The organism is Nostoc sp., from assembly GCF_036917535.1.
In the GTDB taxonomy this organism is placed as follows: domain Bacteria; phylum Cyanobacteriota; class Cyanobacteriia; order Cyanobacteriales; family Nostocaceae; genus Nostoc.
The window spans coordinates 1-57,671 of sequence record NZ_JBALDA010000048.1 but is presented as its reverse complement, the minus strand read 5'-3'; the positions used below and the strand labels follow the sequence as shown (position 1 = coordinate 57,671).

Annotated in this window: 48 protein-coding genes, 1 tRNA gene and 3 pseudogenes (1 of these 52 running past the window's edge); 33 read left to right on the top strand and 19 right to left on the bottom strand. The window is 40.3% G+C overall.

Annotated elements, in window-relative coordinates:
* From V7K56_RS15890 to V7K56_RS15870, 5 genes are all read left to right on the top strand, one after another.
* Positions 1–100 carry the final stretch of a glycoside hydrolase family 10 protein gene (locus V7K56_RS15890; protein ID WP_334911843.1) on the top strand. The gene continues 1,208 nt to the left of window position 1, outside the view, so only the last 100 of its 1,308 coding nucleotides appear in the window; its start codon lies beyond the left edge, outside the window; the stop codon is at positions 98–100.
* On the top strand, positions 100–663 hold the full coding sequence (locus V7K56_RS15885) for a hypothetical protein (RefSeq protein WP_334911842.1): 564 nt from the start codon (positions 100–102) through the stop codon (positions 661–663). The genes V7K56_RS15890 and V7K56_RS15885 overlap by 1 nt, the downstream gene beginning before the upstream one ends.
* 346 nt (positions 664–1,009) lie before the next feature.
* Positions 1,010–3,259: a sensor histidine kinase gene (locus tag V7K56_RS15880; RefSeq protein WP_334911841.1), complete on the top strand. Its 2,250-nt coding sequence runs from the start codon at positions 1,010–1,012 to the stop codon at positions 3,257–3,259.
* 63 nt (positions 3,260–3,322) lie between these two features.
* Positions 3,323–3,394 (top strand) — tRNA-Lys (locus V7K56_RS15875).
* A 386-nt stretch (positions 3,395–3,780) separates the two neighbouring features.
* Positions 3,781–5,424, top strand: coding sequence for a type I restriction-modification system subunit M (locus V7K56_RS15870; RefSeq protein ID WP_334911840.1), 1,644 nt, complete (start codon positions 3,781–3,783; stop codon positions 5,422–5,424).
* Between the two features lie 118 nt (positions 5,425–5,542).
* On the opposite strand, the gene V7K56_RS15865 is transcribed toward V7K56_RS15870, so the two are convergent.
* Positions 5,543–5,728, bottom strand: a complete 186-nt coding sequence (locus V7K56_RS15865; protein ID WP_322736366.1) for a hypothetical protein — start codon at positions 5,726–5,728, stop codon at positions 5,543–5,545.
* A 35-nt stretch (positions 5,729–5,763) separates the two neighbouring features.
* On the opposite strand from V7K56_RS15865, the gene V7K56_RS15860 reads away from it, so the two are divergent.
* Positions 5,764–6,108: a hypothetical protein gene (locus V7K56_RS15860; protein WP_334911839.1), complete on the top strand. Its 345-nt coding sequence runs from the start codon at positions 5,764–5,766 to the stop codon at positions 6,106–6,108.
* A 234-nt stretch (positions 6,109–6,342) separates the two neighbouring features.
* Here V7K56_RS15860 and V7K56_RS15855 read toward each other — a convergent pair whose 3' ends face one another.
* Positions 6,343–6,567 carry a hypothetical protein gene (locus V7K56_RS15855; RefSeq protein ID WP_334911838.1) on the bottom strand — a complete coding sequence of 75 codons (225 nt, stop codon included), beginning with the start codon at positions 6,565–6,567 and terminating at the stop codon, positions 6,343–6,345.
* A gap of 434 nt (positions 6,568–7,001) precedes the next feature.
* Between V7K56_RS15855 and V7K56_RS15850 the strand changes: the two genes are divergently transcribed.
* The 5 genes from V7K56_RS15850 to V7K56_RS15830 are packed head-to-tail and all read left to right on the top strand — an operon-like array spanning position 7,002 to position 12,394.
* Positions 7,002–7,259 (top strand): DUF2281 domain-containing protein, encoded by a 258-nt coding sequence (locus V7K56_RS15850; RefSeq protein WP_334911837.1) that lies wholly within the window; start codon positions 7,002–7,004, stop codon positions 7,257–7,259.
* On the top strand, positions 7,256–7,678 hold the full coding sequence (locus V7K56_RS15845) for a type II toxin-antitoxin system VapC family toxin (protein ID WP_334911836.1): 423 nt from the start codon (positions 7,256–7,258) through the stop codon (positions 7,676–7,678). Before V7K56_RS15850 ends, V7K56_RS15845 begins: the two co-directional genes overlap by 4 nt.
* An 11-nt stretch (positions 7,679–7,689) precedes the next feature.
* A complete protein-coding gene (locus tag V7K56_RS15840) occupies positions 7,690–8,967 on the top strand; it encodes a restriction endonuclease subunit S (RefSeq protein ID WP_334911835.1) in 1,278 nt (425 codons plus the stop codon).
* Positions 8,964–12,065, top strand: a complete 3,102-nt coding sequence (locus tag V7K56_RS15835; protein ID WP_334911834.1) for a type I restriction endonuclease subunit R — start codon at positions 8,964–8,966, stop codon at positions 12,063–12,065. The genes V7K56_RS15840 and V7K56_RS15835 overlap by 4 nt, the downstream gene beginning before the upstream one ends.
* A complete protein-coding gene (locus V7K56_RS15830; RefSeq protein ID WP_334911833.1) occupies positions 12,062–12,394 on the top strand; it encodes a M48 metallopeptidase family protein in 333 nt (110 codons plus the stop codon). Before V7K56_RS15835 ends, V7K56_RS15830 begins: the two co-directional genes overlap by 4 nt.
* 8 nt (positions 12,395–12,402) lie before the next feature.
* Here V7K56_RS15830 and V7K56_RS15825 read toward each other — a convergent pair whose 3' ends face one another.
* The 4 genes from V7K56_RS15825 to petH all read right to left on the bottom strand — a co-directional run bounded on the left by V7K56_RS15825 (position 12,403) and on the right by petH (position 16,850).
* On the bottom strand, positions 12,403–13,017 hold the full coding sequence (locus tag V7K56_RS15825; protein WP_334911832.1) for a type II toxin-antitoxin system PemK/MazF family toxin: 615 nt from the start codon (positions 13,015–13,017) through the stop codon (positions 12,403–12,405).
* Positions 13,018–13,026: 9 nt separating this feature from the next.
* Positions 13,027–13,512 (bottom strand): type II toxin-antitoxin system antitoxin SocA domain-containing protein, encoded by a 486-nt coding sequence (locus tag V7K56_RS15820; RefSeq protein WP_334911831.1) that lies wholly within the window; start codon positions 13,510–13,512, stop codon positions 13,027–13,029.
* A 524-nt stretch (positions 13,513–14,036) separates the two neighbouring features.
* Positions 14,037–15,323: a homoserine dehydrogenase gene (locus V7K56_RS15815; protein ID WP_334911830.1), complete on the bottom strand. Its 1,287-nt coding sequence runs from the start codon at positions 15,321–15,323 to the stop codon at positions 14,037–14,039.
* A 180-nt stretch (positions 15,324–15,503) separates the two neighbouring features.
* Complete coding sequence (gene petH, locus V7K56_RS15810) at positions 15,504–16,850, bottom strand: ferredoxin--NADP reductase (protein ID WP_334911889.1); 1,347 nt, start codon at positions 16,848–16,850, stop codon at positions 15,504–15,506.
* A 1,423-nt stretch (positions 16,851–18,273) separates the two neighbouring features.
* Here petH and V7K56_RS15805 point away from each other — a divergent pair.
* Together V7K56_RS15805 and metK are read left to right on the top strand one after the other, a co-directional pair.
* A complete protein-coding gene (locus tag V7K56_RS15805) occupies positions 18,274–19,278 on the top strand; it encodes a phosphoribulokinase (RefSeq protein ID WP_334911829.1) in 1,005 nt (334 codons plus the stop codon).
* 260 nt (positions 19,279–19,538) lie between these two features.
* Positions 19,539–20,813: a methionine adenosyltransferase gene (gene metK / locus V7K56_RS15800; RefSeq protein ID WP_334911828.1), complete on the top strand. Its 1,275-nt coding sequence runs from the start codon at positions 19,539–19,541 to the stop codon at positions 20,811–20,813.
* Between the two features lie 178 nt (positions 20,814–20,991).
* Here metK and V7K56_RS15795 read toward each other — a convergent pair whose 3' ends face one another.
* Complete coding sequence (locus V7K56_RS15795) at positions 20,992–21,954, bottom strand: hypothetical protein (RefSeq protein WP_334911827.1); 963 nt, start codon at positions 21,952–21,954, stop codon at positions 20,992–20,994.
* 168 nt (positions 21,955–22,122) lie between these two features.
* Between V7K56_RS15795 and V7K56_RS15790 the strand changes: the two genes are divergently transcribed.
* The 4 genes from V7K56_RS15790 to V7K56_RS15775 all read left to right on the top strand — a co-directional run bounded on the left by V7K56_RS15790 (position 22,123) and on the right by V7K56_RS15775 (position 26,754).
* Positions 22,123–23,559 (top strand): sensor histidine kinase, encoded by a 1,437-nt coding sequence (locus V7K56_RS15790; RefSeq protein WP_334911826.1) that lies wholly within the window; start codon positions 22,123–22,125, stop codon positions 23,557–23,559.
* Positions 23,552–24,877 (top strand): sigma-54-dependent transcriptional regulator, encoded by a 1,326-nt coding sequence (locus V7K56_RS15785; RefSeq protein ID WP_334911825.1) that lies wholly within the window; start codon positions 23,552–23,554, stop codon positions 24,875–24,877. The genes V7K56_RS15790 and V7K56_RS15785 overlap by 8 nt, the downstream gene beginning before the upstream one ends.
* A gap of 220 nt (positions 24,878–25,097) precedes the next feature.
* Positions 25,098–26,501: an RNA polymerase factor sigma-54 gene (locus V7K56_RS15780; RefSeq protein WP_334911824.1), complete on the top strand. Its 1,404-nt coding sequence runs from the start codon at positions 25,098–25,100 to the stop codon at positions 26,499–26,501.
* Between the two features lie 4 nt (positions 26,502–26,505).
* Positions 26,506–26,754 (top strand): hypothetical protein, encoded by a 249-nt coding sequence (locus V7K56_RS15775; RefSeq protein WP_334911823.1) that lies wholly within the window; start codon positions 26,506–26,508, stop codon positions 26,752–26,754.
* Between the two features lie 34 nt (positions 26,755–26,788).
* Here the strand turns inward: V7K56_RS15775 and V7K56_RS15770 are convergent, their stop codons facing one another.
* The 5 genes from V7K56_RS15770 to uvsE form a co-directional block, all read right to left on the bottom strand.
* Positions 26,789–27,973, bottom strand: a complete 1,185-nt coding sequence (locus V7K56_RS15770; protein ID WP_334911822.1) for an anion transporter — start codon at positions 27,971–27,973, stop codon at positions 26,789–26,791.
* A gap of 179 nt (positions 27,974–28,152) precedes the next feature.
* Positions 28,153–29,418, bottom strand: coding sequence for an MFS transporter (locus tag V7K56_RS15765; protein ID WP_334911821.1), 1,266 nt, complete (start codon positions 29,416–29,418; stop codon positions 28,153–28,155).
* A gap of 843 nt (positions 29,419–30,261) precedes the next feature.
* A complete protein-coding gene (locus V7K56_RS15760; RefSeq protein ID WP_334911820.1) occupies positions 30,262–30,717 on the bottom strand; it encodes a pentapeptide repeat-containing protein in 456 nt (151 codons plus the stop codon).
* Positions 30,718–31,018: 301 nt separating this feature from the next.
* A complete protein-coding gene (locus V7K56_RS15755; RefSeq protein ID WP_334911819.1) occupies positions 31,019–31,882 on the bottom strand; it encodes an alpha/beta fold hydrolase in 864 nt (287 codons plus the stop codon).
* A gap of 19 nt (positions 31,883–31,901) precedes the next feature.
* Positions 31,902–32,849 carry a UV DNA damage repair endonuclease UvsE gene (gene uvsE / locus V7K56_RS15750; protein WP_334911818.1) on the bottom strand — a complete coding sequence of 316 codons (948 nt, stop codon included), beginning with the start codon at positions 32,847–32,849 and terminating at the stop codon, positions 31,902–31,904.
* Positions 32,850–33,233: 384 nt separating this feature from the next.
* Between uvsE and V7K56_RS15745 the strand changes: the two genes are divergently transcribed.
* Both V7K56_RS15745 and V7K56_RS15740 read left to right on the top strand, forming a co-directional pair.
* Entirely contained in the window at positions 33,234–34,385 is a 1,152-nt protein-coding gene (locus V7K56_RS15745; protein ID WP_334911817.1) for a glycoside hydrolase family 10 protein, read from the top strand.
* A gap of 159 nt (positions 34,386–34,544) precedes the next feature.
* Positions 34,545–35,975 (top strand): serine hydrolase, encoded by a 1,431-nt coding sequence (locus tag V7K56_RS15740; protein WP_334911816.1) that lies wholly within the window; start codon positions 34,545–34,547, stop codon positions 35,973–35,975.
* 41 nt (positions 35,976–36,016) lie between these two features.
* Here V7K56_RS15740 and V7K56_RS15735 read toward each other — a convergent pair whose 3' ends face one another.
* Entirely contained in the window at positions 36,017–36,238 is a 222-nt protein-coding gene (locus V7K56_RS15735) for a helix-turn-helix domain-containing protein (RefSeq protein ID WP_334911815.1), read from the bottom strand.
* A 246-nt stretch (positions 36,239–36,484) separates the two neighbouring features.
* Between V7K56_RS15735 and V7K56_RS15730 the strand changes: the two genes are divergently transcribed.
* The 3 genes from V7K56_RS15730 (at position 36,485) to bchM (ending at position 38,735) form a co-directional block, all read left to right on the top strand.
* Complete coding sequence (locus V7K56_RS15730; protein ID WP_334911814.1) at positions 36,485–36,721, top strand: hypothetical protein; 237 nt, start codon at positions 36,485–36,487, stop codon at positions 36,719–36,721.
* A gap of 81 nt (positions 36,722–36,802) precedes the next feature.
* Positions 36,803–37,213, top strand: a complete 411-nt coding sequence (locus V7K56_RS15725; RefSeq protein ID WP_334911813.1) for a DUF2358 domain-containing protein — start codon at positions 36,803–36,805, stop codon at positions 37,211–37,213.
* A gap of 835 nt (positions 37,214–38,048) precedes the next feature.
* The gene (bchM, locus tag V7K56_RS15720; RefSeq protein ID WP_292732063.1) at positions 38,049–38,735 is read left to right on the top strand and encodes a magnesium protoporphyrin IX methyltransferase; all 687 of its coding nucleotides are present in this window, start codon (positions 38,049–38,051) and stop codon (positions 38,733–38,735) included.
* A gap of 2 nt (positions 38,736–38,737) precedes the next feature.
* Here the strand turns inward: bchM and V7K56_RS15715 are convergent, their stop codons facing one another.
* A complete protein-coding gene (locus V7K56_RS15715; RefSeq protein WP_334911812.1) occupies positions 38,738–38,944 on the bottom strand; it encodes a hypothetical protein in 207 nt (68 codons plus the stop codon).
* A gap of 399 nt (positions 38,945–39,343) precedes the next feature.
* On the opposite strand from V7K56_RS15715, the gene V7K56_RS15710 reads away from it, so the two are divergent.
* Both V7K56_RS15710 and V7K56_RS15705 read left to right on the top strand, forming a co-directional pair.
* On the top strand, positions 39,344–39,823 hold the full coding sequence (locus V7K56_RS15710; RefSeq protein WP_334911811.1) for a hypothetical protein: 480 nt from the start codon (positions 39,344–39,346) through the stop codon (positions 39,821–39,823).
* 192 nt (positions 39,824–40,015) lie between these two features.
* Positions 40,016–40,396: pseudogene (locus tag V7K56_RS15705) on the top strand (DUF423 domain-containing protein).
* A gap of 389 nt (positions 40,397–40,785) precedes the next feature.
* Here V7K56_RS15705 and V7K56_RS15700 read toward each other — a convergent pair.
* Positions 40,786–42,792, bottom strand: coding sequence for a PPC domain-containing protein (locus V7K56_RS15700; protein ID WP_334911810.1), 2,007 nt, complete (start codon positions 42,790–42,792; stop codon positions 40,786–40,788).
* A 590-nt stretch (positions 42,793–43,382) separates the two neighbouring features.
* On the opposite strand from V7K56_RS15700, the gene egtD reads away from it, so the two are divergent.
* The gene (gene egtD / locus V7K56_RS15695; RefSeq protein WP_334911809.1) at positions 43,383–44,417 is read left to right on the top strand and encodes an L-histidine N(alpha)-methyltransferase; all 1,035 of its coding nucleotides are present in this window, start codon (positions 43,383–43,385) and stop codon (positions 44,415–44,417) included.
* Positions 44,418–44,849: 432 nt separating this feature from the next.
* Here egtD and V7K56_RS15690 read toward each other — a convergent pair whose 3' ends face one another.
* The gene (locus tag V7K56_RS15690) at positions 44,850–45,164 is read right to left on the bottom strand and encodes a hypothetical protein (protein WP_334911808.1); all 315 of its coding nucleotides are present in this window, start codon (positions 45,162–45,164) and stop codon (positions 44,850–44,852) included.
* 660 nt (positions 45,165–45,824) lie between these two features.
* Here V7K56_RS15690 and V7K56_RS15685 point away from each other — a divergent pair.
* The 7 genes from V7K56_RS15685 (at position 45,825) to V7K56_RS15655 (ending at position 51,356) form a co-directional block, all read left to right on the top strand.
* On the top strand, positions 45,825–46,034 hold the full coding sequence (locus tag V7K56_RS15685) for a hypothetical protein (protein WP_334911807.1): 210 nt from the start codon (positions 45,825–45,827) through the stop codon (positions 46,032–46,034).
* Between the two features lie 286 nt (positions 46,035–46,320).
* On the top strand, positions 46,321–46,833 hold the full coding sequence (gene fldA / locus V7K56_RS15680; protein WP_334911806.1) for a flavodoxin FldA: 513 nt from the start codon (positions 46,321–46,323) through the stop codon (positions 46,831–46,833).
* Positions 46,834–47,060: 227 nt separating this feature from the next.
* Entirely contained in the window at positions 47,061–47,303 is a 243-nt protein-coding gene (locus V7K56_RS15675; protein WP_334911805.1) for a hypothetical protein, read from the top strand.
* Positions 47,304–47,420: 117 nt separating this feature from the next.
* The gene (locus tag V7K56_RS15670; protein WP_334911804.1) at positions 47,421–48,173 is read left to right on the top strand and encodes an alpha/beta fold hydrolase; all 753 of its coding nucleotides are present in this window, start codon (positions 47,421–47,423) and stop codon (positions 48,171–48,173) included.
* A 558-nt stretch (positions 48,174–48,731) separates the two neighbouring features.
* A complete protein-coding gene (locus tag V7K56_RS15665) occupies positions 48,732–49,766 on the top strand; it encodes a chlorophyll a/b binding light-harvesting protein (RefSeq protein WP_334911803.1) in 1,035 nt (344 codons plus the stop codon).
* Between the two features lie 167 nt (positions 49,767–49,933).
* Entirely contained in the window at positions 49,934–50,902 is a 969-nt protein-coding gene (locus V7K56_RS15660) for a chlorophyll a/b binding light-harvesting protein (RefSeq protein ID WP_334911802.1), read from the top strand.
* A 178-nt stretch (positions 50,903–51,080) separates the two neighbouring features.
* A complete protein-coding gene (locus tag V7K56_RS15655) occupies positions 51,081–51,356 on the top strand; it encodes a hypothetical protein (protein ID WP_334911801.1) in 276 nt (91 codons plus the stop codon).
* A 99-nt stretch (positions 51,357–51,455) separates the two neighbouring features.
* Here the strand turns inward: V7K56_RS15655 and V7K56_RS15650 are convergent.
* Positions 51,456–52,942, bottom strand: a pseudogene (locus V7K56_RS15650) (AAA-like domain-containing protein).
* A gap of 427 nt (positions 52,943–53,369) precedes the next feature.
* Between V7K56_RS15650 and V7K56_RS15645 the strand changes: the two are divergent.
* A complete protein-coding gene (locus V7K56_RS15645) occupies positions 53,370–54,188 on the top strand; it encodes a transposase (protein ID WP_334911800.1) in 819 nt (272 codons plus the stop codon).
* A 239-nt stretch (positions 54,189–54,427) separates the two neighbouring features.
* Here the strand turns inward: V7K56_RS15645 and V7K56_RS15640 are convergent.
* Both V7K56_RS15640 and V7K56_RS15635 read right to left on the bottom strand, forming a co-directional pair.
* Positions 54,428–54,928: pseudogene (locus V7K56_RS15640) on the bottom strand (GUN4 domain-containing protein); the annotation flags it as partial.
* 12 nt (positions 54,929–54,940) lie between these two features.
* A complete protein-coding gene (locus tag V7K56_RS15635; protein WP_334911799.1) occupies positions 54,941–57,439 on the bottom strand; it encodes an AAA-like domain-containing protein in 2,499 nt (832 codons plus the stop codon).
* Positions 57,440–57,671: the final 232 nt, after the last annotated feature.

Sequence of the window (57,671 nt, the reverse complement as noted above, 5' to 3'; positions counted from 1 at the left end):
GGGTTACATCGTACCAGAATCACCCCAACAGCGACGCAAAGGTTTTTTTGAAATGTTTAATGCAAAAACTGTCAGATTATTAAAAACAAAGAAACTTTGATGCCATTCGCGCCTAAAAATACTAGATTTGGCTTTACATTGCTGTGGACTTTAGCTACTTTTGGCGGATTTTTATTGAGTTTACTCTTTATTGAAGTCGGTGAAAAGCCAGATATTGGAGTAATGGAGGCGGCTATCGGCGGATTTGCGATCGCATTTCCTCAAGGTTGTCTTCTCAAAGAACCTGTATTTTGTATCAGGTGGATTTTGTCAAGTCTTTTGGGTTGGAGTATCATCACTGCGATCGGTATTGGTGCGGTGGGTTGGATTGTACCTAGCACTCAGATTCTTCCCTTAAGAATTTTATCAGGGGTAGTTTATGGTGCTCTTGGCGGCTTGGGGATTGGATTGGCACAATCGTTAGCAATTCCCCAACCTGTAGCGTGGCGATGGATATTTGTCTGTGCGGCAAGTTGGGCTGTTGCTGTCCCCGTGGGTTCGACTGTAGGGACGATCTGGCGCTACTTAACCCAGTTATTTTTAGGTGAAGTCATTGGATTAGGTATTACTTGGCTACTAGTTGGTATCCTCACAGGAATCAATGCTCACAAATTGCGATTGTAAGTTGCTACAGACGCGATTAATCGCATCTTTATTAAGAATTATAAACTTAATTAATATATATTTAGGTTTGCATTGAAAATATGCAACAATCTTAAAAAACTGTTAAAAATAAATTGCAGTAAGTTTGCCCTCACCTGCAAATGTATTTTCACCTTCAAAAAGCAGGATTTTGTTAAGCTGACTCTTATTAGCTTTCCTAGATTTCTGACAAGAAGTAGAGAAAGATCAAAATTTCGATGAGCAACAGCTGACAATACTTTGCTATAGGCGCTAAAGTGCATCTACTACAAGCTTAACGACAAGAGAGCGCCTAGAAGAGTTAGTAATACAAGAGTGGGACTCTCGCATGAATATAAATCCAGTGGAATCAACTACGGAGTTGACAAAATTATCACCACCTCAAATTCTTTTCGGCGCAGAAGTAGATGAAAAAAGTAGTAGCGAGCAGTTTCTATCAAGCATGTACGATTCTGTACAGGCGTCAATATTTGTAGTTGATGTTTTGGAGGATGGAGATTTTCGATATGTGGGCCTTAATCCCACTCATGAACGGTGGATAGGGATTCGCTCAGACGATCTCCGGGGCAAAAAACCAGAGGATATTCTCTGTGCTATTGATGCTGCAAAGGTGCGTCAACATTATGCTGACTGCGTGCGATTCGGCACAACTATTTCTTACGAACAATGTTTGCAATTCCAGGGAGTTTCCACTTGGTGGAGTACGACTCTCACCCCACTAAAGGATGCTAACTCCAGGGTTTATCGACTGATTGGTACTAGTAATAATATTACCCCTGCCAAGCAAGCAGAACAAGCAGTTGGACTCCAGGTTGAACCAGAGCAACTGCTAGAAGCGATCGCCGCACGGATTCACCAATCTGTAGAATTAGAGACAATTCTGCATCAGACTACAATTGAACTGCGGCAGTTTTTGAATTGCGATCGCGTGTTAATTTATCGTTTCGAGGCTGATGGTAGTGGAGTAATCATTGCCGAATCAACAGTAGCTGCTATCGATCCCCTATTGGGAAAAAACATCACCGATCCCTGCTTGGGTGGCAAACATCCAGATTACTACAGACGAGATTGCATTCAAGTTATCGAAGATATTTATGCAGCCGACTTGCATCCTTGCCATATAGATTTCCTGACATCTTTGCAGATAAAAGCTAATCTCGTAGTGCCGATTTTCCAAAAGCAAGATATGTGGGGGCTATTGATTGCCCAGCATTGTCATCAATCGCGTCAATGGCAGCAAACGGAAACTGACTTGCTCAAGCAGTTGGCAACTCAAATCGGCATTGCAGTCCAACAGGCAGAACTTCATCAGCAAATCGAGGATCTCAAAGCCAAGATGGAGTTACACAAGCACAAGCACATCAGTCAGTTACAGCAGGTGCGAAACTTTGAAGCCTTGGTGCGACGCACGACAGAACAAATTCGCGACAGTCTGGATCAAACTCAGGTGTTGCAGACACTTACCCAGGAATTAGCAAAGTTACTAAACCTTGAGCGTTGCCAAATTGAATTCTACAGTACCTGCCAAACTCTAGTTACGATTACTTACGAATACTGCATTAACTTACCCCAATGTCAAGGACTAACCAAACAGATTGCAGATTATCTTGAAGTTTATCAGCCGCTGTTGCAAAAACAACCATTGCAATTTTTGGAAATTGTACCAGGATGGGAACCAAAGTTGCTAGTTATGGCCCAGATGGCTTGTCCAATTTTTGATACTCAAGGGATTTTGGGGAATATTTGGCTGACAAGACCATCACAAGAGGCTTTTGACGAATTTGAAATTGAGCTAATGCAGCAGGTAGCAAATGAATGTGCGATCGCTATTCGTCAAGCCCAACTTTACAAACAAAACCAGGCACAGGTAGAAGAACTAGAAAAAAGCGATCGGCTCAAAAACCAATTTCTCAGAACTCTCTCCCAAGAACTGCGAACACCAATAACAAGCATCAGCCTTGCAGTCCAAACTCTCGAAAGTGTGCTCACACCAGCAGAAATATCAGAAATAGAAATAGTGCCGCAACTCTTGCAGATTCTGCATAACGAGTGTGGGCGAGAAAGTAAGTTAATTAACGACCTCCTCACACTCACATATCTCCAAGCCGAACCCGATCCCCCAACTTTGATTGCCATTGACTTTCAAAGCTGGCTTCACCCGATTATCGAGTCTTTTCGAGACCTCACCAACTGCCAGCGACAGCAGTTAAACCTGACTGTTGATCGGGCGCTGCCGCCTTTAGAGACAGATATTACTGATTTGGAGCGAATTGTCACCGAACTGCTCAACCATGCCTGCAAATACACCCCAGCCGGGGAATCAATCGCAGTCTCTGCTCACTTGATCGGGGATACAGTCGAGCTTAATATTACCAATTCGGGAATAGAGCTTACCAGCAATGAACTCTCACGGATTTTTGAACCTTTTTATCACATTTCCAAACACGATCCTTGGAAACATAGCGGCACAGGGCTGGAATTGGCATTAGTGCAGAAAATGGTCAGACATTTAGGCGGCTCAATTTATGTAGAGAGTGCAGCAGGTCAAACCACCTTTACCGTCAAATTTTCCTTTTAATTAGTTTTTTGGGTGCGGCACTAACTAAATTGTCAAAAGTTGTGCTATATTTGTTATTTGTGTGGGTGACTAGCTCAACGGTAGAGCAGTAGACTCTTAATCTATTGGTTGCGGGTTCAAATCCCTCGTCACCCATCCTTTCCAGCCCTCCTGGACATTAACTAATTATTTACCACTACTAACATACTCTTGTCACTTTTAACTAATTAGTGACACCATTAACCATTAATAGTTTTTCTAAAATAATAGTGTCAGTGTAGAAAACTAAAATACATTTTCTTTACCACATTATTACAGACATAACCTACTTTTTGGTGATTGCGATGCTTTGAAACAAACTGCCTAAGATAAGCGATCGCTTACTCTTGTAGCGTATGACCGAGAACAAGCGATCGCATCTCTAGAACAAGGTCAGCCTGTGATTCCTGTGTGGTTAGATATTATTTATCAACAATTAGCCGAGAAACTAGGAAAATAGGGATTTCTCGAAATAAGATAAAAGCATCGCAGGAGTAAGTATAGTGCCGCGTGGAACAAGGAAAAACAGCAAAAAGCCAGCAGAGAAAAACGGTTCTGGAGATTTACCCCTTTTACAGCTAGCCAACCAAGCTGGCGATCGCTTGGATATTCCGGCAATGGAACAATGGCTGTGGGATGCTGCTTGTAAGATACGTGGCGCGACAGATGCACCAAAATTCAAGGATTTTATTCTGCCGCTAATTTTCTACAAACGGCTGTCTGATGTGTTTGATGATGAGTATGAAAAGTGCGCCGAGAAGTTTGGGGGTGGAGACTTAGCCCGTGCTTTCATTGAAGCGGATCATCAAGATGCAATTAAAAATAATCGTCAGCCGATTGTGCGTTACTATGTCCCCCACCAATACCGTTGGGAGGCGATTCGCTTTCATCCTAAAGATGGCTTAGGAGAGTTTGTGACAACGGCGATGCGGGAGGTGGCAAAGCGCAATCCTGGGTTATCGGGAACGCTGACACTGAAAGATTATAACGAGAAGCAAAGCAATCAACGCGTTTTGGATGATGACCGTTTAAAGGACTTGATTGAAGTCATCAGTCGGCATCGGTTGGGGTTAAAGAATACCAATGCGGATGTTTTGGGGGAAGCTTATGAGTATTTGCTGCGGAAGTTTGCCGAAGGACAGGGGCAAAGTGCGGGGGAGTTTCTCACACCATCAGAGGTGGGTTGGTTAATTGCGGAAATTATTGACCCGGAACCTTACACGAAGATTTACGATCCTACTTGTGGATCGGGTAGGTTGTTGACTAAGCCGCGTTTGGTGTTCAATCGCAAACATCCAGGGGAAGAGAGTAAAGCACCTCGGTTATTTGGGCAAGAGTTGAACTGGACAACTTTTGCCATCGCTAAAATGAATATGTTTTTGCAGGATTTTACTGATACACAAATTGCGATTGGTGATACATTCAGACAACCGAAATTTACGGTTGACAAGAAGGTGATGCGCTTTGATTATGTGGTTGCTAATCCGATGTGGAATCAGGACAACTACGGCGCAGATGCCTACGAAGAAGATTCTTTTGAACGGTTTAAAGACGGAATTGCCTCAAAATCTTCAGCAGATTGGGGATGGGTGCAGCATATTTGGGCATCGCTGAAAGATAACGGACGGGCGGCGGTTGTTTTGGATACAGGTGCAGTGTCTCGCGGTTCCGGGAGTCAGAACAAAAATCAAGAAAGGGACATTCGCAAGGAATTTGTGGAAAGGGACAGAGTTGAAGGGGTGATTTTGCTACCTGAAAATTTGTTTTATAACACGACTGCGCCAGGGGTAGTAATTTTGTTAAATCGCCTGAAACCTCTGAATCGTAAAGGTGAGTTTTTGCTGATTAATGCTGCTGATTATTTTGTCAAGGGCGATCCGAAGAATATTTTGACAAAGGAAGGGATTAAGGCGGTTGGTGAGGTTTATCGCAATTGGGAAACGCGAGAGAAGCTGAGTAAAGTTATTAAGTTAGAAGAATTGAGAGAAGCGGATTATAATCTTAGTCCGTCGCAGTTTGTGGATGTTAGCGATAAAGTTGTGCATCGGGCGATCGCAGATATTTTGACAGATTTGGCGGTAGCAAGACAAGACAGGGAATGGGCGGATAAAGATTTAGCTGAGGTGTTAGCAAAGTTGAATTTATAGCGTTTTTCATTGTATATCCTTGGACTCCATAAACCTGTCAGTTCACAGATAAGGGCACTCTACTGCCGAGGCAAGGTCGGATCAAGTTATCCGGAAACTTCTCAACGTCTCCCCTCTATCAGGTTTCTGCGATGCGATCTGCTTTGCAGCAACGCTTCGTGATCGCTTTCAGCCCCGAATCATCCCTACTCAATCTTCCAATTAGGCGTATAACCAGAAGTAACTTGGCTATACATTTGCAAGACCGATGCAGAAATACGTCCTGAGAGTTTTGCGATCGCCCATAGCGCTCTTGTAAAATCATTTTCAATTGTTGAGAATTCGCCCAGGAAAAAGTTTATGGCAAATATGTCCGGTCAAGACCCCTCGGAAATCACAGTGGCAACGGTTGATGAAGAACGAAAAGGCGCAACTTTCAGCGGTACGGTCATCCTTGGTATAGATCCTGAGGGTGGGGAAGTCGTTTTCTTTAGAGACTTTTTAATTGAAGATTATAAAGGCGAACTTACCGCTTATCTGGCAACAGATGGCGATATAAGGAAAAGCATTGATTTAGGCGAACTCGATCATAAAAGCCCCAGTTTTAAGCTGCCAATTCCGCTGGGAACGGATACATTACCCTACAATACAGTCGTGTTAAGCGACAAAAAAAGCAAGAAAAAAATCCTGACGATCAATCTATAAAATTTGTAACTTAGCTCGTAGTTCAGCCAAATTCGATTGCCCTCCTGTATAGATATCAAATGGGTTCTATAAAACGATGTTTGAAAAGTCCTTTTGTTGGTAGCAAAACGTTTTAGATCCCCCTAAATCCCCCTTAAAAAGGGGGACTTTGATTCCGGTTCCCCCCTTAAAAAGGGGGGCTAGGGGGGATCAACAAGTGCCTAAAATCACAGCCAACCACTTTTCAAACAACCTCTAAGGCGATCGCATTTGTTGATTTGGCGTTCGCATTTGTTGATTTGGGGTTCGCATTTGTTGATTTAGCGAACGCATTTGTTGATTTGGGGTTCGCATTTGTTGATTTAGCGAACGCATTTGTTGATTCGGCGAACGCATTTGTTGATTTAGCGATCGCATTTGTTGATTTGGCGTTCGCATTTGTTGATTTGGCGTTCGCATTTGTTGATTCGGCGTTCGCATTTGTTATTTCGGCGTTCGCATTTGTTGATTTGGCGTGTCCATAACGCACCTTTGTATTTTAGAAGAGTTGAAACCTATACTGGTCATACTTGTGTGTACACCCTAGTCTACAAGGAGAGAGGCTTTAAGGCTTACTCCCCAACGCTAGTAAGGAAGGGGTTGGGGGTTAGAATATTCGTAGGTTGGGGAGCCAGTGCGTTGCGGGGGTTCCCCCCGTTGAAGCAACTGGCGTTTGAGGCAATGCGTTACCCAACAAACCCTGCAAAATGTTAGGTTACCCTTCGGGATCTTGCTACGTTCCTCAAACCTACCTACACATTTTACGCTAGCTGAACTTTGAGTATTTAAGTTTGTCTGCAATGAGTAGTAAAGTTTAAATTGCTAAAGTTTCAATCAGCTACAAATATCTTATTATTTTTATCCAGGATAAAGCCATGACTCAAGCAATTGATAAGCAACAAATGATAATTGATGAATTGAAAAAGCTATCTCCTGAGAAGCAACAGGAGGTATTAAATTTTATTGAGTTTTTGCAGTTTAAGGAGATGCAAAAGCAGGATGTACAGCATCAAGAAGAGAAAGAACCTATTTCTGCCTATGAAGCTGCTAAAGAGTTTGCTGGCTGCGTTGATGGAGGCCCTGGTGATTTAGCTACCAACAAGAAGTATTTAGAAGGCTACGGTTGGAAATGAGGAAAAAGGTACTTCTAGATACAGGTCCCTTAGTTTCATTTATCAATAATCGAGAAAATTCGCATGATTGGGCGGTTAATGAATGGAAAAAGATTGAACCACCCTTATTAACTTGTGAAGCAGTAATTATTGAGGCGTGTTTTATATTGCGAGATTTTTATGGTGGACAGGATGCGGTTATGTCTTTATTAGATACTGGCATAATTCAAATCTCTTTTCGTCTCAGTGATGAAATAGGAACGGTTAGAGAGTTGCTGAAGCGGTATCAGAATGTGCCAATGTCTTTAGCTGATGCGTGTTTGGTAAGAATGAGTGAGTTAATTTTAGGGAGTTGTGTGTTGGCGGTAGATAGTGATTTTCGGGTTTATCGGAAGAATAAAAATGAAATGATAGATTTGATTATTGCTAATGGAATATGAGAGGGGTAGGGATGGGTGAGATACAACTACCGCCTCATTGGAAAGTTGTAAAACTAAATGATATTTCTCAAGAAATTCAAAGCGGTGGTACACCATATAGAAAAAAACCTGAATTTTATGGTGGATCAATTAGTTGGATTAAAACGCTTGATCTGAATGAAAATATTGTTATAGATTCAGAAGAGAAGATAACTGAAGCAGGATTTAAGAGTATAAGAGGTAAAATTAGACCAATAAATACAGTAATGGTAGCCATGTATGGTGGCAAGGGAACTGTAGGAAAATCAGGAATTTTAGGGATTACCGCTACAACTAATCAAGCTGTTTGTTGTATTGAACCTAATCCTAATAATTTTGATTCTTTTTATCTTCTATATTACTTAATCTATTTCAGACCAATCTGGATGCGTTACGCCATCGGAACGCGAAAAGACCCAAATATAAGTAAAGGAATTATAGAAAAAACAGAAATTCCTTTTCCTCCCCTGCCTGAACAAAAAACGATCGCCCACACTCTGCGAACCATCCAGAAAGCCAAAGAAACCCGCCAGCGAGAGTTAGAACTGGAACGAGAACGCAAAGCAGCACTGATGCAGTATCTCTTTACTCATGGCACTCGCAACGAACCGCGTAAGCAGACGGAAATAGGCAAGATTCCTGAGAGTTGGGAAGTTGTAACGCTGGATAAAGTTTGTGAATTTCTCCAGTATGGTACATCAAAACTGTGTGATTCGGATAGCAGTGGTATTCCTGTTTTAAGAATTCCAAATGTGATTAGTGGCAAGATAAATATATTTGATTTAAAGTTTACAAAGCCAGAAAAAAAAGAATTTGAAAAGTTATCTTTAAAAACTGGTGATTTACTTTTTGTAAGAACAAATGGAAGAAAAGAATATATAGGTAGATGTGCTGTTTTTTGTGGAAAACCTCCTCACGCTATGTTTGCATCTTATCTAATACGAGTAAGACTTAAGGTAAATATTTTGTTACCTGAATTTTTCCAATTTTACACCATGACTCATAGAGGAAAGAGTTATTTAAGTGGTAGAGCATCTAACGCAGCCGACGGAAAATTTAATATCAATACGCAGATTATTAAAGCTGTCTTAGTGCCTATTCCCCCTCTTGATGAGCAACACGAAGTTATTAGAACTTTACAGGCTTGCGATCGCAAAATTCAAGCCCTAGAAAAAGAAATCGCCCTTACTGACGAACTATTCCACGCCATGCTAGAACAACTGATGACAGGTAAAATTTCTACCCAACCCTTAACCGAGACTTACGTATGAGCGAAGCTTCCGCCGTGCAAAGACCGATGCTGAAATATGCCTATGATATAGGCTGGGAATACCTAACTTCAAAAGAGGCATTACAACGGCGGGAAGGCAAGGGAGAGGAAAAGCTTAAAGAACGCTACTTTGCCGATGTTCTTCGCAGTCAACTAATTAAACTAAATCCTGGCGTTGTCACCTCTAACAATATAGATGAAATTCTTCGCCGCCTGCGAAACATTGATAATACCATCGAAGGCAACCGCGAAGCTTTAAACTGGTTGCAAGGCAAACAATCTATTTTTGTCGCCGAAGAAAACCGCGACAGAAACATTACCCTCATCGACTTTAACAACCCGGAAAATAACATCTTCCAAGTCACAGATGAATGGTCGCAAAAAGGCGTAAAATTTCCCAACCGCGCCGATATTATTTTTCTGATTAACGGTATTCCCGTTGCCATTGCAGAAACCAAAGGAGAAAAGAAAACTGATGGTTTAGCACTAGGCATTGACCAAATTCGCCGCTACCACAACCAAACCCCAGAATTGCTAGCCTTTCCCCAAGCTTTTGAAGTCACAGAATTGTGGAATTTCTGGTATGGCTTAACCTGGAATACCAACCGCAAAAACTTGTTTGAATGGAAACTGAACAAACAAAGCAATACCATCACTGAAGGCGACTACGAAGAGAAAATCAAAACTTTCTTCGACCATCAACGCTTTTTAGAGATTCTCAGATATTACATTGTTTTTCTCGAACGCGATGACGGCTTAACCAAAGTAATTTTACGCCAACACCAAACCCGTGCAGTCAAAAAAGTCCTGCAACGCATCCAAGACCCGAATAAAAAACGCGGACTAGTTTGGCATACCCAAGGCAGTGGTAAAACCCTGACGATGATTACAGTTGCCGCCCAACTCCGCAATATTAGCGGCGATAATACCGTAATCATGATTGTTGACCGCAACGAACTAGAAAACCAACTAGACAAAAACCTCAAAGCTTATGGCATCAAAAGTTATGAAGTCGCAACCAGTAAAGCAGACTTAGAAAAACTCATCCAAGATGATTATCGCGGTTTAATCGTCGCCATGATTCACAAATTCGACAAGATGAAAGTAGAAAATAAGCATTCTACAATTACCGTCTTAGTCGATGAAGCACACCGCAGCACAGGCGGTAATTTCGGCATATATTTAATGGCTGCCCTCCCCAACGCTACATTTATCGGTTTCACAGGTACACCCGTTAGTAAAGCAGCTAAAGGACAAAACACTTTCCAAACCTTCGGCGAACCTTCTGACCCAAAATACAGCTTAGATTCCTATTCAACCGCCGACTCCGTACGAGATGGCACAACCCTGAAGCTAAATTATGCCCTGGCGAAATCAGAGTTTCGCGTTCCCCAAGAAATTTTAGAAAAAGAATTTCTCCAACTCCAAGCCGCAGAAGGCATTAACGACATAGAAGAACTTGATGGCATTCTCGATCGCGCTGTTAAATTAAAAGAGTTTCTCAAAAGTGAAGATAGAGTAGATAAAGTAGCTAAGTTTGTCGCCGCGCATTTCCGGGACTACGTTGAACCAATGGGCTTTAAAGCTTTTATGGTTGGTGTAGACCGGGAAGCTTGTAAACTTTACAAACAAGCCTTAGATCAATATCTCCCTAGCGAATATTCAACCGTCGTTTATTCCCGAACTACAGCCGCAGGACTGCGAGAGTACAACCTGACTGATGCCGAAGAGAAAGAAGTCCGCAAAGCCTTTATTAAAAAATCCGTCGTTTCTGCCAAAATATCTTTACCAAATGCAGTAATCGAGTTTATCGAATCTCGCCCGAAAGATTTTAACTACGACAACAAAACCCTAACTTTTACAGGTTATTGTTCTGCTGAAGATGCCCAAACTTTAGAAAGCCTTTGCGGTGGCGATGCTGATGCTGTCACCAAAATTCGCCAACTTTACGAAGACTACCGCAAAGCCTTGCCGAAAATTCTCATCGTCACCGAGAAACTATTGACGGGGTTTGATGCGCCGATACTTTACTGTATGTATCTCGACAAACCGATGCGCGACCACGTTCTCTTGCAGGGAATCGCCCGTGTGAATCGCCCTTACGAAGACGCAGAAGGTTTAGTTAAGCCCTATGGCTTTGTTCTAGATTTTATCGGTATCTTTGGCAACAAACTAGAGCAAGCCCTGGCCTTTGAGTCGGGAGAAGTTAACGACATCATCCAAAGTGTAGATGTAATGAAAAACATCCTGCAAACGATGATGGAAAATACTGCACCTGAGTATTTACCGCTAGCTAAGGGATGGGACGACAAAGCAAAAGAACGCGCTGCGGCGCACTTTGCAGACAAAGATTTGCGTGAGAAATTCTTTAAATTTGTCCGCCAACTCCAATCAATTTACGAAATATTGTCTCCTGACCCCGACCTGCGTCCCTTCATGGAGAATTATAAAACTATTATTAGGCTTTACGGAACAATCCGCGCTGCTTACAATACCAGTCCCTACATTGATATTGAACTCACCGCCAAAACCAAAGAACTGGTACGCCGCAACGTCACAATTGGCGAGTTGGAAATGCCCGGAACTATCCACGAACTCAATGCCCAACAATTAGAGCAATTCCGCCAAAGTAGCACCACAGATACAGTAAAAGTTCTAAACTTGAGTAAGGCATTGTTGAAAACAGTAAACGAGCAAAGTCAGCGATCGCCTTTTTTGATTTCCATTGGCGAACGTGCCGAAATTGTCCGCGCCAGCTTTGAAAATCGCCAAATAGAGGCTGATGTTGCTTTAGCTAAACTAAATGAAATTGCCAATGAATGCACAGAAGCAGAAGTCTTACGGCAACGGCTCAAAGTCGATGAAAACACCTTTGCGATTTACACTATCATCAAGCAAGCAGTTACTCAGCTGGATATCAACCAAGCCGAAATTATCAACACCATTTATAGCAACTTCCCTGATTACTGGTGGGATGCACGTCAGGAAATTGATTTAAGAACCGAACTTTACGCTAATATTTATCCTATTACCAGCTCAGTTGAGCAAACTATCGAAGTCACCAACAACCTGCTGAAACTCGAACGAGTCGAATCATGATTGCTAGCTGCGACAATCGAAAATGGAAAGACGCGCAAGCACTTAAGGATGCTGTGGGAGAATGGAGCGATCGAATTAAAGTTAAAGTCAAACAAATTCAACTGCGTCCCATGAAGCGCAAATGGGCTTCTATCTCCACCACAGGACGCTTAACTTTGAATACTGAACTGTTAGACTTACCAAAAGAATTGGGTGAGTTTGTCATTGTTCACGAACTCGTACATCTCCTCGTTCCCAACCACGGTAAGCTATTTAAGTGCTTTATGTATGCTTATCTTCCTAATTGGGAAGAGTTAGAGATAAAATTACAGAAAAATTGTCAGCAATGACTACTGATTTACGAGCGGCCTAAATTGTTTATTAATTCTTCTATGGCTCTACTTCTTGTATTTTCGTCAGGCAGAAAATAAAAAACTTTTTGTAAAAGTTCTATAGTTGCATTTTGAGCAAACCAGTCATCGCTAGGATTGTCTAGAATATTTAAAAAATACTTTAAACGCTGCTCTATAGCATCTTTATCTGCTTTAGCTAGTTGTCCCATACGTTCCAACCAATTTCCTGCTGAGTCTTTAAAGCAATTAGCATCAACAGTACACAGTTGATGAACCAGGACATAAGAATTTTTGTCAAGACCGTTTTGGCTAGTAGGGTTAATTGGATACGTTGTTGGTAAACCATTAGATGTTGTTTGTGAGGTTAGAGGAATAACGGAAAAAGTTGCTATATAACCTGACTTATCCTGAAACTCATCACCTGTCCAAACTACATAAGGGTGCGTTCCTCTAAAAACTCTATTAGAATTAATCTTTTCAGTGCAAGAGACAGTTTGACATTGTACGTCACCTGGCTCATCTAAATCATAAATATGAGTGTGTCCAACTCTGCAACGTAGAGATACCTTATAGGGATTTATAAAATAAATCCAACCCTGTCTAGGTTTTTGTCCAGCCACCTGATAATACTAATTGCCTAACTCATTGATTAATCTATCTCTTTCTGCTTGTAAGTTAAGTTTAACTTTTTCTTCAGGTCTGTGGGTATCTTTTACTTCCATCATGGGTGCAGTGTTATATACATACTCTAGTAACTGAGTAAGTTTATCTTGTCCTGCACCAGCCCATTCTCTCCTAATATTATCCAGTACTAACGTCAAACTTACAGGCAATTCTAAATCATCTACATTACCTGCTTGGGCACCAAGTTTGATAATTATTGTATCTCCCTGAGATTCTTGAGATATTTCTTTACCATCCATTTGATTTAAAGTATTATCTATATCCTCATTCCAAGGGCCATAGTAATAATAACGCCAATCCAGATGTGTCAGCTGCTTTGCTGTCCATTTGACAGAGTAAAGATCAGCTAAATACAAAAACTTGATTAGCTGTGTTTTTGTAATATAACCTTTTGTCGCGTAGACAAAATATTTTATGAGCTTCTCCAACATCGTTCTCTCTCTTTGCTAACTCCCATAAGACTTTTGTAGGAATTTAATAAATATTAATAGGTAAAATCATTCCATTGACAACTCTACTGTTTGAGAGCTTTTTATGAATTGATATCGCTTTATGATAATGAGTTGTATTCAGATATTGACACTTTCAGGTTTAAATGCCAACAGGAATAGTTCATGCGTACTATCTATTTTAGTACATGATGCAGTTTATGTAATCACAAAATTTGTAACTAGCATTTAATCTGTTGGTGACAGTTAATAAGCGTTGTGGGTAGTTAGACAGCCTTCTGCAACTTTATCATTTCCTTGACGGGCAAAAACACTACAGACATAACCTATCTTTCAACCTTACCCACGGTTAGGACACTTTGCTCCCAAGGTGCCCCTACGATTATCTGTACCTCACCAAGTTGCAATCTGCTGTCTAAACTTCTACACTTGCCTCTAGATCACAAAGATGCGATAAATCATCGCGTCTCTTACCTTAACCGAACAGTATTGACTCCCAACTAATCTCAAAGTACACGCAGTAAGCTAGGAATGCTTTCGATCGCAGAGAAATTCTGAATTTCTGCCAAAGCTTGCCGAAAGTTGCCTTCTAGCACATCATGGGTAACAACCACAATCTCTGCTAGTTCTCCTTGAAAGCCTGTTTGGACAATTGACTCTAAGCTAACGCCATAGTTACCAAAGCAAGTACCCAATTTACCGATAACTCCGGGTTGGTCATTCGTAAGGAAACGGGCGTAAAATCGAGTTATGAGTTCTGCCATCGGCGCAATTTGGCAGTATTCCTGATGCCCACAAGTTAATAATGGATTTGTAAATGCTGTATTAGTTTTGAGGACAGCAACTAAATTCAAAATATCTGACGTGACAGCACTGGCGGTTGCGCCAGCACCAGCACCTGGGCCAAAAAACATTACTTGCCCGATTGGTTCTCCTTCGACAAGAATGGCATTGTAAACGCCGTTGATACTAGCTAAAGGATGGGCTTGAGGCACTAAAGTAGGATGAACTCTGACGGAAAGGAGGGATGAGGGAGTATCACGTTTAGCGATCGCTAACAATTTAATCACAAATCCCAATTTTTCGGCGTAGGCAATATCTGTTTTGCTCACTTGCCGAATCCCCTCAGTATAAACATCTTGTAGGTTGATGCGTCCACCGAAACCTAATGATGCGAGGATGGCAATTTTATCAGCTGCGTCTAAGCCATCCACATCAGCTGTGGGGTCAGCTTCAGCATAACCTAATCGCTGGGCATCAGCTAAAACATCATTAAAGTTGCTGCCTTCTGTTTGCATCCGCGTCAGGATGTAGTTTGTTGTACCGTTAACGATACCCGTTACAGCGTGAATTCGGTTAACACTTAAAGATTGCTTTAGGGGTTGAATCACCGGAATACCACCACCCACAGCGGCTTCTAACATGACGTATACGCCAGCTTGATTCGCAGTGGTGAAAATTTCTGCTCCGAAGCGGGCGATCGCTGCTTTATTGGCTGTGACTACATGCTTACCATTACTTAAAGCTTTGAGAATGAGCGATCGCGCCGGCTCCAGTCCACCCATCACCTCAACAACTATATCTACTGCCGGATCATTGACAATAGATTCTAAATCTATGGTTAGGACTTCCGTAGACAATTCTACTGCACGGGGTTTATCTAGCGATCGCACTCCCACCCGATAAATTTCTATTTCTTGCAACAATGGATGACGCCCAGCGCTATCTTGCAACAACTGCACTGTTCCCGTTCCCACGGTGCCTAATCCCAGTATTCCTAGTTTCACACCCATTTTGCACCCAATTCATTTTTAAGTGCTGAGTGCTGAGTGCTGAGTGCTAAGTAGTAACAAGTATTTAATACTTTACCTCCCAGAACTGAGAACTCTTTCCTCAGCCATATATATAAAACAATTGTAGGGTAGGCACTGCCCACCCTACTGATTCATAACTCAGAATTCAGCACTCAGCATTTAGTAGGTTTCTACGTGCCAGCGACCAGCTTTTTTGAGTTGCTTCTGGTAATCACTCCAGGTTACGTCTTCCTTAGCAGCAGCAGTAGTCAAGGCTGCATCAATACCTTCTTCCATACCTCGCAAACCGCAGATGTAGGTGTGGGTTTTTTCATTTTTAATCAACTGCCATAATTCATCAGCATGTTCTGCTACGCGGTCTTGGATGTACATTCTACCACCTTGAGGATTTTTTTGTTCCCGGCTGATGGCAGGAGTGAGGCGGAAGTTATCAGGATATTTTTGTTGAATTTCTTCCAGTTCTTCCTTATATAAAAGGTTTGGAGTTGTCGGCACACCAAATATTAGCCAAGAGAATCCTTTAAATTCGTATTCTGGGTTAGCTGCTTTTTCCGCATCTTTAAACTGACGCCACAGATAAGCTCGCATCGGGGCAATACCTGTTCCGGTTGCCAACATGATCACATTAGCATCAGGGTCACTGGGTAACAACATTTCCTTACCCACAGGTCCTGTAATTTTTACATCTGCCCCTGCTTCTAAGAAACACAGGTGTGTGGAGCAAACACCGTAGACTGTTTCGCCAGTTTCTGGGTGCTTGTACTCCAACTGGCGGACGCACAATGATACTGTCTTATCATCCACATCATCGCCATGACGAGTTGAGGCGATGGAATAGAGTCTAAGTTTTTCTGGCTTGCCGTTTTTGTCTAATCCTGGTGGAATAATCCCAATACTTTGACCTTCTATATATTTCAAATCACTGGCGGAAATGTCAAATTTGAGGTGTTGAACAATACCAATACCACCTTCTTTGACTAGCGGTTCATTAGATATTACCTTGCCAATAAACGGAGCATTGGGACGGTAAGTATTAACAGGAACGTCACCGTGGTCTTTTTTGGCTTTCGCTTGAGTCATGGTGTTGCCTTTCTTGTCCTTGTTCTTAAGCTGTTCTTGTGCTGGTGGTTTAGCGAAATCTTTGGTTTCACTATCAGCATTTACAGGTGTGGCTTTACCATTCCCTTCACTGTTAGCAGTTTCTCCAGATGTAGCTAACTCGCTGACAACGCTTGTAGCACTCCCAAATGAGGCTTTACCATTAACTGACTGTAGCGCAGTCACAGGCTGGATGCTAACAATTGTGCCGCCTAGACGAGTGATACGTCGCATTTCTTGATTCATGCGGTTGTAAGGCACTCTGATGAACACACTGCCACTTTTCCGAATTGGGTAGTCAGTTTGATCGGTTTCTTCACTCTGACGCAAACCCACTACTTCATAAAGGAAGATGCGGCTACCTAATTCTGTATTGGCAGCACCCTCAACAGCACCTTGATTGTACATTCGTTCTACCACTCCGATAATTTACTTAACCGTTTTTCAAAAAAACTATTCCCCTACCTTGCCAGCTTTAGTTTACCGGATTTTCGTTTCACAAAACTGACCTTGAAGGAAAAACGGCATCAATAAATTAATGCCTTGCTAAGTACACTCACCAAAGACATGCAGGCATAGCAAAAAACACACCTGTTCACCTTCTAAGGTAAAGGATAAGTCTTGTGGAGAATGTTAATAATGAATCAATTTAATCTTTTTTTCGTTAACTACCACCCCCATCAGGGAGATAGTTTTTTACCTTAGCACCCAATGAGCAACTCACAATAAGAGATATTCTCGGAAGACTGCTTTGAGCGGTAGCTTCCACCGCTCAGTTTACCTCCAAAATCTGTCCTTGTGCTGACTCAAGGGGTTTAAATCGGAGAATACCAAAACAGGAAGGTTTTCTTCACGATCGGTTTTACTTCTCCTAATCCACTACTCTTCTGGAATGTTGTTAGTTATCTTCATTACCTGTCTATAGATAATTACATAACTAAGACAACTCCAGCTACAAACATAACAAGATAGAGAATCGTAATTCAACCAACTGTAATTAGTTTCACTTGATGCGAAAAATCTGTCAACCTCTTATCAGTACTTTGCCATAACGTCAACGCTTCTATATGAGCATATCCATAAATTTACAGCCAATAATTTGAGGAATGCAAGTTGTTTCCTCATTCGTTGGATAGATTTTTGCTTTGAATATATTAAGTATTGTCGAGCAGGAATTACAATTTAGGAACATTAGAAAATTTGGCGTCAATAGCGGCAATAATAAATTATACCTTATAGTCTTGATTCTATAAAGTCACAAGTAGCAGAGTGATAAAGGTGCAACGCTCATGGGCGGTGCTGATCCCCATTTTTAAATTAACAACTAAATTAACAAAAAAATGATTGATGAACCATGTTAATTCTTCTTGACAGCAATCTTGTATGGGATACCCCCTTCTGTTAAAATCGAATATATCACTAGGATTAAATACTTACCGGCACCAACATTCAGGCTAGTCCGACGAGTAGCAACTTAAAAGAGAAGGCAGGAGGCAAAGGGCAGATCGCGCAGCGTGTCGTAGACAAGGCAGGAGGAAAGAAGGTATGAATAGAATTTTTTATTTTTGGGTCAAAAGCCCAATTTAAAAATAAAAATTGTATTGAGCGAAAAGTACCGCGAGATTCGAGGCATCTACAGCTTAATTCCCACGCTTTTAAACGTGGTTCACTCCTGTTTCCTACCTCCTAATTACTTTGTTGCCTACCCGCTTGGTGTCTTATAGATGTGCTAGGTAGCAAGAACGCAGGATAAACCAAAGGGGTAAACTCCTGGCTTGAGAATCTGCTGTGTGAAAAATTATTGACACATTTAGTATTTTAGAGGAGATTTATGACAAGAAAGCCGGAACGCGTGGTACTGATTGGAGTAGCCGGAGACTCTGGGTGCGGTAAATCTACGTTTTTGCGTCGTTTGATGGATTTGTTTGGTGAAGAGTTAATGACAGTCATCTGCTTGGATGACTATCATTCGCTGGATCGCAAACAGCGCAAAGAAACGGGGATAACAGCACTAGACCCCAGGGCAAACAATTTTGATCTGATGTATGAGCAAATTAAAGCGCTCAAAAGTGGTGAAGCGATTGATAAGCCGATTTACAACCACGAAACCGGCTTGCTCGATCCGCCAGAGCGGATTGAGTCGAATCACATTATAGTTATTGAAGGGCTGCATCCTTTATATGATGAGCGGGTGCGATCGCTAATCGACTTTAGTGTTTATTTTGACATTAGCGATGAGGTTAAAATTGCCTGGAAAATCCAGCGAGATATGGCTGAACGCGGTCATCGCTACGAAGATGTATTAGCGCAAATCAATTCCCGCAAACCTGACTTTGATAAATTTATCGAACCGCAAAGAGAATTTGCTGATGTGGTTCTCCAGGTATTGCCCACAAACTTGATCAAAAACGACACTGAACGTAGAGTCTTACGGGTACGTATGCTCCAGCGGGAAGGTAAGGAAGGCTTCGATCCTACTTACCTATTTGATGAAGGGTCAACAATCAATTGGACTCCCTGTGGACGCAAGCTGACCTGTTCTTATCCTGGTATGCAACTATACTATGGTTCAGATGTTTACTACGGTCGCTATGTCTCAGTATTAGAGGTGGATGGTCAATTTGACAACTTAGAAGAAGTCATTTATATCGAAACTCATCTCAGCAATACATCCACAAAATATCAGGGTGAATTGACTCACTTGTTACTCCAGCACCGTGAGTATCCAGGTTCCAATAATGGAACTGGTTTCTTCCAAGTGCTTACAGGCTTGAAGATGCGTGCTGCTTATGAGCGGTTGACAGCTACAGAAGCAAAGTTAGCGATTCAGGTTTAAAGCAGCAGTGTTTGTGTCAAAGCTTGGGGGGCGCTTTCGGGTGCTCCTTTTTTTGTGTTATTAAATACATTTAAAAATAAAAAATAATTAGCATACATTTATCTTACTTACGGATATTTACCTTATAATTACTGGTTTTTATCAATATCAAGAAGATACTAACGACTGAAGTATAAATATTGTTATGATTTCAGAAATTAGGAGTTGAACTAAATACTTACATTTAATCAACGAAAAAACTCTTGATGGAGGAATTTCTTTTGTCTCGTCGATATCTATTTACCTCTGAGTCAGTTACCGAAGGTCATCCAGATAAAATCTGCGATCAGATTTCTGATACCATTCTGGATGCTTTATTGACACAAGACCCTAGCAGTCGTGTCGCCGCTGAAGTTGTAGTTAATACTGGTTTGGTGCTAATCACTGGTGAAATAACCACCAAAGCCAATGTAAATTTCGTCAATCTCGCCCGAAAAAAAATTGCCGAAATTGGTTATACCAATGCTGACAATGGCTTTTCTGCTAACAGCACCAGCGTTCTGCTAGCTTTAGATGAACAATCACCCGATATCGCCCAAGGCGTTAACACCGCCCAAGAAACCCGCGAACAAGATAGTGATGAACAATTCGACAAAATTGGCGCGGGCGATCAAGGTATAATGTTTGGTTTTGCCAGCAACGAAACACCAGAACTGATGCCCTTACCCATCAGTCTCGCCCACCGTATTGCTCGTCGATTGGCAGCAGTCCGTAAAACAGGTGAATTGTCATACCTGCGTCCTGACGGTAAAACCCAAGTAACTGTGGTCTACGAAGATGGACGCCCAGTAGGTATTGATACGATTCTAATTTCCACCCAGCATACAGCCACTATTGGGGAAATTACGGATGAGGCAGCGGTACAAGCCAAAATTAAACAAGACCTCTGGTCAGCAGTGGTTGAACCTGTTTTTGGCGATATTGATGTTAAACCTAATCAGGAAACACGTTTTTTAGTCAACCCTACTGGCAAATTTGTCGTTGGTGGCCCTCAAGGAGACTCTGGTCTGACAGGACGGAAAATAATCGTTGATACCTACGGTGGCTATTCACGACATGGTGGCGGCGCTTTTTCTGGCAAAGACCCCACGAAGGTAGACCGTTCTGCTGCTTATGCGGCTCGTTATGTCGCGAAAAATATTGTTGCTGCCGGGTTAGCAGAAAAAGTCGAAATCCAGCTATCCTATGCTATTGGTGTAGCGCGACCAACAAGTATCCTAGTGGATACCTTTGGTACTGGCAAAGTGGATGAAGAAACCTTACTGGAATTAATCAACAAACACTTTGAACTCCGTCCAGCAGGGATTATCCATACCTTCAACTTACGTAACTTACCAAGTGAACGAGGCGGACGTTTTTATCAGGACGTCGCGGCTTACGGTCATTTTGGGCGGGCTGATTTAGACTTGCCTTGGGAACAGACTGATAAAGCCGAATTGTTGAAGCAAGCAGCGAATGAGTCATTTTCGGCAGCAGTTGTTCAGGCACTGACTTAGACTTATAGGCTACTACAAAAACTTAGTTTATCTATGTGAGGGTATTGGCAACTTAACAAGTTAGCAATACCCTCATTTTTTGCTAGTCACTTGAATATCCACAAGTAAAACTACTACTTTGTCAAGCTAAACGCCCCGACAGCAGATTCATCTATTGCAAAGATTTTTATCGATGGTGTTACGGAACGGCGATCGCTTTTGGTTGCAAAGATACAGATTGCCCATTAACTGACAATGCTGTAGCTTCTAAAATCTGACCGTAACGATTGCGAGTGCCAAATCCTTTGGCTTGAATTGTGTTTTTGATGTTCGCCATACTGGTTAGCTGTTCACCTACATGGGGCGGAAACTTCACAATAGTGCCATTAGAGATAATGACTCCGTTAATTTCTCCTCGATGTCCCACCAACCAATTCTGAGCAGTTCCCTGTGCAGATAAGGTACTGTAGTTGCTCAAGCTCGGTGGTTGGGGGGCGGTTGTGGGAGGTTGTTCGACTAAAGTCTGTCCAGTTTGAGAATTGGTGATGCTTTTGGCTCTCACTTCCTGTCCAAAGCGAGTGGAAAAGCCAGGATCGCCAAAAATGCTCACTTTCGTGTTTGGGGTAATTATCCGCACTAAACTGTCTGCCATCTGGGGAGGAAATTTCACCTGTAGCCCGTTATTGAGTAATAGCCCATCCACCTTACCTTCAGGGTTGAGAAGATACTGTTTTACCTCTCCAGTGAAAGTGGTTCCGGCTGTGGGGGGTAATTCTGGTGGGGGTGCTGGGGGAATATCTAGAGGATTAGCATTGGCTAAATTGGCACTTGGGAGATTAGCTTCTAGCGATCGCCTGCTTGATGTAGCATTACTAACAACAGTATTGTACGTCCAAAAACCGAAAAGTGCGATCGCTACTCCGATGCCGCCACTAGTTAAAATTAACTTTAACTTGCGTTGGCGATCGCGATCTCGGATTTGCTTGGCTTGAATCTGCTGTATTGCTTGTTGAATCACCTCTGGAGGAATTTGTACTTCTGCTCCAGCCTGCATAATTTCTTCTAAAGAATAATCCTGATTTTCTTGGGCATACAACTGAGCCGCTAGAGCGAAAACATCGGGAGCAATTTCTTTGGGAATGCGAACTTTAGAGTTATTCATCTGCTTTAGTTCAATTTAATTGCTAACTAGAACTGTAAGAGTGCAAAACTCGTGCCATAGATACAAGACACTCCTTAGCTAATAAGGCAGGATGAAAAATGAGCAACTGGAATTTGGCATAGTTTTTGCACTTCTAGAAGTTCTGACCCTTATTCCATGCAACCTATTGTGTTATCTCAACGTTGGACACTCCGGCGACAGCTAACAATCCTCAGCATCCTTTTTTTAGGTTTAAGTGGAGCTGCTTTATGGTTAGTGGTACAACTATTTCAAAGTCTAGAAGGTGCTGTTGTTGCCAGAAATCAGAGAGAACTAGCTTTTGCCAACACCAGATTAATTAAACTGTTTTGGGAATCAAATCTTGGGCAAACACCAAAGCCAGGTAAACCATTGGCGGAACTTTCAAACGATGCCCTAACTGCTTTCCCAAGCGTAGAAGGAGGATTTTATCTGCTGCAACAAGACCAGCTTTTAGGCTATGCCTATCCTACCCACGCGGGCCCTGTCCCCAAAAAAGATATTCCTCCTGCTGAACGAGACACAATTTTGCAATTGACTCGCAGAGCCACAAGCCAAGGTTTACCCCAGGAATTAGTACTGCACCCTGGTCTTGATGTCTTGGTACTGCGTGCTGACCCTCTACCTCTGTGGGGAGCAGTGTGGACGATGAAACGTATGCCTCGTCTAGAAGATAGCAATCAAAAAGTTTTAAGTGTTTTCGTAGTTTTAGGAATTTTAGTTGTAGGAGTTTGGACTTTTTATATTGCCTTACAACTACAGTGGGGAGTGCAGCGACTCCAGCAAAGTATTAAAGCAATGGAAGAGGATAAAGCTTCGCTAATTCCTGCGCTACCCGCAGAAATGGGACTATTGGGAACTGCAATTAATAGTATGCAATACCATCGCCAAGAGTTAGAGCAGCGCTTGCACCGAGTTGAGCGCTTGGCTTCTCTGGGACAACTGGTAGCGGGGGTAGCTCATGAAGTCCGCAATCCCTTAGCTAGTATGCGCCTCAATTTGCAATATACAGAACGGCAATTAAAAAAGCAGGAAATTACGACTTTACCGATCGCTAGTTTACTAGAGCAAGTAGACCGTTTAGAGATGTTGGTGCGACGGCTATTGTATTTTGACCAAAATCAGCAAGAAGAAATGGTAACAACTTCCCTAGAAGCGATCGCTTTTGAATCAGTTTCTCTATTACGTCTCAAAGCCGAAGAACAGGGAGTAACACTTTTTTATCGCTCTGCTGCTGAACCTTTGCCTCAAGTACCACTACGCCACCGAGAGTTAGGACAGGTGATGATTAACTTAATCTTAAATGCTATCCAGGCAAGTCCACCAGAAAGTGAAGTTGAAGTTGGTGTCAACCAAGAGCAAGATTACTTAGTGACTTGGGTAAAAGACACTGGCGCAGGTTTAGCACCAGAAGAACGCGATCGCATTTTCGATCCTTTTTATTCCACAAAACCCCAAGGAACAGGTTTAGGTTTAGCAATTAGCCACGAGATTGTCAGCCGACACGGAGGGCATATTGATTTGAAATCTCAACCGGGTTGCACCGTTTTTAGCGTTTACTTACCGAAGAATTATAACGATGGCTAAAATTTTGATTATTGATGATGAAAAAGCTTTGCGTCAAGCGATGGCGCAAATTTTAAAAGATGAAGGTCACGACGTAGTAGAGGCGGGAGACGGAGAGCAAGGATTGAAGATAATTCAACAAAATACCACATCTCGTCCTGACTTGGTATTTCTAGATTTGAAAATGCCCAAAACTCAGGGTAATGCTGTTCTGAAAGCTTTAGGTAGCAAAACGTTGTTTGAACTACCAGTAATTGTGATGACAGCTTATGGAACAAGTCGTACAGCCATTGAAGCTATGCAGTTAGGAGCCTATGATTATTTAACTAAACCCTTCGATTTAGAAGATTTAGTCAACTTGGCGCAAAAAGCTTTAGCTCATTCCCAAGCATCCGCCGAGCAAATTGGTGAAGCAAATATTCAAAATCTCGGACAACCAGAAGAACTCTTGGGGCGATCGCCTAAAATGGCAGAAGTTTTTAAACTTATTGGTAGACTTGCCCAAGGAAACACCACAGTTTTAATTGTCGGCGAATCCGGTACTGGCAAAGAGTTGGTCGCTTCCACACTGCATAATGCTAGCCCTCGCAGTCGCGGTCCTTTAGTAAAAGTTAACTGTGCAGCCCTTCCAGAACATTTGTTAGAAGCAGAATTATTTGGTCACGAAAAAGGAGCCTTCACTGGAGCGAATCACTTGCGAATTGGTCGCTTTGAACAAGCCAATGGCGGTACAATTTTTCTGGATGAAGTCGGAGAACTGAGCCAGATAATTCAAGGGAAATTGTTGCGAGTATTACAAGATAAATCCTTCGAGCGCTTGGGTAGTAACCAAACCAAAACTGTAGATGTCCGCATTTTAGCTGCCACCAATCGGAATTTAGAACAATTGGTACGCCTGAATCAGTTTCGAGAAGACCTTTACTATCGCTTCAATGTAGTACGAATTGAACTGCCACCTTTGCGCGATCGCCCCGAAGATTTAGAACAACTTACCCAACATTTTTTAAATTCTATTGCTCTGAGAAATGGAATTAAAAATTTAGCAATTACCTCAACCGCCCTAGAAAAACTCAGAGATTATGCTTGGCCGGGAAATGTGCGAGAACTGCAAAATACTTTAGAGAGAGCAGCAGTTTTTTCTGGAGGAAGAACCATCCTTTGGGAGCATCTCATTTTTAATCAAGAATATCAGATGAATTTGAACTTAGAACAAGCGATCGCTCAGTTAGAAATAAACTTTATCCGCCATGCTTTAGCGCTTTATCCCCAAGAACCCCACAAAGCATTAGGAATTTCTATCGAAAGCTTTGAGCAAAAAAAGAAACAATGGAATTTATAACATTCTACCTTAGAGGATGTCTGAAAAGTTTTTTGTATACACCTAACCCTTGGAGATACCCCTAAATCCCCCTTAAAAAGGGGGACTTTGAGACTCTTATTTCCCCCCTTAAAAAGGGGGGTTAGGGGGGATCAACCAATATTTGATACTTCTCAGACATCCTCTTAGCTTCAGCATCTTCCCAACTTTTTGTGTCCTCTGCGCCTTGGCGGTTCGTATCATGAATTCCTTAAACTCAGCATCTACACTAGAAACACACCTAGAAACTCAAACTGTTATTTACCCAACTCTACAGTATTTAGTTCGCTTCTTGCCGTGGGATGGTAAGCGAGTATTCGACTATCTTCGAGAAGAATCTAAACACAATCCATTTATAGTAGAAAATTCTGATTTCCAGAACAGCGAAGCACTTTTAGATGATATTCTACCTAATTGGTATAGTCCCATCGCCCAGGAATTAAGTTTAAGCGAGCATCTTCTTGGACAAATATCAGCTTTGTCAATACCATACAAACAACGTGAAGCCTTAACCTATCTAACTCAGTGGTTATCAAACTCAGGTTACTTAGAAGAAACTCCAGAAGTTTGGGCAGATGGTAGTATCTGGAGTGCAAAAGAACTAGAGGCTGTTATTCCTCTCCTCCAAAGTTTAGAACCACCTGGAATTGGTACGCGAACCCTACAAGAATGTTTGTTAATACAACTCAAAAACCAGCCTGAAAGCCTAGCTTTTCTACTAGTTAAAAATTATTTAGAAGACATAGCAAATTGTATTGGTAATTCTTACGAGTCAAAGCACAATTGTCAATTACTATTGCAAGAACTGCACCAAAATTATCAATATTTTAATGTTGACATCGAGAAAATCACCGATGCTATTCATGAGATTCAAGAATTAGAACCCCGTCCCGCCAGAAACTTCGGTAGTAGCGATGCTCCCATCGTCACCCCTGATTTAAAAATTGAGCTAATAGCTGGAAGTTGGCAAATTTCTTTAGCCTATGAAGTCAAACAACGTTTTTGTCTAAATTCTGAAGCCATTAAGCTTTTGCAGGAATCACCAAAAGCAAGGCGAGATACCCAACAATTAGAAACATTATTACAAAAAGCTATAAATTTACTCATAGCTTTGGAACAATGGCAGGAAAATCTGCTCAAAGTTGGGAAATTTTTAGTTGAGCGCCAGCAAGCTTTTTTGCAAAGTCGGGATAAATTAGACTTAGTATCTACCCCTCAGCAATTAGTAGCTCAATCGGTAGGACTTAGTAACTCTACAGTTAGTCGGATTGTGCTGGGACGGTATATATTAGTTTGTAACCAAAACAGTCAGATAATTCCGTTGCGTTCACTATGTGTTCCTATAGGAGTAGGCGGACGTACTCCTCAACAAATCCAACAAATGCTACTACAGTTAATTGCAGAAGAATCACCTGCCAATCCTTATACTGATGAGCAATTAGCCCAGCTTTTGAAAATCCGATTTTGTCTGCCAATCACTCGCAGAACAGTTACAAAATACCGTAAAATTGCCGGAATAAAGTCATCACATCAACGCAAGTTGAGTGATAAAAAGATGGCAAGTAAGAGCAGGAAGCAAGGAAGTCTCTTGAAATATCAAAGTTGAGCCTTTGAACCTGGAAGTTGCGCCTTTTAGCCTGGAAGTTGCGCCTTTAAACCTGGAAGTTGAGCCTTTGAACCTGGAAGTTGAGCCTTTGAACCTGAACGTTGAGCCTTTGAGCCTGGAAGTTGCACCTTTGAGCCTGGAAGTTGCACCTTTGAACCTGAACATTGCGGCTTTGAGCCTGGAAGTTGCACCTTTGAGCCTGGAAGTTGAGCCTTTGAGCCTGGAAGTTGCACCTTTGAGCCTGAAACTTTAAGTTTGATTGTTGACAAATGACAAATGACTAATGACTAAATCCAAAAATAAGCCAAGATAAGAGTCAGCACAGTTAACGGTAGACCAAAACGCAGATGTTCCCAGAATGACAACTGATAACCAAGTTTTGCGACAGCCTCAGCAACAATTAAATTAGCAACTGAACCTAATAAAGTTAGATTACCAGCTAAGGTAGATCCTGCTGCTAATAGTAACCAGGTTTTCGTGTCTGGGTGAGGAATTAAATGTTGTAGTAATAATACTGCTGGAACATTAGAAACTAAATTTGAAAGGAGAGCAGTAATTCCTAATATGTTCAGTGGAGTATAAACTAAACCGCTAAATAAATTCAATATTCCTAATTTTTCTACTCCAGCAGTCACAATAAACAGTCCAGAAAACATCACCAGTAAATCCCAATCTACTTTATTTAAAACTCGTTGCGGTTTGATTCGTCTAGTAATGAAGAGTAAACCAGCAGCTACAAGTGTTGCTTGAGCTGGGGGTATCCCAATTAAGAATGCAATTAATAATCCTCCTGTTATCAATAGGCTTTTAGTAAGCAACGGTTTAAATATGCGGTAACGCGCGGAGGTTACGCTCGGACAAGACTTAGTAGAACGAACATCAGGATAAAGCCACCACAATAACCCAATTTGGATCAACAAACTTACTAATGCGATGGGAGTCAATGCTTTTGCAAAATCGAGATAGCTGATACCAGAGAAGGAACCAATTAAAATATTTTGTGGATTACCACTTAAGGTAGCTACTGAACCGAGATTAGTTGCTCCCGCCAAGGCAAGTAAGTAAGGAATCGGATTGAGGTTCAAAGTTTGGGTTAAACCGAGAACCAAAGGAGTCAAAATTAAAGCAATAGTATCATTCAGAAAAAAAGCGGAGAGAATTCCACTGCCGAAAGTTAAAACAATTAGCAAACCTAGAGGGCTACGGGTGAAGCGTGTAACTGTATCAAGGGTTAATTGAAAAAAACCAGCGTAAGCTAAGTTGGTACTGATTACCATCATGCCAAACAAAAAAATCAGCGTCTTATAGTCTATCGCTTGCCATGCTTCTTTGAGGTCTAATACCCCGAAAGCCATCAGCAAAGATGCACCAACTAAAGCAATACTGGCTCGGTTCATCCGCAAACCAGGGAGATATCCTAAACCCAAACCGATATAAGTCAGCCCAATGATGATATATCTGAAAACAATCATGATTTTGCTAGATGCTTTTGATTAAGTAGTCATTAGTCATTGGTCATTGGATTTTAGTGCATACCTCGTCCCTTGTGGGTGGAAAAACTTTGTCTTTCATGGCGCTAATTCAAGCCATGTTAAAGAGTGGACGTGCTTATTTTGGATTAATGACTAATGACTAATAACTAATGACTGTCCTAAGCTGTTTGATGTGATGCTTTTCTATTAACTCCTGTTTTTGTTTCAGGTACACAGAACCAAAAAACTGCTAAAGCCACAACTGCGATCGCTGCTAAAATCAAAAAACCAACATTGTAACCAGCACTTTTAACCACAAACCCAGCTAACACGTTGCTCAAACCTGCACCAACGCCAATGGCAGTGTTGAGCATCCCTTGGGTAAGATTAAAACGTCCCGTGCCTTTAGTCAAATCAGCTACCATCAACACGGAAAGCACACCAAAAATCCCACCTGCGATACCATCCAGAATTTGTACAGAAACGAGAAAATAGGGATTGTCCGAAAACGTATATAGCACTCCTCGAATTGGTAAGACGGCAAAGCCCAGCAAAAATATGGGTTTTCGAGCTGTATGTGCAAAACGCCCAGCCAAATTAGACACTGGAATCATGACTAACTGAGCCACAATGATACAAGCAGACATATAAACTGTGTCACTTGTCCCTTTACCCTGTGCCAATTCTTGACCAACTAGCGGTAACATAGCAGCATTGGCAAAGTGAAACAGAACTACTGCAACAGTAAAGAATAAGATTTTGCGATCGCTTAATAATTGCAATATGCCTTCAGATGGCTGCTGATGTTTTTCATTATCCTCCTCTTGGCCTTCTTCGCCTTTTTCACCATCTCCACGCGCTAATTCGTGGTCAATCTCTCTTTCACGAATCATCCTCACCGAAATAATACTGCCCACAGCCATAGCTGCAACCAGGAAAAATATTGCCTTGCGTGCAATAAAGTAACCTACTAAACCAGCGAGAGTAGCAGCTAGCAGATTTCCTGTATGGTTAAATGTTTCATTACGACCTACCCGCCTATCTAATTTCTCATGTCCTACAAGTCCCAGAGTAATAGCAGTAATCGCAGGTGGGAAAATTGCCGCAGCAATCCCAATCATAATCTGAGAACCGATGACGACAGGCAAACTGGGGAACAAGCCCATAGCAATACAGCCGATAGAAACAAACACAGCCGCCAGGACAATCAACATCCGTTTTTGACGTAGCCTGTCAATCAATGCACCAGCTGGTGTTTGAGCAATAACTGTAGCAATTGACGAAGCTGACATCGCCAATCCAATCTGGGCAGGGTTCCAATTTGCTGAAGCTTTCAGGTAAATACTCAGATATGGCCCAACACCATCGCGCACATCTGCGAGAAACACATTTAAGCAATCAAGCGATCGCAAACTCTTCTTACTCGGTCTTCGCTGTTGTTGCATAAGTCTTTAGTGATATTTTGTGAGCAATGGAGAGGTCACAATACCCTTATGCAAAAATCGTGCCAAATCAATGGACATCTGGCTGCATCTAGCGAAAAACTCTTTGTGTTGGATACAACTTACACAAGTAATAGCTGAAACCCTGATTTTCAGTTAGGGGCAGTAAAGTCCTTTAATAGGAAATAGTAAAGATTTTTAGATTTTGATTGCGCTTTTTTGTGTAGATATCCCTCTTCTGTACGGGCGACAAAGCACCACTGGGGGATCGGTCTTAACTGTTAGGACACAATAAAAGTGTAATTTTTTTCGGTGCGTCTTATTTTGTTTCTTCCATCCATAACGGAAGCGAGCGCGTCCGTAAACAGCTTCTGTCACTCTCCGGGAGGGCGATCGCGCTTAAGCCCCATGAGGCAATCAATACAAGCTATACTATTAGAAAAAAATCCCTCTTGTATTTGTTATTAGAAAATAATCATGCGATTGCTTGCTATACAAAAGCTCTAGAATTCAGAAATAATAAATGTTTTCGGAGAGTGACAAAAGAGGGATATAGCTGTAGTCACATAGGTTAGGACATTTTAAAAGAGTGAAAGCTAGGAATAGTAATAGTTTTACCTCCAGCATAGCTGCCTCCTGCCTCCTGCTATATCAGCGCGATCGCAAAAAGAAACCCTCTCTGCTTTTGCCATAGTAAAGTGATTACAACGCAGAGGGGTTTCATTTTTATTAATATTTTTGTAGAGGCAGGTTTTAAGGATAATCTTGGCAGAAAACTCGTTTATTTGATTTAAAACCCACCAAAACCTATGTTGTATTGATTCTTACCTGTGTACTCAGTTGAGCCTATTTCCAGTCAGGAATTTCAGCGTCTTCTCCACCAATCCCGATTCCAGTGTTAAATATTTCCGCATCAGTAAGATTTAGATTGTTCATTGATGCTTGATACACATTAGAATCGTGAATCGTAGCACGAGTAAAATTTACTCCGTCGAGATTGACTTGCTTCAAATTCACATTGGTTACGTAAGCAGATGTTAGGTTAGCACCTGCCAAGTTTGCACCAGTTAAGTCAGCACCTTCGAGGTTAGCTCCTACAAGGTTAGCTCCTTGAAGCTTCGAGCCTCTCAGGTCAGCACCAATTAAATGAGCACCACTGAGGTTAGCTCCTGATAGATTGCACTTAACACATTCCCCAGTTGAAAGCAGCTTTTGTAAATCCTGTGGATTCTCGGCTCTAACCGAGCTAGCGAAAAATAGGGGTGTTGCTAAGGCCATGGCCGCTAATAGCTGGAGTTTCATAATTTCCCCCTTAATAATCAAGTTTGCGTCCGTTCTGTCCCTCACACCTCTATTATCTCATTAAACTTCGAGAGGTCAATCTATCTTGTGACAATCTATCTCCTGACAAATTGATTGCGATCTAAAACACAGATAAAAATTATCTCAAAAATGCCATTAATTCCGATTTATTGACTATTTTTAGCCAATAAATGCCCAGTATTAAATCACTATTAAATCTTTTTAAAAGTAAAAACTAACGCTACTTGTTATAGATAGTTTAATGAGTATTTATACTTTATATAACGATTGATGGTTTAGTTTAAGTCCTCAGAAATTCTCGCATATACTGATTAACCAATTCCGGCTGTTCTTGCTGCACCCAATGGCCACAATTAGGAATGTATTTGATTTGAAAATCTCTGACATAAGCTGCGGTATCGTAGGTTAGTTCTTTGCCAAGTGCAGTGTCGTTTTCTCCCCATATAATTAGTGTTGGCACTTCCAGAACGCCCCTATTTGGATTTAATATTCTTTGCTGAAAAACATTGCGGTAGTAGTTCAACATTGCTGTGAGGGCACCGCGTTTTGCAGCAGCATCTTTATATGCGTCAATATCCGCTTTAGTGAAAGCACTCTTGTTAACTGCTGTACCTTTAAAAATTGTTTCAATTGCTTGGTAGTCTGAAGATTGTAAGAAGAATTCTGGCATCCAAGGTAGTTGAAAGAGGAAGATATAGTAACTTCGCTGCAACTGTTGGAGAGTGCGTAAGCCTTGGGCAAATTTGGCAGGATGAGGCATGTTAAGGATAATTAATTGCTCTACCATTTTGGGATGAGCATAAGCAAAAGCCCAAGCGATCGCACCTCCCCAATCATGTCCAACTAATATACATTTTTGGTATCCTAATCCCTTAATAACTCCCTCAACATCTTTGATAAACTCCTTCATTACATAAGCTAATTGCTCATTTGGTTTATCACTATCGTTGTAACCACGCAAGTCAAGAGCGACAACTTTAAAATTTTGGGCGAATTCTGGTATTTGATGCCGCCAAGAGTACCAAAACTCAGGAAACCCATGCAACATCAATATTAAAGGGCCTTCACCTTGGGTTACGTAGTGTAGTTTTACCCCATTAGTAGTTATATAATCGTGTTTCCAAGAACTTTCTAGTAGAGACATATTTAAGCAAATATCAATATTATGTTTTCATCAGCCACCAAGAGCGCAAATATGCGATCGCTTTTTCTTTTTGTTTGGCTTCGACTTCGATCCACGGTGCTTGGTGGTAGACGTTGGGCATATCGGTAATCAAGTCACTGTGTTTTCTGTCATTGAAAGCTTGCTCACCATTGGAAATATGGACTAATTGCCAATCTGGATTTGCCCAAGTTTCTCGCGCTGCATAAAACATGGATGCTACACTCGGATGATCATAGCTATCTAAATTTTCGTGGCAAATATGGTGATGGGCATCAAATACCATTGGCACGCCAGTTTGCTGACATACTGCTAAAATTTCATTGGCACTATAGGCGTATTCGTCGTTTTCTAAAGTTAAGCGGCTTTTGATATTTTCTGGTAGTTCGGAAATTACTTTTATTAATTGTTCAGGACGTTGAGATTTGCCACCATGAATATTCATCAATGACCAAGGCGATCGCGGTAAGCCCAGTAAATCAAGTGTCCGGGAATGTCCTGCTAGGTTCTTGATACTTGCTTGTACCACTGAGGGAGAATCAGAACTCAGCACTACAAATTGATCTGGATGCAATACCATTCTTATGCTCAATGCATTTGCTCGTTGACCGATTGTTGCTAAATCAGCGCTCATTTTCTTTAATATATTTGCCCCGATTTCATCTTCTAAATCACTTAGGGGAAATAAAGCAGAAGACATCCGATACAATTGAATTTTATTTTGCTGACAAAATAAGAGGGCGTCATGCAAGCGTTGCAAGTTATGTCGATATAATTCAGTCAGGACGCTTTCACGTTCACTAAAGTCCAGTTTTAAATATCGTGTGCGTGTGATTGTCCGAAAGCGCACTTGTTTATCAGAGGTAATGCAAACTAGCCCTAAGTTGGGTATTGTAGTTTTTTGGCACTGCTGTGCATTCGATAAATTTTGAAACTTGATTGCAGTCATTAACTATATTTACTAACTATTGGCTATTTTGAAGATTTTTTAATTTAAACAAGTTCTACCACTGACTTACGACTATCTAAAGAATGAACTCTTAAGTCACAACACTCCACTAATACCAATTCTCTAATATGAGGCAACACATTCAAACCCCGAAAGCCATGCCATATCTAACTTTCTTAATTACAAATTACGAGTTATAAGTTGGTATAATTTCACTTCAGTATATAAAGCCTAGTGCTATGATTGGGAGGAGGATGGCTTTTAGGCATTGTGGCAACTAGGTTTGATTGTCTCTGAAATTTACACAATAATAAATACAGGCGCAGTATCGTCGGCTAGTCAATGTTTAGATGGTGCAATGCCAAGAATTTCAATTTTATAGAAATGACAATAATTGAAACCCGTGGTATTTGGCTGACCACTACTGATAGTAAAGTTCTCAGATCGAAGGAACGTATTGCTGAGGCGATGGATTTCTTGGCTGAGACGGGATTTAATGTGGTGTTTCCCGTTGTTTGGAATAAGGCAGTAACTTTATATCCTAGCCAAATAATGCAGCAGACTTTTGGAATCGAAATTGATCCTATGTATGTAGGCCGCGACCCTTTAGAAGAAGTGGTGATTGAAGCGCGGCGAGTTGGGTTGAAGGTTATTCCTTGGTTTGAATACGGTTTTGCCAGTTCTTACAATTTAAATGGTGGTATACTTTTACAGAAAAAACCAGAATGGGCTGCGCGTGATTGTAACGGCAACTTACTGAAGAAAAACGGCTTTGAGTGGTTGAATGCCCTTGACCCACAGGTGCAGGAATTTTTGTTAAACTTGGTGCTGGAAGTTGTAAAGAATTATGATGTGAATGGTGTTCAAGGAGACGATCGCTTGCCAGCATTACCATCTGAAGGTGGCTACGATCGGGGAACTGTCAGCCGCTATCGCCAGGAATTTGATCGCAACCCACCACAAAACCACAAGGATAGGCAATGGTTACAGTGGCGTGCAAATATTCTCAGTGAGTTTTTAGCGCGTCTCTATCAGGAGGTGAAAGCGGTGAATCCTAATTTATTAGTAGCGATCGCATCTAATATTTATGATTGGGCATTCCAGGAATATCTGCAAGACTCGCCCGCATGGCTGAAGCGGGGAATAGTCGATATGATTCAGCCGCAGATTTATCGCCGTGACTTTAGGAGTTACGCTGCGATCGCTGATCAACTAGTAAACCAGCAGTTCACAGATGCGACACTGCCCAAGTTAGCACCGGGAATTCTGATGAAGCTTGGCTCTTACTGCATTAGTCCAGAATATCTGGTGCAGGCAATTGAATACAATCGCCAACTTGGCATTCAAGGAGAGGTATTCTTTTTTTACGAAGGTTTGCGCGAGAATAACAATACCCTTGCTAAAGTTTTGCGAAATGGGCCTTATGCTAAGTCTGCATCATTTCCCACTCTGTCAGATTTGAATGTGGGTGGTGTAAGTAACAACAGGACATCTTCTATTTGGCAAGGAGTAGCAAGGTTTTTGAGAAATCTTTAGCTATAAATGCAATAAGCTTTACACTCTACCTAATAACAAGGTTCGTGATAATTTTTGCTGTATAAAAGTAATACTAATTCCAAATTAACAAAGTCAGATTTAATCTGGGTTTTCTGGACGGAATTTAAAATATTTTTTATGAGAGTGAGAATAGTTATTATGCAAGGTCTGAGTGAATTTATCAACAAGGCAATGCAAGAATGGAAAATACCTGGACTGGCGATCGCAATTGTTAAAGATAGCAAAATAATTTTTTGTGAAGGCTTTGGAAAACGAGATATAAAACAAAATTTAACTGTTACCCCCAAAACTATCTTTGCGATTGGTTCTTGTACGAAACCCTTTACAACAATGGCGATGAGTATCTTGGCAGATCGTGGCAAATTAGACTGGGATAAACCTGTTAGAAATTATCTGCCCACTTTTAAACTTTATGACTCTTATGCAACTGAACATATAACACCTCGTGACCTCGCAACTCATCGGTCTGGCTTACCCCCTCACGATGCTGTTTGGTATAAAAGTCGCTTCACTCGTAAAGAAATAATCGAGCGCTTACAATATCTTGAACCCACTCACGAATTGCGTACTATTTTTCAGTATCAAAATTTGATGTACATGACCGCTGGTTACTTAGTTGGTGAAATTGCCCAGAGTAGGTGGGAAGAATTTGTACAACAGGAAATATTTAATTCTTTAGAAATGAAAGATAGTAATTTCTCTGTAGAGAAATCCCAAAAAGCTGATAATTTTGCACTTCCTTATCAAGAAAAAGACGACAAATTTGAGAAAATCCCCTTTCAAAATGTGGATGTTTCTGGCCCAGCAGGTTCGATAAATTCTAACGTTGTTGATATAGCTAATTGGCTTTTACTCCATCTTAATCAGGGTAAGTATGGCGATAAACAAATTATCTCGCCAAGTAATCTGAGTCAGATGCACTCTCCACAAATCGTAATTGGTCAACCACTGGAATATAATGAACTTTTCCATTATTTTTATGGTTTGGGATGGTGGATTTCCGCTTACCAAGGTCATAATTTAATTCAGCATAGCGGTAATATTGATGGATTTTCTGCGCGGATGACTTTGCTGCCTCAAGACAATATTGGTATAGTAGTTCTGACTAATATGAATAAAAACCCAGTAATACATACTGTGACTTATTATGTATGCGATCGCTTACTTGGTTTAGACGAAGTTCCTTGGAATGAACGAATGCATGAAAAATATGCTCAAGCCAAAGAAGCTACTGCAAAAGCTAAAGAGCAAATAGCCTCAGCTCGTAAAACTCTCACCCAGCCTTCTCATCCTCTAGAAGATTACACAGGTGATTTTGAGCATCCAGCATACGGGATCTTATCAGTTGAAATTAATGATAACCATCTAACAGCAACTCATAATTCGATTATTTATAAATTAGAACACTACCACTATGATATTTTTGTTGAATCTGAGTTGGGCGATAAACCAAAACTTATATCCTTCTTAACTGATACTGAAGGCAATATTACTAGCGTTGCCATTCCCCTAGAGCCGACTGTAAAAGAGATTTTATTTACCCGCAGACCTGAAAGCAGATCTGGTTAATTTGAACAGCAGCACAGAAGTACACTCCGAACAGAGCGCATTTATTTAATATCGGGTTTATCCTCTTCATAAACTAATAAGTCACCTGGCTGACAGTTGAGTGCTTTGCAAAGTGCATTCAACGTAGATTCATCAATTCTGGTGAAGCGACGACGAACTTTTAGTTTAGAGATAGAGACAGGATTCATATTGATTAAGCAGGCTAGCTCATTATTTTTAATATTGCGTTCAGCCATTATGACTGCTAATTTCCAGTGAATCACAACTCAATATTTACTCAATTACTTTAATGCAGATGGTAGCACTACATCTGATAAATTTTTGGTAAGTTAACCGCTGCGGTCATATATTTAGCTTGAGCGGCAATTGCTGAAGTATTTGAATTCGAGTAGATTCAATATGTGAAAAGCGATCGCGCCTCTCGCCTGGACAACTTGAGTGCGTAGACGCAAAGCGGCTTGTCATCAAACATCGCTTGTTCACCAACTAAAAATCAGGTGATACTGACTATGATAGAACCTCTTTCAGTTTCAGATTTACTCAAAGCGCCTATACCTGATGCACCTCAAGGCAAACAACCTGTTCGCCTAATAGCCTGCGGTGCTACCAAAAGCGTGAATAGTATTGTTCGCCAGTTGCATGTTCTTGGCTTTGCCGAAGTGAGCCAATGGACTCCACTTTTACCATCTCCTGTCAGTAGTGAGTTAATTAGAATCTTGATTCGTTACATTAATGTTAGCGTTTAACACTTAAGTGCCTAGACATCGCCTCTAGCTGATAGTAGTTGGGGGCGATGGCAAAAATTCAAACTACACAGTCATTCGCAGATGAAACAGATAATTGAAACTCTCAAACAAGATTTACCAACACTTTTTCAAAAAGATATTTCCTATGATATCTATACACGGGATATCTATTTTAAAGACCCGGTAAATACATTCAAATATAAATTTAACTATCGCATTATATTTTGGACTTTACGATTTCACGCTCGGCTATTTTTTACTCAGATTTACTTTGATGTGCATGAAGTTTATCAGTCAGCCGAAGACACGATTTTAGCAAAGTGGACGGTGCGGGGAGTGTTGCGCGTTCCCTGGAAAGCAGGGTTGCTTTTTAATGGCTATTCGACATATAAACTCAATCAAGATAATTTGATATACGAGCATATCGACACCTGGGATAGAAAGCCAAAAGAGATTTTACAGCAGTTTTGGCAAAGGGAAGGAAATAACTAGTACTGCAACGGCGGAAGTCACGTCACTTCACTCCAAATTCAAAATTCAAAATTGAAGTTTTTCATCTTTTTGTCCCAATTTTTTTAAAAATTGCAGGCTCTACTTGCTCTCTAAACAGTATTATCAGCATTATAACGAATGTTAAATATTGAATTTTTGTAATTTTTTTGCCGCAAGTATTTTTACTTTTCTCTTTTACTGGCGTTGATTCGCACATCACGAATGAGGCTCTCCCAACAACACATTGGTTACAGATAATCAAATTTTTAACAGCATAAATGTTGCAAGCGCAATTCAATTCTATCTTCAGGAGATTTTTTTATATCCATAAATATAAATCTCAATGGAATTTGAGATTGCAAAAATCATGGATATTTAAATAGCTATAAATAGTATTTAGCGATCGTGAATTGTGAAATACTAGAAAAATAGTAGGTTTCATTTAAAGAAACAAATATTAGTTGAACAATGTTTTAAACGGAAAAAGAATGCTTATAGCTTGTGAAATTACAACATCAAATTTGGTAATATAGACTAATCCAAAGTAATTGTAGAAGTATCGCGATTTGCTGATTTTTTGAAATAAATCGCTGTTAGGGACAAAAAGTATATCTAAAAGCCATAAAACCCAAGTTAAATTCAGTATTTTGCTTGTTAAGCCAGTACAGCTTCAATTTTGCACGTCTCGACTGAAATTCGACAGCTTGAGTTGCTCTATGTACGTAAGTATCCTTGGTTATCAGCGACTATCATCTGGAAAAATCTGGAAGACCGCTCTTATGGGTTCCTATCAATGATAATTTTAAGCATTGGGAACCCCTAAAAATCGAAGTTTATGAACGCAGCCGACGACAAAACGATTGTTCGCGAGTATTTCAATTCCACAGGGTTTGACCGTTGGAAGCGAATCTACGGTGATGGCGAAGTCAACAAAGTCCAATTAGACATCCGCAATGGACACCAGCAAACTGTGGATACAGTTCTCGGTTGGCTGAAAGCTGATAACAATTTACCAGAGCTATCAATCTGTGATGCTGGGTGTGGTGTCGGTAGTCTCAGCATTCCTTTGGCAGTAGATGGTGCCAAAGTCTATGCCACCGATATTTCGGAAAAAATGGTAGAAGAAGGCAGGGATAGAGCAAAGCAAACTTTGGGAAATGCCGAAAATCCCACTTTTGCTGTGCAGGATTTGGAATCATTGAATGGTAGCTACCATACCGTTATTTGCCTGGATGTTCTCATCCATTACCCTCAAGAAAAAGCCGATGAGATGATATCTCACCTCTGTTCTTTGGCACAGTCGCGGATAATTCTCAGTTTTGCGCCGAAGACCTGCGCCCTAAGTATACTCAAGAAAATTGGTAGTTTCTTTCCTGGGCCAAGTAAAGCTACTCGTGCATATTTGCATCGTGAGGCTGATGTGGTAAAAATCTTGGAAAGTAATGGCTTTTCATTGCAACGACGGGCAATGACAAAGACTCGCTTCTATTTTTCTCGGCTACTGGAAGCTACACGCAATTAAGGCTAAAATCGCAGCAAAGGTATAATAAACATCTTGCTGCGATTTGACAATCTCAAACCTAAGATATGGTAGATAGTAGATATTGCCGTTGGCATCAAGCTTTGTTTTTTCTTTAAATAACCGTTGTTCCGCTCTGCATAATCATACATTATTACAAAGTAAGCGATCGCAGCTGCTCCCAAGAGAATAGTGAAAGCAAATAACCACATTTACGTTTTATTCAGATAAAACTTCTTCTTTGAAGCTTCAACAGAGGATATCAAACTTCTGGGGATGCTGACTCAAAGGTTTTTATAGATGTATTTAATTTCTTGTTTATCTAGTTTCTCTCATTCCCTAATTTCATACCATAAGGGGTGACATTGTATAGCAAGGGAAGCAAAGCTTAGGACAAAATAATCCTTAAGAAAAGGGACTTAAGCCCATTGCTAACGTCCTAACCTATAGTTCGACCGCTATATTAACCAACGCTGCACTAGTTAAGCAATGTAGGTAAAAAAATATTGTGTAAAAGCTAAAAAACTGCCGCAGCGAGTAGATTGATATATTGGAACCTTTATGAAAGTCAGGTTAAAATCGCAAGCAAAGTGTAAATTTGAAGTGAAACTATGAAAACTGCTGAAAAATTAGCTGCTGGTTGGCTACTGACACTCGGATTCATGTTTGTAACTCTATCAGCAACAGCGGCATTAGAAAAATTTGCTACACGTAAAGCTATCATAATACCTCCGGGTGAGTATGAGTTTAACGCACCGAATGCTACTTATGAAGATAATAATACTGCTGTTGGTGGTCTGATTTTTGGCGTCCCTACCCTAACACTAGGCATGTGGTTAGCATTGGGATTGTATCGTCAAAGTCGGCAGGAGAAAAAAGCGATTAATCAACAAGTTAGCGATCGCCTGCAATCGATTTTTTATGAGATGCTACAAGAAAATCACGGACGCGTAACTGTTTTAGGTTTTGCCATGCAGTCACAACTACCCGCAGCCCACGCCAGACAATATTTAGATGAAAAAGCTAAAGAATTCAATGCAAACTTTAAGGTGAACGAAGAAGGGGCTGTATCATATCATTTTGATGTCTAATTGTCATTAGTCATTTGTCCTACCCTGTGGGAAGCCTTTCGGGTGACGCTCCTGTGTCGCTAACGCTGCGCTAACAGCAGTCGCTCATGGGGGAAACTCCCAAGACCGCGCTACTTCACCGCAGAAGCGGCTATGTAATTTGTAATTTGTTATTCACTAATGACTACAATACCCAACTTACGGCTAGGTCTAATGACGCAGATTTTTTTGAGCGTAGCTGCCATTTTAGGCGGTTTGTCAGTTGCTGCTGGTGCTTTTGCTTCTCATGCCTTGCGAGAAAAGATTAATGAGTGATCGCTAGAAATTTTTGAAACTGGCGCTCGTTACCAAATGTATCATGCTCTAGCACTTTTTTTAGTAGCAATACTAATTAGTCGTACCGAGTCTCCTCAACCTACTCTTGTCACCAGTGGATGCCTGTTTATCATTGGCATTGCTATTTTCTCAGGTAGCTTGTACGCCCTTAGCTTAACCGATATTAAATCCTTGGGAGCAATCGCACCACTAGGCGGTGCAGCCTTTCTTGCCGGTTGGGGTGCTTTAGCTTTTGCTGCTTGGAATTTGAAGTTGTAAAAAAGTTAAAAATTGAAGCAATAGCAATTAATGGGACTCAGACAAAAAGTAACCAGAAAAATACCTCAAATGTATATACAGAGAGACTTTGACATCGTTTTGCCTAGTTTCATGATATATCTGGGTTTCAAGCATTTTTGAGCCTTTGGGGTATTTTCTTTGTCTGTATGGGTTTGAGGCTTGTTTTTCCCTCAAAAATGTTTAAGTCCCGTTAAGCATTCAATTGCTCTCATTCATTTTAAGTGCGATCGCTTGCCTGCACTACCTATACATCCAGCTTTTCAGACAACAATTGGTTCACATTCTTAAGATTACATAGTGCGATCGCTTCTGATTTCTAAATCAACTCAGTTGGATTCAAAATAGTGATCGCACTCAACTCTCTTTATTTAAGAAGCAAATAAGGTCAGATTGTAGTTGGTATCGGAGGAGTTATTGGTATATACACGAACAAAATAAGTACCTGCTCCTAGAATATGATTAATTGAACCATTATTGGAACTATTACCATAAGTATCGTATAACTTCTCACCAAAATACTGATCGTACTGACCATTCCCATTACTATCCTGAATTACATCAACGTTAGCATAGTTACTTAAGCCGCTCAGAGATAGGTTGAAGTTACGGGTAGCGGTTAAGGTAAAGCGGTAGTAGTCATCATGATCAACACTGCCTACAAAGTCTTTGTAGCTGATGCTGTAGAGATTCCCAATATCCAAAGCGGTTCCCAAAGTGCTACCTGGATCTCGCGGTGTTGTTGGTGGCGTGGCCGTGGCAGTAAGGCTAAGAGTATAGTTGGTATCAGAGGAATTACTAGTATAGATACGAACAAAGTAAGTACCTGCTCCCAGAGTGCGATTAATTGAACCATTGTTGGAACTATTACCATAAGTATCATATAACTTATCACCAGAATACTGGTCATACTGACCATTACCGTTACTATCCTGAATTAGATCAACGTTAGCATAATTACTTAAACCATTGAGTAACAGGCTGAAGTTACTGGTTCCAGCCAGGGTAAAACAATAATAGTCATCATGGTCAGCACTACCGACAAAGTCTTTGTAGCTGATACTAGAAAGATTTCCAATATTTAAAGCGGTTCCCAAAGTGCTACCTGGATCTCGCGGTGTTGTTGGTGGCGTGGCCGTGGCAGTAAGGTTAAGAGTATAGTTGGTATCAGAGGAATTACTAGTATAGATACGAACAAAGTAAGTACCTGCTCCCAGAGTGCGATTAATTGAACCATTGTTGGAACTATTACCATAAGTATCATATAACTTATCACCAGAATACTGGTCATACTGACCATTACCGTTACTATCCTGAATTAGATCAACGTTAGCATAATTACTTAAACCATTGAGTAACAGGCTGAAGTTACTGGTTCCAGCCAGGGTAAAACGATAATAGTCGTCATGGTCAGCACTACCGACAAAGTTATTGGCAGTGCGGTTGCGACTCAAGACACCAATATTGAGAGCGCTACCTAAAGTGTTACCTGGATCAATTGTGCTAGAAATGGTTGGTAATACCGCAGCTAATCGCCCCTCGCGAAAGCCGTAAACCTCGAAGTGTTGCTCTGCTTGCCGATTGGTAAAACCTGCTGCCCTTAAGTCAGAATTATTAGCTAGGTAGTAACTGACATTGAAAGATTCTGAAGAAACACGTCCCTCATTCAAACCATAGAGTTCAAAGTGATTTAAGAGTTGATTGTTATTTAGTTGTGCCAAGTCAGAATTGGCACTGCGATAGTAATTGGCATCAAAAGCAACTGAAAAGCGGCGTCCCTCGGCAACACCAGAGCTTGCCAAATGAGCTAACAATAATCCATTATCAAATCCGATCGCAGCAAGGTCAGGATTAGCAGCTCGATAGACATTTAGATCCACAAATGTTGAAAAGCGCCGTGCTTCAGCTACACCAAACAATTCTAAATGCTGCAATGCTTGGAGATAACTAAAACTCGATAGGTCGCTGTTGATACTTTTATAAAAGCTGAGATCAACTAACGGTGAAAAGCGACGTCCTTCATTAATACCATAGTTTTGTAAGTGCCCAAATAGCTGCTCATTGCTTAAATTGGCAAGATCGGCATTACTACCCCGGTAGAAGTTAAGGTCACAAAATTGTGAAAAGCGACGTCCCTCACTCACGCCGTAGTTTTGCAGATGTTGAAAAAGCTGTGCGTTAGTTGTGAATGCGGCAGCTACATCAGGATTGCTAGAGCGATAGACATCAAGACTGATAAGTGGTGAAAATGCACGTCCTTCGTTTAAGCCATTGCTTTGAAAGTGGGACAACAATTGTCCATCTGTAGTCAAACCAGCTGCTACCAAATCGGGATTAGCAGTACGATAGAAATTGGCATTGAATAAGTTTACGGCCACGGATATTTATCAGTAAGGATAATCTAACTATCTAACACAGTAATATCCGTAATCGTCTATGGGACGATTACGGATAGTTCTAAAATGTATTTCCTTGACTGAAGGGAGTTATGGGAGTATTTGTCTGATAAAGTATCAGATAAACAAGCGATTATGATAAATATAGCTTAGCAATATTTATTACTTGAGCATAAACCAAAATAACTTTAAGGAGCAAAGAAAGAGAAGGTTTATCTCCACACACAGCACTGAGTCTGTTCGATCTCCAGTGACAAATTCTTTAGTCCCAGAGTCTATTTATCAGCTATATACTAGGCTGCATACAACATAATTATCATGTTCGGCTAATTAGTTATAATTCCCGAATCTATGCAGAAAGCCCAAAAACCCTTCCTCTGTGCTCCTATGCGATCTTAATGATAAATCTTTAACTGAATGCACCCACCCGTCAAAATTGAGTAAATGTACAGCCCTAAAGCTTGAGCTATGTAGCTCAAGCATGATTTTATTAACTATGGCTATGTGTTTCACTGATTGGGGTAAAGGTCTGCTATCAAAGTAACCTATTACGCCGAGCAAACGGAGGTTTAATGTCGATATCTAAAGCTGTTAACAGCAAGGTTACTTCTCAAAGCAGCGTTGAAAAACGCTTGCAGATAGAGCGTTTGATAGGAGCAACTCAAATACTTGTATCTAGTGCTGGGAGTGATGTAGTGAAGGGATTAACTCAAACACCTAAATCTCTACCCCCTTGTTACTTTTATGACGACCGTGGTTCCGATCTGTTTGAGCAAATCTGTGATTTACCAGAATATTATCTTACACGTACAGAAACAACGATTTTACAACAGTATGCTGGTGAAATTGCCAAGATAACTGGCGTTTGTGAATTGGTAGAACTTGGCAGTGGCAGTTCTAGTAAAACCCGCATTTTACTAAATGCCTACCAGCAACTAGGCTATCCTCTGCATTACCTACCAATTGATGTGAGTGCAGGTATGTTGGAGACTAGTGCCAAGCAGTTATTGGGAGATTATCCTTTACTGCAAGTTTATGCACTAGCGGGAACCTATGAATTAGCCCTTGCACAACTCCTACCGACGCAATTACCCAGTCGGATGATTTGTTTTATTGGTAGCAGTTTAGGTAATCTTACCCCTGATGAGTGTGATGTGTTCTTCTCTCAAATTACCAATGCTCTACAAGTAGGTGAGTATTTTTTATTGGGGATAGATTTACGAAAGCCAAAACAGATTTTGGAACCAGCTTATAACGACAGCCAGGGGGTGACAGCTGCATTTAACCTCAATATGCTGGAACATTTAAATCAGCGATTTGAGGGTAACTTTGACACCACCCAGTTTGAACACCGAGCATTTTACAATGAAAGCGAGCATCAAATAGAAATGCATTTATGCAGCCTGCGATCGCAAATTGTAGAATTACGCGCTCTTAATCTTAAGGTTAATTTTGCACTAGGTGAAACTATCCTCACTGAAATTTCTCGCAAATTTGACCTTACTAATATCAAACAGCAACTAACTGCACAAGGTTTATTACCTCTTCATGTCTGGAGAGATCCAAATCAATGGTTTGGCTTAATGCTCTGTCAGATGCAAGCATAAAGCATTAGACTTCTTGCACAAATGCAAAATTTGCCCACCCTGCGGGATCTTGTTAAATCCCCCAACCCCTTCTCCCAATTTTGGAAGAAGGGGAGCCAATTTCAAAGTCCCTCTCCAAGCTTGGGAGAGGGATTTAGGGTGAAAGCTCATTGATTCATGCAAGAAGTATATAGATATGAGTGAAAAAGAATGTAGAGACGTAGTACTGCTATGTCTCTAACAGGTTTTTGATAACGCATATTTAATTTCACCAAATCTCTGTTACATACTAAACGAGAACAGCTATAGATGATATTCGTCCCACCCCAACAAGAGAGAACAATTAGAATCCCTCTTGCTGGGGTAGTATTTTCACTAGGTAATGTTATACGTAACGTATGAATACTCCCTTTCGATCAACCCAAGCAAGTAAACTTAATGTTTAGCCGCTAATTATTGCTGCATCGAAGGTGTGGCAAAAATTCTGCTGAATATAGGAAGCCGTACACGAGGTTTATTTGCTGTTATATTGGCATTAGTAGCGGAAGAGTTATTAGTTACCTCAGAAAGGAGAGGTGGTTTGCTATTAGTAAAATTGCCAAAATCACTCAATTGGGTAGCCGAAGGTGAACTTGAAGATATGGAGGTAACATTCTCAGGATTTTGACTGTTGGTTTTTACCGGAGTTTGAGCTTGAGATGGAGTAACTAGGAAAGTTGAACTTGTTCCTAATACCAGTACGAGCAAATGAGAAATATATTGTTGCATAGGGATTAGCAAAATGGGTTGATAAATATTCAAAGTTTAAAGAAGTTGTGTTTGTTCTCAGTTAGAAATAAAACTGCAATTTTCTCATAGAAATAATGACGCTGTTTTCCAAGAAAACTTGAACACAGCGATTTCCAAATGAACAGACTATTAATGCTTAGTACATTAATTCGCTAACAACAATCTAACTTCCCTCAATCAAGAGGAAGCTAAACTCTCTTTTGTAAAAAGAAAGAGAGCGGTTATTTGAAAACTACTAAATCTGCCTGAAAGAGAGTTAGCAAATAGATACACATAGAATAATTGATGTTTTTTAATCAACTAAGCCAGCACAACTATTAATATTCTATTTATATTTAACTTTTTAATAACAGAGGAATGTTACTGAAATTTTTAAAAAACTGATTTATATAAAATCAACTCTCACTCGCATATTTAACTAACTAAAGCAAAAAGTATATGAATTTTTAGAGCTAATTTGTAAACTCAAGTAAAATACTTACCTTGTAAGGGTTTTAGGAATTTGAGTTAATAAAGCACTTATTCGCTGAAACTTAGACCTAGTAATGAGTTGAGTATCCTTAAGATTTTCTTTACGAATCAGCTCTTAATAAAACTTTAGAGGATGTTTTAATTTACTTAAACGCCGATACCCTTTAGATGATGCTACGCGAACGGGCATCCTACGGCAGGCGTTGGCGCAACCATCATTTTATGGATTCATCCCATACTTTGGTCAAATTTACCAGTTTTGTTACACAACAGCCAGACAATCTTTTTGAAGGTAGTTGGGCTAAAAGGCTTGCTGTGTCTGGTTTAGCAGATGCTTGTCACCCCTTCAGGTACGATAATTCTTGCTTCCTCGTCTAGTTTTCGGTTTGTTTCCTGAAATACTTAACAAAAGTTTACTTAAAGAAATGAAAAAGACTCTCAATAACTCTGGTACTATATCTTCAGAGTTATTGAACCTAATACTCATTAAGCAGGTCATGTATTTCAGCTATTTGCAAACTTTCTGAAAAGATAATGCCATGACAAGCGTGGCTGTTCAAACACTGGAATCGATGCCTTGATGGGCAGGGAACGCTGGATTAACCAACCTCTCAAGGCGACTTTTCAGCAGAGCACACAACTATTTATTTATCAGGTGTCAAATATGTCAAAAAAAATTGGTTTGTTTTACGGTACTCAAACTGGCAATACTGAAGCTGATGCTGAAAAAATTCAAAAAGAGTTTGGTGGCGATCTTGTAACATTACATCCCATTTACGAGGCGGATACTAGCACTTTTGATGAGTATGACTTGCTGATTATTGGCTGTCCTACTTGGGATATTGGTCAACTTCAGAGCGATTGGGAAGGCTTTTACTCCGATCTGGATAACGTAAATTTTAGTGGTAAGCTGGTTGCCTATTTTGGTGATGGAGACCAATATGGCTATGCCGAGAACTTCCAGGACGCAATTGGAATTCTGGAAGAAAAAATTTCCCAGAAAGGCGGTAAAACTGTTGGCTATTGGCCAACTGATGGGTATGAATTTGAGCAATCTAGAGCTTTGAAAAATGGCAAGTTTGTTGGATTGGCACTTGATGAAGGTAGTCAATCCGATCTCACAGATGAGCGAATTAAAACTTGGGTCGCTCAGTTGAAGAAAGAATTTGATTTGTAGAAAGCCTTGGCAAATGGAAGGGCTGCGAGATTCTCGATTTCTTAAATAAATCGGGAATCTGACCAGCTTCATCCCTTAGTAAGGACTTTAGTCCTTGATTTTTTAAGCAATAAAGTGAGTGCTTACTACGAACCTCTGAAAACTTTTGCGACAGACTAGTACCGCAAGGCGAAGTCAAAAGGAGCCAGTGTGTTGGGGAGACAGCGCTGTGGTGAGGCAGTCCGGTCTTGGGGGTTCCCCCAAGAGGAACTGCCGAAAGGGTTTCCCGACTTGAGGCGACTGTCGTCGGCTCTGCCGACAGCCAAGCAACTGGCTCTCAAAAGTCACGCATAATTGTATTCCAAGCTCTTGCGCCATTTGAAATGGTGAGGCAGTTGCTCAGAGGGGGTTCCCACGCCAGTTGCTTCAAGTCGGCAGAACCGCCCAACGCACTGGCTCCCCATGAGGAACTGCCGTTAGCGCAGCGTTAGCGAGCCTGCGAGCGTCATTCGTTAGCGCAGCGTTAGCGAGTCCTCGAGCGTCAGGGGTATGTTTATTTCCGCTGTGCTGTACTAGTGAAATTGATTATTTAGAAGTTATGGGTATTTATGTCTGATTCATTTGATGTTTTGTGGTTAACTGCCAGTCCTGTTTTACAGCGTTTTGATAAACCATTACTTGAACATTTATCTAGGTATATAAATGTTGCCCAGTGGGAATACCAGCAAACCAAAGATGAAGCCAGTTCGATAGATCAAGCTGTGGATTTGCTGTATGAATTTTTAGAATGGCGCGATCGCCCCGTGCATTTAGCAGGACATGGTATGGGTGGTGCGATCGCCTTAACCTTTGCACGCCGATTTCCTCAAAAAGTGCGATCGCTCACTCTGCTGGCTGTAGCAGCCCAACCTGCAAACAATTGGCACGCTCACTATTACTTTCAACGACAACTTTTTAGCATCAGCCGTGAGTTAGTTTTAGCAAGTAGTGTTCGCAGTCTTTTTGGAAATCAACCGCCTCATACTACTAAAAAGTTAGTAGCTGCTTTAGATAAAGATTTAGAACAATCTCCATCATCACACTCTTTATTTAAGTTGGTTTATTTACCCAAGGGTGGAGTTTCTATGCCAATGATGGTATGTGGTAGCAAGAGCGATCCGGTAGTCAACCCACCTGCATTGCATGACTGGTTAAATTGGTTCAAGCCAGAAGATAAACTCTGGGAATGCCCACAAGGGTATCATTTTTTTCACTATTTCTATCCTCAACAGGTTGGTGAAGAGATTTTGAGTTTTTGGCAACACCACCATCCGCATCTACTGGAAGCATCTGCACTATCTTTTAGCACTTCTGCAAATTAGTCTTGAAGAATTCAGAATTCAGAATCAATTACTACTGATATTTTTTGCAATCAAGAGCAGTTTGAGCAGTAGTAATTAATACTATTGCTTCGTTTTTACTGCTTAATTTTTTCTCTATTTTTAACAAGAAAGAATACATGCGTGAGTGTCAGAATACAGGAAAGGTATTTTGTACGACTGGCGATGAATAACCGGGTTTAAGTCCCCCATCAAATTTTCAATTTGGCGATCAATAATTGTGTCTGTGGTCTAGATCCCCCACTAATTAATTCTGATTCCTGAATTCTTCTTTTTAAGAATTAAGTTTTGTAAAGAGTATTGACTAATAAAAAAGATTTTCAATAAACTAAATTTGTAATCTCAATAATTGGCAATTGGCAGGGATGTCTGACGACAATCGCTAGCGTTTGCGACGAATTGGAAAAGCTTTACACACAAGTAAAGGGCTTCATATCCGAGTGCATAACAACTGATTTGCTGCACTAACGAGACATTTAACTGCTGAAATAAAAATCAATTAATTGAGTATTATTTGCAACAATCACTAACTGACTAACAATGCAGACATACGGCAATCCCAATGTCAAATATGATTGGTGGGCTGGTAACGCCCGCTTCGCCAACCTCTCTGGCTTATTTATTGGCGCTCATGTGGCACAAGCGGCGCTGACAACACTCTGGGCTGGGGCGTTTACATGGTTTGAAATCTCTCGCTACAACCCCAATGTACCGATGGGGGAACAGGGACTAATTTTGCTACCCCACTTAGCTACCTTGGGTTTTGGTGTAGGAGAAGGCGGTCAGGTAATCAATACTTACCCCTATTTTGTTATCGGTGCTTTGCACTTAATCTCCTCAGCGGTGCTTGGTGCAGGGGCACTTTTCCATACCTTCAAAGCTCCGAAAAACTTAAAAGACGCCACTGGTCGCGCTCGTAAATTTCATTTTGAATGGGACGACCCAAAAAAACTTGGTTTCATCTTAGGGCATCACCTAATTTTCTTAGGAGTAGGTGCTTTACTTTTAGTAGGAAGAGCCATGTTTTGGGGAGGAATATACGACTCCACAATTCACGATGTCCGAGTTGTCACTGACCCCACTCTCAACCCCTTGGTTATCTATGGCTATCAAACCCACTTTGCCAGTGTTAACAACTTAGAAGATTTAGTTGGCGGTCATATCTATGTAGGCTTGTTACTCATTGGCGGCGGTATTTGGCACATCCTCATAGAACCTTTACCTTGGGCGAAAAAGCTTTTAATCTTCTCCGGTGAAGCTATCCTTTCCTACTCTTTAGGTGGTATTGCCTTAGCGGGATTTGTTGCAGCTTACTTTTGTGCAGTGAATACTTTAGCTTATCCCGTAGAATTTTATGGCGCTCCTTTGGAAGTAAAACTTGGAGTTAGCCCTTATTTTGCCGACAGCATTAAGTTAGCAAATGGCGATTACACTTCCAGAGCATGGTTAGCAAATGCCCATTTCTTCTTAGCTTTCTTCTTCTTGCAAGGTCATTTATGGCACGCACTACGAGCAATTGGCGTTGACTTTAGCCGAATTGAAAAGGCATTAAATGCCATAGGTAGCGAATCATAATAAGTGCTGAGTTCTGAGTGCTGAGTTAGGAGTAGAGACGCGATTAATCGCGTCTGTACAGGAGTTAGAAGTTAGGAATTCTTCCCCCACTCACCACTCAGCACTCATGACTTAGCACGGGCTAAACGCCCCGCTTCCGCTAACAGCACTTTTAAAGGTATTTAACTATGACAATCTCAACTGATAGAACCTTAGCAGAAGACACAGATTTATCGTGGTTAGTGGGTAATGCCCGTTTAATTGATTTATCTGGTCAATTATTAGGTGCTCACATTGCTCATGCAGGCTTAATTATGTTTTGGGCAGGAGCAATCACAATATCTGAAGTTACACGCTTTGTCCCTAGCGTACCAATGTATGAACAGAGATTGACTTTGTTACCCCACTTAGCAACTTTGGGCTGGGGTGTAGGTGCTGGAGGTGAAGTAGTCGATACCTATCCCTATTTTGTAATTGGCATTTTGCACTTAGTTGCATCTGCTGTATTGGGCGCAGGTGGACTTTTTCATGTTTTTCGTGGTCCGGCAATTTTATATAGTGCCGGTGGACAGGCGGCAAAATTTCACTATGAATGGAATGACCCGAAGCAATTGGGTTTAATTTTAGGTCATCACTTAATTATTCTGGGTTTGGGAGCATTTTTGTTAGTGCTAAAGGCAATGGTTTTTGGCGGAATTTATGATACTAACTTGGGAAATGTCCGCCTGATTAGCAATCCCAATTTAAACCCAGTCACAATTTTTGGTTACTTAGTTGGTCTGAAAGATGGTAGCTGGACTCCTTTAGGGATGGCAAGCGTTGATAACTTAGAAGATGTCATTGGTGGTCATATTTGGATTGGCTTCATCTTAATTGCTGGTGGCGTATGGCATATTATTGTACAACCTTTTGCCTGGGTAAGACGAATTTTGCCAATTGATAATGGTGAAGAAATTCTTTCTTATAGCTTGCTGGGTTTAGCTTTGATGGCTTGGATTTCTACCGCGTTTGTGGGATATAACACGACAGTTTTTCCAAGAGAATTTTATGGTGATGAACGTTTAGGATTGGCAGATGTTCAGTTCTTCCTCGGTGTAGTGGCATTCTTAGGTTACGTTTGGCATTATTGGCGTTCATCCCGTCAATTTAATTCTTAATTAGATTTTGGATTTTGGATTTTGGATTGTGTAGTCCTTAACTGAGCAAATCATTCTGAATTCACCAATTTTAAATCCTGAATCCTGACTTCGTTCAACCTAGCTAAATAAACTCCTATGCCTGCGGTAAACGCAGTTCACTGCGGGCATTTTTTTGGAATTGTTATGAGGATAACTAATGTTAGCTATGATTTTTTGCGCCTTTTGCACTTGGACAATCATAATTCTATTTATTTCGAGTATTTGGTTAACCTTGAAAAAAGGCATTATTCATTTAAAAAGGTTACATCAAATTCCCTGTTCTGGTTGTGATTATTTCACTAATGACTACCGCCTCAAATGTACTGTACACCCAAAAAAAGCTTGTTCGGAACAAGCGATTGGTTGTATTGATTTTGAACCGAAAACTTCTGCCTGTAATGCTTGCCAAAAGGGACGGCGAAAGCTTTGTTAAATATATATCAAGGGTGTGATCGCCTTTCATATTGGTGCTGCGATCGCTAATCATTTTACCACTCATTATTGATGCTTCATCTTTTCAAGCTGAGTGTAATCATTCGGATAGGCGTTCTCGAAAATAAAGACGATATAAATTACAAAGGCATTGAACTTTATTTTCTTTAAATTTAATTAAGCCCAGACTGCGTAATTTAAAACTTTGTGTATAGTCTAATTGCACAGGAATATCACTCTCAATAACTTTTTTCATCGCTACTTTTAACAATTTATCTTCTTCCAGTAGTGAAAGATAGGGATGTAAAAAGCCTCTAAATAATCCCTCGTCAGTAGGAGCAACTTTCAGAAATTGTTCTAAAGTTAAGTTACTTGTAGCAATTTGATAAAGAGCAGTCCTTAATAAATAAGGATGACCATCAATCATTTCCTTTAATTGTCCGATTTCTGTATCTGACCAATTTAATTTATGTCGTTGCACTAATTCTTTTATTTGTGTGACGTTGAATTCTCCTATTTCAATAGGTAAACCCACATTAAAGGGGGATTTATTGACATTTAAGGAAATATATACTTCTTGAGAATGAGCAATTATTAAACGCAATTTTTGCCAGATTTCTTCGTTTTTACCGTTTTCATGCCAAGCTCGGAGTAGAGCAAAAAATTCTTGAGCAATTTCGGGATAAGGAAAAATTTTATCAATATCATCTAAGCCTAATACTAGGGGAACATCAATATTTTTTAATAAATAGTCTTTTAAATAATTAGTGCAGTTAACTTGACTGCTTAAGCGTTTTTTCCAAGATTGATCTATTTTATCTTCTAGTCCTAATTCATAACTCAGAGTTGCACAAAATGCTTGTAAAAAATTATTGAGATCGGTAAGGTTTTCTTGACTCCATAAATTAAAAGAAACTGTGCGATAACCTTTTTTTTACTATGCTCAAGAATGCGGCTCATTAAAGAAGTTTTACCCATCTTTTGCGGCGCTTTGATGCGGATTAACGCCCCTGGTTGGAGGATGAATTCATAACATTTAGTTTCTACCTCTGGACGCTCGATATAAAAAGGAGAGTTAAGAGGAACTTGACCATCAGGATTTTCAAAAATCCCTAAGGAGTTATTCTCTTTTACTTTTGGTGTTGATTGCTCAACAATGGCTAGATTAGTTAGCAATTGTTGCTTAATAAACTGACTAACTCCCTTGTAAACTAAATTATTTGTTGATGTTGGCTTGGTGATAGAAAGATGATCGTCATCTGTAGCGGTAGGTTGGACATCTTTGATGGCTGGGTTAGCGCTATCTGGGTCTACAACTAAAAAACCTTGAGTGGGTTTCGTTTCATAATAAACTTTTGTAGTAATTTCCAAAGAATCAACATTTTGCCGATACCACTCGTTAAGTTGACGCAGTTGGGGAATATGTGCTTTTAATTCATTAATACTAACAGAGGTTCTTGCCAAAATACCAATTTTATCGACTAAGTTAGCGAGATGAGAACCAGTGTGAGGAGTGGATAGAAATACAATTCCTTTTGTCTGTTGAATAACTGTTTTTTTTTGAAATGTCTGTGCATTACGCAGCATTTCTTTTACTAATAATCCACCCATACTATAAGCGATAAAAATTATTGGGTATTTTCCAAGATCATAAACTTCTAAATATTCTTGTAAATTACTAGCACGGTCAAAGAGTGGCATTGTTGAACCCCTCCATTCAAAGGGTTCAGCCTTGTAGCCAAAAGACCAAATACCTAAATCTGGTCTTTCTTGTCCCAGCCACGTTAACCAGAAATTATCATCGTCGCGTAGTTCTTGCGGATGCCAAGTTCCGCGTGCGTCACCACCTAAGCCGTGAACAAAAATCACATCCCCGCACCGCTTTGGGTTGTCACATCCTGATATTTTGATTAAACCAGTTATCTCTGTGGGTTCAGGTTTTGGGGTTTTACCAAAAAAGTTTTTAAAGGGCATAGATAGTATGGGGAGAATTAAAGGGTGACAAATTCTTCTTATGCCACGGCCACAGCGCGACTTAAAACTAGGATACAGCTATCACGTCACTACTCGGTGCAATAACCGCGAGTTTAAATTAACGCGTCACGAATGCCGTCAGGTGTTTCTCTATGCTCTCAAAAAGGCATTGGCTAAGTTCCAATTTAAGCTTTATGCCGTATGTATTATGTCTAACCATGTCCACTACCTACTTGAGCCAGCACAACCGAACGATTTACCCAAAATCATGCATTGGCTCAACTGGTACACAGCAATGTGTTTTAACCGAATGTTAAACCGTAGGCTCAACTGGTACACAGCAATGTGTTTTAACCGAATGTTAAACCGTACAGGACATTTTTGGGAAAAACGTTATCACAGCACAGGATTTGAGCAAAGTGACCATCAACGGGCATTGAATACGCTGCGGTATATTCACGCCAATCCGAAAGCGGCAGGAATGCAAGAAGGCTTTTTCTATGATTTTAGTAATTATGGAGTCTATGACCGACTTGGGGATGATGGTTTAACAACTTGGCATCCGGCTTTTTTGACGTTGGGTAAAACTTTGAATGAATGTGCTGCTAAATATCGGTTTTTTTGTAAGAGGTACAAACCAAAAGCGAAAACAGAAAAACGGTATTTTTGGGGTAATCAATTTTTGCCTAAAGTAATTAAAGGCAAAGGTAAAAAAACATCACCGGGACAGATGCGATTGCCTTGGGATATTTGGGAGGCAAATAATCCAGAAATTGTTGATGTGGCTGAGAAATTTATTTTTGCTAATTGTTACAATCCGCAAGTTGCAGGGATGATTTTTAGAAATCACAGTCAATGATTTGAGATGAAGATAGGAGCAGTGTCTCTATTTATCACTAAAAATGTCTTTTTTTGGGAATTTTTGGGAATTTTAACGATACTAAACTAGCTCTTTTCAAGTTCCTTTGTGTTATTTTTTTTTCTTTGCCTGGTGCCAGCCTGGTGCCAGGTATCGAATCTCCGAAAGCCTTATTATTGTGTGGAAAATTTCCTATTAATAAATCTTTGCAATTCTTTGAAAACCTTATCTGTTACAATTCACAAGTCTCTGCAAGAAGAAAGAAAGGTACCGAATTCCACCGCTACGTATTCCCGCCGCCCGTACAATCTCCCGTACCTCCGAATTCCAGACTCTTTAATTCGTACTGCCACCAATCTATACGCCGACTCATTATTATAATACGGGAGTTCTCCTACTTTAGATATTCTCTGACCCTCCCGACCTATTAGGTTCATGGGTAATTCCTCATATCTGATCCACTCCCCATCCTCTTTTTTCCATCCCACTCTTTTATCAAAATCATTATACCCTTTCTCGTTCCAATTTCTCCATTTTTTCTTCTCCCAATCAAAATCGAGAGAATTTCCAGTATCCAAATATATTTTTTTCTGGACACTATAGCCAAAATGTCCCTTGGAGTTTTTTACCCACAGTGTATCTAGTTGTTTTAAATCCTTACAATTAAAGTTTTTGACATCAGCTAACTCTAAAATACTCTCTTTTTCTCTTCCTGCTGAATAGAGAAGAAATTGCCAATTTTTATCATCTGCTTACCTCCATCTTTGCTGCTGCATCAAATAGTCTAATTCATTCAATAAATGTTTCTTTAAAGATTGATCATAAACTGGATTGGAGCCGTCTAATCCTTTAAGTTGACGATAAAGCAAAGCCACAATATCAGCATTGCCATTGTAGAGAATATTTGGGTCTAAAGTAAATAATTCAACATTAGATTTAAACTTAAATTTTAGAATTATGAGATGTTCAAATGCTTTCTTGTAATCTTCTAAAGCTTTAGATTTATCTAAGCGACCTTTAACATAGTATATATAAACTAAAGTAGCCAAATTGGTTGGAGCGTTATCAATTTTGGTTTCTATTTTTGATAATTCTTTTATACTTCTAGCAAAAATCTCGGTTTTCTTTCTAAAATCAGTTTGATTTCGCTCTTTTTCTTCTCTGTAAAGGTATTGATACCCTAAAACCAACGCACTATCTAATAAAACCTCTTTTAGCTTGAGATTCTTAATTTTATCTTGCAAAACCAACCCTGCAATATTCAAGGACTGATTCGCTTCGTTTGTTTTCCCTTTTTGTTGCAGTTGAGAAGCAACTGCTGATAAGTCTCTAATTTTAGCAATAGAATTTTTAAGTTCACTTGTATTTCTGTCAGCAGTTTCAAGTTCTTGTTGTTTTTTTCTAACTTGTGCCTGGATATTTGTAAACTTGTTTTGGAAATTTTTAACTTGCTGTTCAACCTGACTAATTTCTTCAGATTTAGATTTTAGTTCTCCTTGTAATTTTTTAGCATCATTAGTTAATTTATTTTTTTCTACTTCCAAACTATTTTTATCTTTTTGAGCTTTATCTAAATCTGTTTTAGCTTTTTTAGCTTGTCTTTGAGCAGTTTTTGCTTCTTGCTTGAAGTTTTCTGATTTGCCCTTTGCTTGATTAAGTTCTTGGGTAGCTTTTTGAGATTTGTCTTGAGCATCGTTAGCAGTTTCTTGAGCCTTTTTAGCTTTTTGTTCTTCAAGTATTGCTTGCTTACCAGCTATAGATACCACTATTATAGATACACCTAAAGTAACAAATAAAACCACTACTCCAAAACGTATTCTTTTCCTAGCAGTTACCAATTGTTTTTCTGCTTCTTGTTTAGCTTCAGCTTCAATTTGTCTAGCCTTTTCTGCTGCTTCCTTTTCTTTCCTTTCTCTTTCTAATTCTGCCTGTACTTCTGTTTGTGCTAGTTCCTCTTCTCGCTCTCGTTTACGACTAGCTGCTAAAAATTCTAAATCTTGAAAACCTAGACTTTTATCCTTTGCCCAAGCTTCGGCTTCTGCTAAAGCATTTTCTCTCAATAACCTAGAATCATCCTGTTTTCCTGATAATATCCACTGACGATAATTCTCTGCATAAGGACGCAAACTTGCTAAACTTTTCTCAATCCATAAGTTATCAAAAATAGTTTTATAAATCAGGTTATAAACCTTTAATGTACTCTCTTCTTTAACAACGATTCCCGCTAACTGTAAATCACTCTGTTCAATACTACTATCAATATCAATTCCACCTGAGTACCATACTTGCTGATATAAATTTAAGAAATATGCGGCTTTCTGTTCATCTCTTTTTAAAATTCTATCCCGAATCGTTCTAAAATGTTCTGGTTCATCTTGAGATTCCCAATTCTGAATTACTCTATCTCTGACTAAATTCTCTACAAAAGGAGCTTCTTCATCTGGAAGAATTACAGTTGCAGATTTACGGACAAATTCACAGACTTTCTGAGTTAAAAAAGGCTGTCCTCCAGTCCAGTCTAAAATCGCTTTGAGTATGGCTTTCGGGTTGCTAGTTTGTCCAGAGAATCCTTTGATTAAAGGTAAAGCCTCTGCAAATTCAAATCCGGTTAATTCAATTCCTTTGCCAATGTTAAAAGGAGTACGTTTTTTATCTTGAATTAACTCAGAAGGAGTAGCTACTCCTAAAAGCACAAAATTAATGCGTTGATATTGAGGATTATCAACTCTTTGATTAAAGAATGCTCGAATTAAAGCAAAAAAATCATCAACCGGAAATTTTAAACTGAGAACACTATCAATTTCATCTATAAAAATAACAATCTGTGTGGGAACTAATTTTAGTAATTTTTCAATAAATTTACCAAAAATCTGCACATCAGAAAATCGGGAATTTTCTTCCCATAATTCATCTATATCAAACTGCTCACCTAAGTTTAAATTCTCAGAACCAGCAATAGTATCAATAATCCCAGAATACCATTGTTCAGACTTTAGCCCTGATGTCCCAATTGCAGTTAAATCAATAGATATACAAGCAATTCCTTCACCCTGTAACCTTTGCATTGTGCGGACACGCAAACTGGATTTACCCATCTGTCGAGAGTTGAGGACAAAACAAAACTCTCCAGCTTTCACAGCCTGATACAAATCTGCATCAGCCTTGCGTGTGACGTAGGTAGGTGCATTAGCAGGAAGACTACCACCAAATTGATATTGATAATCTTGGGGAACAGGCGAATTTATAGTCATACTTTATATGGCTAATAGTTTAAATTATACCTAGAAATCGTGTTGAGGTACTTCAAAGTCGTGTTGAGGTACTTGAAAATCGTGTTGAGGTACTTCAAAGTCGTGTTAAGGTACTTGAAAATCGTGTTGAGGTACTCCAAAGTCGTGTTGAGGTACTTGAAAATCGTGTTGAGGTACTTCAAAGTCGTGTTAAGGTACTTGAAAATCGTGTTGAGGTACTCCAAAGTCGTGT

Excerpts from the sequence above, each read along its gene's own strand:
- V7K56_RS15655 (WP_334911801.1), top strand. The coding sequence starts at position 51,081 with ATGTTAGCTATGATTTTTTGCGCCTTTTGCACTTGGACAATCATAATT.
- V7K56_RS15760 (WP_334911820.1), bottom strand. The coding sequence starts at position 30,717 with ATGAAACTCCAGCTATTAGCGGCCATGGCCTTAGCAACACCCCTATTT.
- V7K56_RS15850 (WP_334911837.1), top strand. The coding sequence starts at position 7,002 with ATGACTCAAGCAATTGATAAGCAACAAATGATAATTGATGAATTGAAA.
- V7K56_RS15755 (WP_334911819.1), bottom strand. The coding sequence starts at position 31,882 with ATGTCTCTACTAGAAAGTTCTTGGAAACACGATTATATAACTACTAAT.
- V7K56_RS15820 (WP_334911831.1), bottom strand. The coding sequence starts at position 13,512 with ATGTTGGAGAAGCTCATAAAATATTTTGTCTACGCGACAAAAGGTTAT.
- bchM (WP_292732063.1), top strand. The coding sequence starts at position 38,049 with ATGAACGCAGCCGACGACAAAACGATTGTTCGCGAGTATTTCAATTCC.
- egtD (WP_334911809.1), top strand. The coding sequence starts at position 43,383 with ATGTCGATATCTAAAGCTGTTAACAGCAAGGTTACTTCTCAAAGCAGC.
- V7K56_RS15635 (WP_334911799.1), bottom strand. The coding sequence starts at position 57,439 with ATGACTATAAATTCGCCTGTTCCCCAAGATTATCAATATCAATTTGGT.
- V7K56_RS15780 (WP_334911824.1), top strand. The coding sequence starts at position 25,098 with ATGAATTCCTTAAACTCAGCATCTACACTAGAAACACACCTAGAAACT.
- petH (WP_334911889.1), bottom strand. The coding sequence starts at position 16,850 with ATGTACAATCAAGGTGCTGTTGAGGGTGCTGCCAATACAGAATTAGGT.
- uvsE (WP_334911818.1), bottom strand. The coding sequence starts at position 32,849 with ATGACTGCAATCAAGTTTCAAAATTTATCGAATGCACAGCAGTGCCAA.
- V7K56_RS15845 (WP_334911836.1), top strand. The coding sequence starts at position 7,256 with ATGAGGAAAAAGGTACTTCTAGATACAGGTCCCTTAGTTTCATTTATC.
- V7K56_RS15765 (WP_334911821.1), bottom strand. The coding sequence starts at position 29,418 with ATGCAACAACAGCGAAGACCGAGTAAGAAGAGTTTGCGATCGCTTGAT.
- V7K56_RS15880 (WP_334911841.1), top strand. The coding sequence starts at position 1,010 with ATGAATATAAATCCAGTGGAATCAACTACGGAGTTGACAAAATTATCA.
- V7K56_RS15885 (WP_334911842.1), top strand. The coding sequence starts at position 100 with ATGCCATTCGCGCCTAAAAATACTAGATTTGGCTTTACATTGCTGTGG.
- V7K56_RS15685 (WP_334911807.1), top strand. The coding sequence starts at position 45,825 with ATGATGCTACGCGAACGGGCATCCTACGGCAGGCGTTGGCGCAACCAT.
- V7K56_RS15795 (WP_334911827.1), bottom strand. The coding sequence starts at position 21,954 with ATGAATAACTCTAAAGTTCGCATTCCCAAAGAAATTGCTCCCGATGTT.
- V7K56_RS15785 (WP_334911825.1), top strand. The coding sequence starts at position 23,552 with ATGGCTAAAATTTTGATTATTGATGATGAAAAAGCTTTGCGTCAAGCG.
- fldA (WP_334911806.1), top strand. The coding sequence starts at position 46,321 with ATGTCAAAAAAAATTGGTTTGTTTTACGGTACTCAAACTGGCAATACT.
- V7K56_RS15710 (WP_334911811.1), top strand. The coding sequence starts at position 39,344 with ATGAAAACTGCTGAAAAATTAGCTGCTGGTTGGCTACTGACACTCGGA.
- V7K56_RS15770 (WP_334911822.1), bottom strand. The coding sequence starts at position 27,973 with ATGATTGTTTTCAGATATATCATCATTGGGCTGACTTATATCGGTTTG.
- V7K56_RS15745 (WP_334911817.1), top strand. The coding sequence starts at position 33,234 with ATGACAATAATTGAAACCCGTGGTATTTGGCTGACCACTACTGATAGT.
- V7K56_RS15690 (WP_334911808.1), bottom strand. The coding sequence starts at position 45,164 with ATGCAACAATATATTTCTCATTTGCTCGTACTGGTATTAGGAACAAGT.
- V7K56_RS15860 (WP_334911839.1), top strand. The coding sequence starts at position 5,764 with ATGGCAAATATGTCCGGTCAAGACCCCTCGGAAATCACAGTGGCAACG.
- V7K56_RS15715 (WP_334911812.1), bottom strand. The coding sequence starts at position 38,944 with ATGTGGTTATTTGCTTTCACTATTCTCTTGGGAGCAGCTGCGATCGCT.
- V7K56_RS15730 (WP_334911814.1), top strand. The coding sequence starts at position 36,485 with ATGATAGAACCTCTTTCAGTTTCAGATTTACTCAAAGCGCCTATACCT.
- V7K56_RS15660 (WP_334911802.1), top strand. The coding sequence starts at position 49,934 with ATGACAATCTCAACTGATAGAACCTTAGCAGAAGACACAGATTTATCG.
- V7K56_RS15805 (WP_334911829.1), top strand. The coding sequence starts at position 18,274 with ATGACAAGAAAGCCGGAACGCGTGGTACTGATTGGAGTAGCCGGAGAC.
- V7K56_RS15815 (WP_334911830.1), bottom strand. The coding sequence starts at position 15,323 with ATGGGTGTGAAACTAGGAATACTGGGATTAGGCACCGTGGGAACGGGA.
- V7K56_RS15855 (WP_334911838.1), bottom strand. The coding sequence starts at position 6,567 with ATGCGAACGCCGAATCAACAAATGCGAACGCCAAATCAACAAATGCGA.
- V7K56_RS15645 (WP_334911800.1), top strand. The coding sequence starts at position 53,370 with ATGCCACGGCCACAGCGCGACTTAAAACTAGGATACAGCTATCACGTC.
- V7K56_RS15740 (WP_334911816.1), top strand. The coding sequence starts at position 34,545 with ATGCAAGGTCTGAGTGAATTTATCAACAAGGCAATGCAAGAATGGAAA.
- V7K56_RS15840 (WP_334911835.1), top strand. The coding sequence starts at position 7,690 with ATGGGTGAGATACAACTACCGCCTCATTGGAAAGTTGTAAAACTAAAT.
- V7K56_RS15665 (WP_334911803.1), top strand. The coding sequence starts at position 48,732 with ATGCAGACATACGGCAATCCCAATGTCAAATATGATTGGTGGGCTGGT.
- V7K56_RS15725 (WP_334911813.1), top strand. The coding sequence starts at position 36,803 with ATGAAACAGATAATTGAAACTCTCAAACAAGATTTACCAACACTTTTT.
- V7K56_RS15670 (WP_334911804.1), top strand. The coding sequence starts at position 47,421 with ATGTCTGATTCATTTGATGTTTTGTGGTTAACTGCCAGTCCTGTTTTA.
- V7K56_RS15830 (WP_334911833.1), top strand. The coding sequence starts at position 12,062 with ATGATTGCTAGCTGCGACAATCGAAAATGGAAAGACGCGCAAGCACTT.
- V7K56_RS15835 (WP_334911834.1), top strand. The coding sequence starts at position 8,964 with ATGAGCGAAGCTTCCGCCGTGCAAAGACCGATGCTGAAATATGCCTAT.
- V7K56_RS15865 (WP_322736366.1), bottom strand. The coding sequence starts at position 5,728 with ATGATTTTACAAGAGCGCTATGGGCGATCGCAAAACTCTCAGGACGTA.